The sequence below is a fragment of the Jonesia quinghaiensis DSM 15701 genome (assembly GCF_000423205.1).
Taxonomy (GTDB): Bacteria; Actinomycetota; Actinomycetes; order Actinomycetales; family Cellulomonadaceae; genus Jonesia; species Jonesia quinghaiensis.
The window spans coordinates 403,700-461,370 of record NZ_AUHN01000006.1; the positions used below are offsets into that span (position 1 = coordinate 403,700).

The window sequence follows — 57,671 nt, forward strand, 5'->3', positions numbered from 1 at the left end:
GCGCTCGTGGCGCAACGAACAGGTGTGAATCAGGTATACGCAGTATCGTCAGGGCACGAAATGCGTGTGATTGTTGATCCAGGAGCAATTGACGACGAAGACCTACCCACGCTTGCCCAAGAGATCGCTAGTCAGGTGCAACAACACACCACCTTTCCCGGTGAGGTTGTCATCACGGTGATCCGAGAAACGCGTTCTTCGTCGCGGGCTGGATAGTTCCTCGCAGGTGCTCGCCCCGAAAGGCCCATCGCGCCGTTGGGAGCAACGGGCAATGTGAGCGATAACTCGTCGCATTATCATGCGTGGAATTCGCCGCAGCGCGTATCAACCACCTATTCTGACAATCAGACCTAACCCCTCTAACGCTGAGAGCACTTCCACTGTGAGCATCGACCACTTCACTGCCGAACACCGCGACCAAGCATCTGCACGGACCTATACGGTTCGTACACTGGGCTGCCAAATGAATGTTCACGATTCGGAGCACATGGCCGGCATGCTTGAGGATGCGGGGTACGTGAAAGCTCCCGCCGACCAAGAAGCCGCTGGGGTGGCTGACATCGTCGTGATCAACACATGCGCAGTGCGGGAAAATGCTTCAAACAAGCTTTACGGCCAGTTGGGGCAGCTTGCGTCAGTGAAGCGCGCCCGCCCAGGAATGCAGATCGCGGTCGGCGGATGCTTGGCGCAAAAAGACCGTGGAGTCATTGTCGAAAAAGCGCCTTGGGTCGACGTGGTCTTTGGTACGCACAATCTTGATGCGCTGCCTGTATTACTAGAACGTGCACGCCACAATGAAGACGCCCAAGTTGAAATTGCGGAGTCTTTGCAAGTATTCCCCTCCACACTTCCCACTAAACGTGAGTCGGTATACGCCGGGTGGGTGTCGATTTCTGTGGGATGCAACAACACCTGCACCTTCTGCATCGTGCCTCATCTTCGTGGCAAAGAACGTGACCGTCGGCCAGGTCAAATCCTCGCTGAAGTTCAAGCGCTTGTTGACGCCGGTGCAGTAGAGGTGACGCTACTTGGCCAAAACGTCAACAGTTACGGTGTGGAGTTTGGTGACCGTGGCGCGTTTGCCAAACTACTGCGAGCATGCGGAGAAATTGAAGGGCTTGAGCGTGTTCGATTCACGTCTCCTCACCCCGCGGCCTTCACTGACGATGTCATTGAAGCGATGGCGCAAACCCCGAATGTTATGCCTTCCCTGCACATGCCATTGCAGTCCGGTTCTGATCGGATACTACGGGCGATGCGCCGTTCCTACAGGTCAGCTAAGTTCCTGGGAATCCTTGACCGAGTGCGCGAACTCATGCCAGACGCAGCCATCACCACAGACATCATTGTGGGGTTCCCTGGAGAAACGGAAGAGGACTTCCAAGAAACAATGCGAGTTGTTGAAGAGTCACGGTTCAGTTCAGCCTATACTTTCCAATATTCTCCGCGCCCAGGAACAGTGGCTGCCGATCTTCCTGATCAGTTGCCAAAAGAGGTCGTGCAAGAACGCTACGTTCGCTTGCTCGCTTTGCAAGAAAAGGTCAGTGCTGAAGAAGCCCAACGTTGTGTGGGACGCACAGTGGAAGTGCTTGTTGCAGAAAGTGACGGGCGTAAAGATGACCACACACAACGATTGACCGGCAGGGCACAGGATAACCGTCTCGTGCACTTTGCATTACCCGAGTCAGTGGGAGACGTCAGTGCAGCGGTCGTTGATTCATCAGACCCGCGACTCCTTGATGAGGTGCCAACAGACCTCCCGCGCCCCGGCGACATGGTGAGCGTGGATGTTACTCGTGGTGCTCCGTTTTATCTGGTTGCAGATTCAGCAACACAACCTACGGGTACGTACGCTGTGCGTCGCACTCGCGCCGGTGACGCCTGGGCGAAACGTGAGAAAACCCGATTGGGAATTATTGCAGAAGAGCACAGTCATGGTGGGGGAGCAGCCACGGCGCCAGGCGGCGGCGTCATGCTGGGAATGCCGACGCTGCGAGGGTAGTGCGCCTCTCTACCGGTCTGTGTCTTCAGGGTTTTCGGGGTGCACAACCAGTTCTATGGTGTGATGAAACTGCGCGGCTGTTTGGAGAGAAGTCTCAACAAAGTAGGTGAGTTGTTCACCGGTGGCGCCATCTGAGAAGTCGTGGGTGGTCTCGGTGTATGCCGCGTATGCTTCAGGTGATTCAGCTCGCAAAAACGCTTTGGGCCACAAACGATCACGGTTCCAGTCGTTGACAGCCTGCCCAGCCAGAGCTAAACCGTTCTCTCCAATGCCTCGGTGCCAACGGGACCGAATTTGGAGAAACTCGCTATCAGCGCCTAAGAAGAGAAACCACACCATATTGCCATCCCACACACCATAAATATCTCCATCAACATCGCGGGAGTATTTGTAATGTGCAGCTGTCAGGACTGCTTCTAGGCGTTCTCGAGTGACAGGGGTAGGGGGCACAGGTAATTCTTGAGTTCCCGCCTGCTGTGCAGAGGCTGGGGAGAAAAAGCTGCGAAGAGTGTGAAGAATCGTCATCGGCGTGCCATTGCGGTGTCGGGTATGTAGCGATCAAGTTCATCGAACAGTTGTGCCGTGGTGTGTAGGCCACAGGCGATGGTTGTCCCTAGCTGAGCTGCTGTGGCACCATGCTCAAAATCGTGGGTGACTTCGCCGTATACCTGGACGATGCCATCATCGCGCACGCGATAGTAGGCTTTTGGCCAGATTTTCGTGGTGTTCCAGTCATTGCAGAAAACTCTGATTTGTTCAGCGCGCTCAATAGTTGCTTGGCGATTCCAGCGGCCACGAACCTGTAATACCTCATTGGACTGACCAAAAGTCAGCATGTAAAAGATGCGCGAATCCTGAATCGCTCCGACATCACCGTCGGAATCAATGAAGTGTGGCATGTTTTGTTGAGTTAACCACTCAACGATGCGGTCCCGTGATAGCGGTGTGGGAATCTCAGGCTGGGTTGGATCAGTGACGCCCGCCCGATGGCTCTCGTTCGGTAGGCGCCGGGTTATTTCCCGTCGCGCTGAGTGAGTAATCCGGGAACGCAAGGTGCGCCAATCGATGCTGCCCATAGACCAAGGGTACCCGGTGATCGGTGTTACGCCGTCACTGTATGGTGCGTGGAGCCACCAGTGCTACGGTGTTCCACGTGATAGGTGACATCATCAGCATTGACGTGCCCCCACTACTTCTTCCCGGTGTGGGTGGGACGCGTGACCCACTGCGTGAGTACCGAGCAGCGGTCGTGAAACAGCTCCTCGAGGTGACAGCAGATAAACATGTGCTTCTCATCGCAGAGCCCCCTTTAGTCGGTATCCGTCCCGCACCAACGGTAGCGGCGCCTTCAGAGCACCTGCAGTGGGCGGATCAGCACGCTTTCCTCAACGCGCCATGGCATGCGCTGTACGGAACCCTTGGTATGGACCTCGCATCGCCGGCGTTGACCGATGCTGCGGCGCATCTGCCACCTGCTGATAGCGCACGTCTTAGTGAAGGTCTCGAGCTGCCACGTTCTTTAGGTTCAGAGATACTTCGTTTTCTTCTCGCGACAGCCTTTACGCAGAACCAGTTACTCAATGTCCAAGACGCTACGGGTGTGCCGTCGTTCGCTGCAACAGTGTCGACGAGCATCGGGCCGCCCCGCGAAGGCTCGAGTCTGCCATCGCCGCTTGTTGTTCTCATCGCGCGACACACACTCAGCGCGCACGCTGATGGCCTAGCCCCAAGCACAGAACACTACGAACACGACATCCACGATTGGTTGTCCACGCTAGATAAGAAAGCTTGGCGTATCACAACGATGACCGCGCCGTTACCTGCAGGGTTAGCTCATGTCTAAGCAACCAGAGGTCACAGGAGAATCTCCGCTGCCATTGATCGTGATTGTTGGGCCAACAGCCACGGGAAAGTCAGACCTGGCGGTGTCTGTTGCACAAGCGCTTGGCGGCCCAGAGCACGCGGAAATCATCAACGCCGATGCTTATCAGCTCTATGCTGGAATGGATATTGGGACGGCAAAGATCACGTCGGAGGAACAACGTGGGATTCGCCATCACCTCCTTGACATCCTCGACATCAGCGAAGACACCAGCGTTGCCCACTACCAAACGCTTGCTTACCAAGCGATGGCAGATATTAATAGCCGTGGGCGCAGAGCCATCTTGGTGGGAGGTTCAGGCCTCTACATTCGAGCCGCCACCGATGATATGCAATTCCCAGGCACAGACCCAGCTGTGCGCACTGCGTTGGAAGATGAAGAACGCCTTCATGGCACAGCGCCCCTCGCTCAGCGGCTCAGTGAGCTTGACCCCGATGCAGCCGAACGCATCGGTCCGCATAACACCCGGAGAATCATCCGAGCCCTTGAAGTGATCACTCTGACGGGCAAACCGTTTACGGCTTTCCTTCCCCGTGCCACAGCAGTCCGCCCTACGGTGACTCTTGGGTTGGACTGCCACCGAGAAACACTCGATCAACGCATCACGCTCCGAAGCGACACGATGCGCGAACGCGGGTTAGTCCAAGAGGTTGCCACACTGGCAGAGCGCGGTTTCGGTCGCACCGCATCACGTGCAGTGGGATACGCAGAGATTCTGCGCCACCTCGCCGGGGAGATCACTCAGGATCAAGCTTTCACTGACATCGTGACAAACACCAGACGACTCACTCGCAAACAAATGGGATGGTTTGGCCGAGACTCCCGCACCACATGGTGTAACGCCCTCTCGCCAACACTCCTTGATGATGCACTAGCTGCGATTACTGCCGCAGACCACGGAGCGATCACCCCTCACGACTCCACTCAAACGCGGCGTAGTCTGGGATCATGACTGTTTTGGCGTTTACCAAAGGGCACGGAACCCGCAACGATTTTGTCTTGCTAGACGACCGTGACAACAAGCTCACGCTCACAGCTGACGACGTTGTAGCGCTCACCGACCGTCGCGCTGGAATCGGTGCAGACGGTGTGATCCGTTTAGTGGCCGCCCAAGACAGTGCTGAGGTTGCTGAACTCGTCACACAAGACCCACAAGTGACCTGGTTCATGGACTACCGGAACGCTGATGGGTCCATTGCGGCCATGTGTGGAAACGGTGTCCGAGTGTTCGCAGCTTTTCTCGAAGACCTTGGATTAGTGGAATTCACTGACCACACGCCATACCCCATTGCTACTCGGGCTGGAATCCGGACCATCACCAAACACGGTGACTGGTATCAGGTGGGAATGGGGCCAGGGCGACTCATTTTCCCTGAGGCTGAACACAATGCACTTCGTGATTCCACCGTCTCCTTAGGGGGTCTTTCGGTCTCAGATGTGGAGCACCAGGAAGTTGCTGCGCGCCCTGCTCTCAGTATTTCCATGGGCAACCCCCACACGGTTGTTGCGTTGCCCACACTCGATGACCTTGAAGCGCTTGATCTCACCGTCACACCAATTGTTGACCCGACCCCACCACACGGAACAAACGTCGAATTTGTTGTCCCGCTCGGTGTTGGGTTGGATGATCAAGGAAACCACACGGGCACATTGGCTATGCGAGTGCACGAACGAGGTGTGGGGGAAACCCAATCGTGTGGAACTGGCGCATGCGCAGCTGCAGTTGCAGTCCATCGGTGGGGAGGCACAGACGCCCCAACAACCTGGAACGTTAACGTTCCAGGAGGGCGCGTCCGGGTAACAATCACTCCCGAAGAAGTGTTCCTTGCCGGACCAGCTGTCCTCATTGGGCATGGCACGGTCGACACCGACCAGCTCGGGCGTTAGTTTCGTACTTAGCGGGGAATTACGACCCCGAGGAGCGCACCGTTCGCAATACCCGGAACCCCTTGGCGCTACCGACTTTCGATGTGTGCAACAATCCAGAGTTCCCCTGTGACGGACCCTGGTCAGAGTTCAACCACGCAACCAACGAGTCGGCACCCAGATTCTTCTGAACCACCATGAAAGCATCACCGTCAACTTCTAAACGCCCCAACCACAGCGTCAAAAGATCATGCAGAGCTGGTTTACCAATCCTGATAGGAGGATTAGACCAGATCTGCTTGAACCGCTGCTCACTGGGAATATCGCTCGCCAAAACAGCGTTCACATTGGACAAACCCAATGTCTTTGCGTTGTGGGCCGTTAACTCAACGCTACGCGGATTGACATCGACTGCCCACACACGGGCTTCAGGATTCATCATGGCCATCGTGAGAGCGATGGGCCCCCAGCCACACCCAACATCCACGACGTCACCCTCTGGCGGAGCCACCATTTTGCGCAGTAGCACCGCGGTACCTGTATCAACATGACCAGGTGAGAAAACACCAGATGACGTCACCACATCAACATGACGACCAGCGAGCGTCACCGAAATCGTTCGCCGCTTGTCTTCACTCTCAGGAGCAGCATCAAAATATTGTCCGGTCTTAGGCTGTGCCATATCCTCACTCACCACAACAGACTAACGGCTTCACGCTCAGCAAAACACCACCACAGGCCGGTATAACAGGTCACCTGACATCAAAAATGGGATGCCACAGCCGCTCAGACATGTCACGATAGGCACACCATCACGCGGCGCCGCCTGCCCACAACGGCGTAGAATGACAGAACCACAACAGATTTGAGGAATGCATGCAAGAACAATCATCCCCACACAGCTCGCAGGAACACGACAACGACGTCTGGGCCGGGGATGCGCGCAGTGACAGAGACATCGCCGGAGATGTCGTTCAGCGCATTCTTGCTCGCGCAGGAACCGCCCTGCAAGAAGGCGGAACATCACACAGCCAGTTCGACGGAGACCAACTTGACCTCGCCGAGCGTAGCGCTCTACGACGAGTCGCTGGCTTGTCCACAGAACTCGAAGACGTCACTGAAGTCGAATATCGGCAACTACGTCTTGAAAAGGTTGTGCTAGTCGGGTTGTACACCCGAGGGACAACCCAAGAAGCTGAAGTGTCGATGCGTGAGCTAGCGGCGCTCGCAGAAACCGCCGGATCAGAGGTGCTTGACGGCCTCCTGCAACGGCGTGGTAACCCAGACCCCGGAACATACCTAGGGTCGGGTAAGGCTGCGGAACTGCATGACATCGTCCGTTCAGTTGGTGCGGACACCGTCATCATTGATGGAGAACTAGGCCCCTCGCAACGCCGCGGGCTCGAAGACATCATCAAGGTGAAGGTAGTTGACCGTACAGCGCTGATCTTGGATATTTTTGCCCAACACGCAAAGTCTCGCGAAGGTAAAGCACAGGTAGAACTGGCCCAGTTGGAATACCTCCTGCCGCGACTGCGTGGTTGGGGTGAATCCATGTCCCGCCAAGCTGGTGGGCAGGTTGGTTCAGCGGGCGCTGGAATGGGTAGCCGCGGTCCCGGTGAAACAAAAATCGAGTTAGACCGCCGACGCATTCGTACGCGTGTGGCAAAACTTCGCCGCGAAATCGCCGCGATGAAACCAGCGCGTGATGCGAAACGTTCATCACGGCACCGTAATGACATCCCCTCGGTGGCAATCGTTGGATACACCAACGCTGGGAAGTCATCACTCCTCAATGCGTTGACAGGTGCGGGGGTACTAGTGCAAAACGCGCTCTTCGCTACTCTCGACCCCACAGTGCGACGCACTAAAACGCCTGACGGTCGGGTATACACCCTGGCAGATACCGTAGGTTTTGTGCGTAACTTACCGCACCAACTCATCGAAGCATTCCGTTCCACCCTCGAGGAAGCCGGCGACAGCGACCTCATTTTGCACGTCGTTGATGGTGCTCACCCAGACCCCGCCAGCCAAATCGCTGCGGTCCGGGCAGTGCTCTCTGACATCGAAGGCATCAATGACATTCCTGAAATAATTGTTGTCAATAAGTCAGATATCGCGGACCCCGAGCAGATCGCACACATTCGTGCCACTGAGCGCTCTGTTTTCGCCGTATCAGCGCACACGGGCGAGGGCATCGACGGGTTACTTGACTTCATCGCGGCATCGTTACCAACGCCTGGCATCGACATTGATCTCATCCTTCCCTACTCCCGAGGTGATCTCTTGTCGCGCATGCACAGCGAGGGAGAGATCGACACCCTAGAGCACCACGAAAGCGGCACCCACATAGTTGGCCGCGCGCGAGAGGAACTCGCAAGCGAACTCCACGGGGCTGCTGTTTCGTCGTAGAGACTGCGTAACGCAGGACACTGTGGACAGGCGGACGTGAGGCACCACCAGCCACTACCATGGCTGTGTGCCCCACGAACCAACACCGTCAGACACCACGGTCTCCCTGCTCCAACACGCTGTCGAGGCACTCGGGGGCAAACCGCGTAGCGGCCAACAAGACATGGCCGCTTCCGTGGCGCAAGCGATGGACAACGGGAATCCACTGATCGTTCAAGCAGGGACAGGGACAGGAAAATCACTGGCCTACCTTGTCCCAGCTGTTCATCATGCAACGCTCACCAACGAGCGGGTCATCGTAGCAACCGCAACACTCGCTTTGCAGCGCCAAATCATTACCCGCGATCTTCCACTGATCACCAAAGCGCTCGCTGGTGAACTACCTCGCCCACCCCACATGGCGCTACTGAAAGGGTGGGGAAACTACGTATGCCTCCATAAAGCCCAAGGCGGCTACCCACCAGAGGAAAATACGTTGTTTGGCTCGCAACCTTCACCACCAACTGGTGCTGCGGCTAGCAGCGACCACCCCGACACAGCAGGCCCAGAATCACTGGCGGATCAGATGCGCCGCATCGTTGCGTGGGCCTATGACACTGAAACCGGGGACCGCGATGACCTAACACCTGGGGTCAGTGACCGGGCGTGGCGTTCAATGTCCGTGGACCGCCTTGAATGCATAGGATCGTCGTGCCCACTGATCGACGAGTGTTTTCCAGACAACGCGAGAAAAACGGCGTTCGAAGCAGACATCGTTGTCACCAACCACACCATGCTGGGCATCGCCGCCTCTGGATCCTCCGGGGTCCTGCCAGAACATGAAGTTCTCGTTGTTGACGAAGCGCACGAACTCACTGACCGCGTGACGTCAGCAGCAACCGTCGAACTCTCACCCGTGGGCATCGACCGCGCGGCACGCCTCGCCCGGCGAGGAGGCGGTCGTATGACGAGCCAACTCGACTACGCTGGCGAGCAACTAGCGCTCGCGCTCAGTGACACGACTGAGCGAACTTTCACAAACGGGCTACCTGAAGATCTCCACGACGCTGTCAGTGCTGTCCGTGACGCGGCCCGCCAACTCGTCACCGAACTTAAACCCGATCGAAAGGACGATCAAGGAGACACCGGGTTGAAGCAAGCTCAAGCGGCGATGCTCGCGGTTTTTGAAATCGCCGAACGAATGGCTGCTGAAGACACCACCGCCGACGTTTTATGGTGCGCACGGCCCCGAAATGGTGAAGAAGTTGGCGCCCCGCGCCTGTATGCGGCGCCGCTGTCTGTCTCGGGGCTGCTGGCAACAGCCCTGTGGCAGGAAAAAACCCCTATTTTGACTTCTGCGACATTGGCCATAGGCGGTAACTTTGACTCCGCAGCAAAATCCGTAGGCCTCGCAGGTGCTACAGGATTAGATACCCTCGACGTTGGTAGCCCCTTCGACTACCCGCGACAAGGCATTCTGTACATTGCCAAGGACCTACCAGTCCCTGGCCAAAGCCCCACAACAGAGAGTCAACTCGACCGTATCGAGCAACTTATTTCAGCGGCGCGTGGCCGAACACTGGCCTTGTTTTCCTCGCGGAAAGCTGCAGAACTTGCTGCTATTGCACTGCGCAAACGTGTTGACTTCCCAATACTTTTGCAAGGCGACGATCAGCTGCCCACCTTAGTGCGACAATTCTCCGAAGCCCCAGAAACCTGCTTGTTCGGCACACTGTCGTTATGGCAAGGCGTGGATGTTCCAGGGGACGCATGTCAGCTGGTCATTATTGACCGTATTCCCTTCCCACGTCCCGATGACCCTGTACGGTCAGCGCGCACCAAAGTTGTGACCGACAATGGTGGTAGTGGTTTCATGACAGTCGCAGCTCACCACGCAGCGTTGCTGTTGGCACAAGGGGCTGGGCGCCTCATCCGCTCTGTCAATGACCGTGGAGTTGTCGCTGTGCTTGACCCACGTCTGGCAACTGCGCGCTATGGCAGTTACCTCACGTCAGCACTCCCGCCTCTATGGCCCACAACAAACACCAACACCGCAGTAGCTGCGCTGACGCGACTAACTGAACCAAAAACGACGTAACCCGGTACAGTGTTGACCAGCACCAACGACGCGAGGAGCAATTCATGTACTTCGAGCCACAAACCCCCAATGCATCGCCTGAGGTCCGACCAACTCGCCGAACGTCCAAGGTCGCGATTGTTGGAGCAGGCGCAGTGGGCGCAACCATGGCGTACGCAGCACTCATGCGAGGATCGGCGCGCACGGTTGCCCTGTACGACATCAACGCAGCCAAGGTGCAAGCGGAAGTACTGGATTTGTCTCACGGGATTCAGTTCATGCCCATGGCGCAGGTGATTGGTTCAGACGACGTTGAAGTGTGCCGAGACGCCGACATCATCATGGTGACAGCCGGGGCAAAACAAAAGCCAGGGCAAACCCGAATTGACCTTGCGGCAGCCACCATATCCCTCGTGAAGAAGATTTTGCCACAGTTGCAAGAGGTCGCCCCCAACGCGGTCTACGTGATGGTGACTAACCCGGTTGATGTTGTAACTTATGCGGCGTTGAAAGTTTCCGGACTTCCCCAAGAGCAGCTCTTCGGTTCCGGTACGGTTCTTGACTCATCGCGGTTGCGCTACGTCTTAGCTCGTGAATGTGCCGTAGCTGTGCAAAACGTCCACGCCTACATGGTGGGGGAGCACGGTGATTCGGAGTTCCCGTTGTGGAGTTCCGCAACTATCGGCGGTGTACCGTTGCTCGATTGGCCTGGGGTGGATGGGCGGAGCCCGCTGTCAGCCCAGCGCCGCGAAGACGTAGCGGAAGAGGTCGTGAAATCCGCTTACCGAATCATCGAAGGAAAAGGTGCAACGAACTACGCTGTTGCGCTTGCTGGTTCACGGATCATTGAAGCGGTACTCAATGATGAGCACCGTGTGTTGCCTGTCTCTACCCAACTCAATGACTACTACGGGATCTCAGATGTTTGTTTATCTGTCCCATCAATCGTTGGACGCAGTGGGTGCACAGACCGTCTCCTTGTGCCAATGTCCGATGATGAAATAGCGCAATTGCGTGCCTCTGGCCAGTCCCTGCGGGACGTGGCGCGACAATTTGGTTTCTAGGATAGTTCGCCACATTGAGTGAGGGTCTGGTGTGGAGAGAAGAAACTTCTCTCCACACCAGACCCTCTGGTCGTGTTATCTGCCAGTGGTGACTACACAGATCTCAGCACGGACACTACTTTTCCGAGAATCTCTGCGTCGTCGCCGAGGATCGGTTCGTACTGCGGGTTATGGGGCATCAGCCATCGGTGACCGCCCTTATTCTTCAGGGTTTTCACTGTAGCTTCGCCGTCAATCATTGCGGCAACAATTTCACCATTTTCGGCAACGTTTTGACGCCGAACAACGACCCAGTCACCGTCGCAGATCGCGGCGTCAATCATTGAATCCCCGCGAACTTCCAACATGTACACATCACCATCTCCTACGAGTTGGCGGGGCAGCTCGAAGACTGCTTCGATGTCTTGCTCTGCCAGGATGGGAGAACCAGCAGCGATCCGTCCAACGAGCGGAACTTGGCGAAGGTGCGTCGAGGTAGATTCCTTCGTTTCCTTGCGCTTCGCTGTGCGACCCGTTGCGCCGCTACGTGATGACGGCGCTCGGGTAAGTGAGGTAGCCCCAGCTGTGTCGCTAGAAGTTGTTTGCATATCGGAATGTTGGGTGACCACCTCAATAGCGCGTGGTCGGTGTGGATCCCGGCGGAGGTATCCACGCTCCTCTAAAACTTTGAGCTGGTGTTTTACGCTCGATGGGCTGGTGAGCCCGACAGCATGCCCAATCTCTCGCATACTCGGCGGATATCCGCGATCAGCGAGGCTATGAGAAATAAAATCGAGGACAGCTGCTTGGCGCGGTGTCAGGGGTGTGGCCTGCACTGACGTGCCGGCTGTGGCGACCTTGGGCATTGTGATCTCCATGTCGTGGGTGGTCAGTATGCGGCGCAGACACGCGCACGATGTCACAGGCTGCTGCTCAAATGTGTTGTGGTACTAACACTAGGGCAGAACAGGTGATTTTCAAACATATGTTCGAGCGACACGGCGAGAATCTGTTCCCTGTGTGTAAGAATGTTCGTACACTTGTTCTAACGAACGTATGTTCGAATCCGGTGAAGCCGGTTTCGTGCTGACAAGGAGACCCCCACATGACTCAGCAGACTGCATCAGCTCAGTTGATCCCGTTCCCCAGGACTGTTCACTCTTCGCCAACCACGGCTCGCATGACTGCGTCCCAACTTCGTGCTCTACGCACCTCGCCGGAACAACATGATGTTGCGTCCCAACGCATGGCGGATACCTCATCAACGCCCGGTGAAGGATTCTTAGGGCTCGGTGGAATGCGACTGACTCGTCGCGGCCGCATCGTCGTGTGGGTAGTTGCCCTCACAGCTGCACTTGGGACGGGGATATTTTTGGGTGGCAATGCCTTTGCGGATCCTGTGCAACGGCCACAAGAGATCCTCTTCCATGCAGTGGGAACGGGTGAGACCCTATGGGATATTGCTCGAGATCATGCTCCCCAACGTGACCCCCGTGACGTTGTGCAAGAAATCCGTGAAGTAAACAATATGGCTTCCGCAAACCTCCAAGTTGGAGAGGTCCTGCTCATACCTGCCCCTTGAGTTGGGAGGGGAACAGACTTTGCGTACAGTAGTCCTTAGATTCAGTACTAAGGAGTATTTGTGCACTGTCCCTTCTGCCGTAACCCCGATTCTCGCGTCGTGGATTCGAGGACCTCGGAAGATGGTTCGGCAATCCGCCGCCGGCGCCAGTGCCCCGAGTGTAGTAAGCGTTTCACGACCGTGGAGACTGCGAGTTTGTCAGTGGTTAAACGTTCCGGAGTGACCGAACCGTTCTCACGGCAAAAGGTCATAAACGGGGTTCGTAAAGCGTGCCAAGGGCGTCCGGTATCTGATGATGACCTGGCCAAGCTTGCGCAAGCTGTTGAAGAAGCTATTCGGGGGCAGGGAAGCGCCGAGATTGACGCCTATGACGTGGGGCGCTCAATCCTTGACCCATTGAAGCAACTGGACGAAGTGGCATATCTGCGCTTCGCAAGTGTCTACCAAAATTTTGACTCGTTGGAAGACTTCGATCAGGCAATATCTGAGTTACGTTCCGCGCACTAACAGGATGTCTGCTACGACACCACATTCCTGCTACGTGCTGTGTGAGATGTCGCTAGAGGTCACTGGAACGGGACGCCCATAAATTCACGCCACCGTCTCGTGCATAGACATCAATGTCTTGCAGATCGTTTGCGTCTAATTCAGGAGCATAAGCGGCGTGAAGTAGTTCATCGAGTTGGTCCACCGTTCTTGGTCCGATGAGAACCGATGACACTCGCTTGTCTCGTAAACACCAGGCTACTGCTAACTGAGCAAGTGACATTCCACGGCGTTCAGCTATCGAGGTCAATGCCCGAATGCGTTCGAGGTTTTCTGCACTGATGTAGCCAGGGTTGAAAGAGGGACTGTTGGCTGCTCGTGAATCTGATGGAATCCCGTCCAGATACTTGGTGGTGAGCAACCCCTGTGCTAACGGGGAGAAAGCAACGACCCCATAGGGTGCTGTGCTTGCCAACGAGAGGACAGATTCTCCTGAGTTGTTGGGTTCTTCGATCCATCTGTTGACCAGGGAATATGACGATTGATGCACAGCAATTTTCAGGTCAATTGCTTCAGCAATGTCCAATGCTTCACGAGTTCGTAACGCGGAATATGAGGAAATTCCCACTGACAGAGCCTTGCCCTGGTCCACCAACGTTTTGAGCGCTCCCAGAGTTTCTTCAAGGGGAGTGGTGGGGTCAAACCGATGGGAATAGAAGATATCGACGTAGTCAGTACGGAGGCGTCGAAGGCTCGATTCGAGTGAACTGATGAGGTACTTTCGCGACCCACCTTCCCCGTAGGGCCCAGGGTGCATCCGGTAGCCGGCTTTGGTGGACAACAACAGTTCATTGCGGCGCCCTGGCAGGTCTCGTGTGAAGAACCGTCCAGTAAATTCCTCCGCAGCACCCCCCGGTGGGCCGTAGTTGTTGGCAAGGTCGAAGTGGAAGATCCCGGCTTCCCATGCCCGTAATGCAACCGCCCGAGCGGACTCTTCAGGTGATCGGTCCCCGAAGTTCTGCCATAAACCCAAACTTATCGTGGGGAAACGCAGCCCGGTCCCGGGCGCCTGTCGCATCGGAAGAGGTGTGGTTGGTAAAGCTTTGACATGCGAAGACGGGGTTTTCATAGTTCTACGGTACGACAATGTGGGGTGACAACTGAACCAGTTGTCACCCCACATTGATGCTCATCGTTAGTGCGTGGGAGGCAGAGTGCGGATTCGAATGTACTGGTCGATGCTCTTCAGAGCGTCAAGTGCTTCGATATCCACAGTCGACCCTGCATCAGTGACGACGTACCCGTATTCACCGCGGGTCGCAAGCAACTGGCCTTCGATGTTGACGTTGTGCGTGGCCAATGCGTTGTTCACGGCTGCCAACACACCAGGGGTGTTTCGGTGCAGGAACGCTACACGAGTGATACCAGTGGTGGTTTCCAACGCGAGGTTCGGCAAGTTGACAGACAGTGTCGTCGAGCCGGTCCGCACATAGTCCCTGAGCTTGTTGGCAACGAACTCACCAATGGCTTCTTGCGCCTCGAGGGTGGAACCGCCGATGTGCGGGGTGAGGATAACGTTTGGTAACCCGCGAAGTTCGGATTCGAAGGAGTCGCCCCGTTTTTTGGGTTCAGTGGGGAAGACATCAACGGCCGCTCCCGCGATGTGCCCTGACACGATGGCGTCCCGCAGGGAAGCGTTATCCATGACGAAACCGCGAGAGAGGTTGAGGAATATGGCCCCACGACGCATCATGGAAAATTGCTCAGCGCCGAACAAGCCAGCGTTCCCAGGCCGGCCATCTACGTGGATTGTGACGACGTCAGCCGACTCTAACAATTCGTTAAGGGAGTGGGCGCGACGGGCGTTACCCAAAGCAAGTTTTTCAGCGGTGTCGTAAAACACCACGGACATGCCGAGGTTTTCCGCGAGAACTGACAACTGAGTACCAATGTTTCCGTACCCAATGATGCCAAGAGTTTTTCCACGGATCTCGTGAGAGCCTTCCGCTGTCTTGTCCCACGTGCCCTCGTGCATAGCCTTGTTGCGCTCGGGTAGACGGCGAGTCAGCGAGATCATCTCCGAGATCGCCATCTCCACAACAGAACGGGTATTAGAGAACGGTGCGTTAAATACTGCGACACCCCGCTCAGCTGCTGCCGCAAGATCAATCTGGTTAGTCCCAATACAAAAGGCACCAATAGCAATGAGGTCAGGTGCATTGTTGATGACTTGGGCGGTGACATGGGTTTTAGACCGAATACCAAGAAGGTGGACTCCGTCGAGAGCTTCGATGAGTTCAGCCTCGTCGAGGGCACCAGATCGTGTGATGACCTCATACCCATGGGCGGAGAGGATCTCCACAGTGAGTGGGTGGACGTTTTCGAGAAGCAGCGCTTTCAACACATCTCCATATTCCTCCAGCACGGGCGGTGATACCAAACCGTCTTGACCGCTGGACTATCTAACGGCCACAGACGAGTTAGTACTCATGCATCATCTTCCGATAAATCACTGAGCCACGGCACCACACGGTCAGTGACGACACACAAATACTGTGTCGGACGAGTGAGAGCAACAAAGAGGTCTGAAGCGCTGAGTTCTTCGCTCATGCGCTCTGGAGATTCGACGACTACCGCGTCAAACTCCAAACCTTTAGCTTCACGCGGGGTAAGAATGACAAGACCCGACGGGCGCACCGCGTGTGCACCAGTCTGAACGCTTGCAAGTAACTCACGAACTGCGGCGATTCGGCTTGGTGCACTCAGGACAGCAACTTGTCCACTATCAGACGTCACATATCGCTCAACGCACCGATTGACCTCAGCGATCAATACGCCATTGCTCTCTTCAGCTTGCGTATGGATGACTGCTGCTGCATCTGGGATATCACGCGCCGAAGTGAGGGGACTGCTCGACAGTCCTGAGAGCTCAGCAAAACGCATTGCGAGGTCAGCAACTGTGCGCGGGGTTCGGTAATTGACCGTCAAATCGCGCCGGGTCCAGTGTTCACTGAATAGTGGATCAAACATCGTTGACCATGAGGTTGCACCAGCGGGATCAGATGTTTGTGCGGTGTCACCCACGATGGTGAAGGAGCGGGTTGGACACCGGCGAATGAGAGATCGCCACGCCATTGCTGAGAGTTCTTGTGCCTCGTCAACAATGATGTGGCCGTAGGTCCATTCTCGGTCACTTGCCGCTCGTTCAGCCACAGAAAGGCGAGCGCTCGCTCCTTGGAATCGGGCGTGTAAGTCTTCTGCTGAAACTAGACCTGCTGCTCCGGTTTGCGCCAGGACGTCTCGCGCATACTCCAACGAACGGTCATCTGTGCGCTGTGTGGTTGTTGGGCGGCTCAGAGGGCCTAGGAGCTCTTCGGCTTCATCAAGGATGGGGATGTCGGCTTGTGTCCAGGGTGATCCGGCTGGGCGCAAGAGGGCTTGGCGATCTGCGGGGGAGAGGTCTGGCGCAGCCTCAGCGAGTCGGTGCTCACGTGAGAGTAAGTCGTCGACCAACTGCGCGGCGCTGATAGGGAACCAGGCAAGATTAATGGCGCGGCGGATCCGCTTATCCATCCGCAATTCTGTGAGGATATCTCCGCGATCTTCCTCGGCCACATGGTAGGGCATGTCGGCGACATACTGTTGGGCGAGTCGATTGAGCATGTCTTTCGCGAAAATTTCCCACGTGTCGTTGTGGGGTTTGTTTGCCCGTCGAGCGCGGGCCATTGCGTCTCGTACATCGCGCCGAGAGATGACGATGTCGTGTCCATCAATGCGCAGTGTTTCATCGTGCTGGGGCACGCGCTGGCGTGCGCGCACAGCGTTTTTGATGTACTGAGCGAACCGTGTTTCTCCCTTGAGTACTGCACCGCGCCCGGTGTCGTGTCCGTGCGCGGTGACATGGGGCAGTAGCGCCCCAAGGGTTGTTGAGACGACGCCGGTTTCGCCCAATGATGGGAGAACTTGGTCAATGTAGCGTAGGAATTGTTCACTTGGCCCAACGAGAAGCACCCCAGATCGTTCAAGGACGCGCCGGTGCGCGTACAGCAGGTATGCGGCACGGTGGAGGGCAACAGCTGTCTTCCCGGTCCCGGGCCCGCCCTGCACAACAACGGCACCTTGGAGAGGTGAGCGGATGATGTCATCTTGTTCTCGTTGAATCGTCGCGACGATGTCGCCCATTTTGCCTGTGCGGCCAGCGGATAGCGCAGATAGCAGTGCGCCTTCACCGTGCAGTGTTGTTTGGTCTGTCGATGTGGCGCCGGAGAGATCAAAAATCTCGTCTTCAACGGCGGTGACCGTGCGCCTCCGGGTCGTGATGTGCCGGCGTTGGCGGACGCCTAACGGGTGCGCCAACGTGGCGCGGTAGAACGGCTCAGCTGCTGGTGCTCGCCAGTCCGTCAAGATGGAACGCTGGTTAGCATCAGTCATTCCGATGCGCCCGATGTAACGCGTAGCATCCTCTGTCAGGTCTAACCGACCGAAAATGAGACGTTCTTCTACGGCTTGCAGCAACGCCAGTCGATCCTCATAGTGGGTTGCAAACGAATCGCGCTCTGAACGATTTTGTGGCGATCCGCTGGGACCTTCACGGCGAACCTGTGCCAAACGAGTTGAGGCAGATTCACGCAGAGTATCAAGCCTTGCGTATAAGTGGTCGACGATCTGTTGTTCCTCGACGAGCGCTTCACGATGGTCAGCCACGGATGTCCTTTGCCCCTGATGCGATAGATAGCGACCGTCTATTATCCCTCATTGCGAGCAAGGAGGCGATGTCATAGGTGCTCGTGTGAGCCATACGGTCTGCCCATGGTAGGTATTTGTCCTGGGGTCCCGGGAACATTCGGTAGGGTCAGATGGTTGATGCTGATGATCTTTGCCCAGAGAAAGGAATCCGCGTGAACCGCGATCTCTATGACTTCGACTTCGATGTCCTTGAAGAGTTGCGCGTGCGCACTGAGACAGCGGCTACTGGCCCTGTTCTCATCGTTGCATTGCGCCCCTTGGTTGACGCTGGGCACGTGACGGAAATCACCGCAGAACATTTAATTGCTGGAGGTGATGTGCGGCGTTTCGTGACATTCGACCATGACTCCCTCATCGACTACCACGCACGACGTCCCACAATGACTTTTGAGGTGAACCGTTGGACCGAATACCGACAACCCCACATCTCTCTTGATGTCGTGAGTGATGCTGAGGGCACGGACTACCTGCTGTTGCACGGAGTCGAGCCGGATCGACGGTGGGACGGTTTCACTGAAGTTATCCGTGAATTAGTCGAGGAGTTCAACATATCCCTTGTAGTGGGTGTCTATGGCATTCCGATGGGCATTCCGCACACGCGCGAACACTCAGCAATCATGCATGCCACCCGCGATTCACTTTTGACCACCCAACCGCGCTGGGTGGGGACTGTTGAAGTCCCGGCAAGTATCGCGAACCTTCTAGAGTTCCAACTGGGCGAACAAGGGCGAGATGCCGTTGGCATCGCAGCACACGTCCCGCACTATCTCCTACAATCTCAGTACTATCCCAGTGCGTTAGTGGCTGTAAGCCGCCTGGAAGACGTCACTGGTCTTGATTTGCGCGTTGGTGAACTAGCCCACGCTGCTGCTGAGGCGCGCGCAGAAGTCGACAGGCAAGTAGAGCAATCTCCTGAGGTGGCAGAAGTCGTTCGTGGCTTAGAGAACCAATACGACGCGTTTATGGCAGCTCGGGATTCTGAGTCGCTTCTCGTGCGTGAAACTCAACTACCTAGTGCTGATGAACTTGGCGCTGAGTTTGAAGATTTCCTGCGCCAAGAATGGCGAAAAGGTCATCGTGGAGATTCATCGCACTAAGATCCAGGGGTGTTGCTGGCATGTAATGCACCTGTGCCAGCTGGTTCAAATGGCTGGTGTCCGGCGACAAAGGATCGTAGGGCCTGGCCGGTGACCACTGTTGCGGGCACCGCCATGGAGCGTAATTGCCGTTCCATGGTGGGGTGTTCTATGACAGGGTTTTCTTGGTGATCTTCGCTGGGGCGATGAAGGATAAGCACAACGTTGCCGTAACGTCTTTTCTTTAGGATGCTTGGTTCAGCAACGAGAACTAGGTGGTCATAGGGGTTAAAACTCCCAAGATCCTGCTCGAGTGCGAATTCGGTGAGAGCCCAAGCAAGCGTTGCGACTTCTCTGCGAACAAGGGTGAGGGGCTGTCGATCAGCGCTATTGATCAGATAAAGCCCGCCTGGTTTTAAACGATCGAGGGCAGTGTGCACCATCGTCTGGTCCATGACGTGGTGGGGGATAGCCCCAGCAGCAAAAATGTCTCGAATAATCGCGTCGCAGGACCCTGGCTGCATGGTTGCTAACTCGGCTAATGCGTCACCTCCACGAAGGCGCAATGCGGGGGACCGCGGTAAATCGAACCACTTGCGCGCGAGAGTCAAGAGTTCAGCATCGTAATCCACGGCGATCTGGTGCGCGGTGGGAAGTGCGACGTGTAGAGCACGAGCAAGGGAGCAGCCCGCAGCCCCGAGGTGAAGAATTCTCCCCGCATCTGGCAAAACTGTAGTAATCACCCGAAACATCGTGTCAAGGTACTCAAATCCCACGTTCAACGGGTCAGCAAGGTCAATAAAAGAGCTCGGTGTCTCGTCAAGAAACAGCGTGATGCGGTGCGCCGAATCTCGATCTGCCTCCAACCGCACTGAACTGAACGCAGTGGTGACAGTTTCTCCGATGGGGATTTGACGAGACGATGAAGGCCGCTGAGAGTCGGCGCGGCGCGTGGCGGAACGAGATGAGGAGCGGGCCATGGCACTATCACATCACGATCTGACGGGATTTCCGCTATCTTCTCTTGCCATCTTCGAACTCTTGTTCGAAGATGTAAAAAGGATGAGGCGCACAAGCGAAACCTGCACTCCACAACACCAACCCACGAAGATCGGAACCACGCTATGAGCAACGCGCCGAGAGAGCTCTCAGCTCAGCGTGACTGGGGTACCGACGAACAGGGCTTATCAGTGATGCACGTTGACATGGATGCGTTCTATGCATCTGTCGAAATTGCTGATCAACCCGAGCTGCATGGACGGCCTGTAGTCGTAGCAGGGGGAGAGCGTTCCGTGGTTCTAGCCGCTTCCTATGAGGCAAGAAAGTTGGGCGTGAGGTCCGCAATGCCAACGGTGAGGGCCCGTATCTTGGCGCCTCACGCAGTATTTGTCCCTCCGCGTCATGAGCGATACTCCCAGGTCTCACGTGCTGTGATGGCAATGTTGCATGATGCTTCCCCAGTAGTTGAGCAAGTATCGATCGACGAAGCCTTTGTTGATGTTTCCGGTGTTCCTGGCGGGCCGGGCGCGCGGTCAGTGCTTGCCAAAAAAATCCGAGCACAAGTGGAACACGACCATGCAGTGACGTGTTCAATAGGCATAGCCCGGAACAAATTCGTCGCCAAGCTCGCTTCTACCCAAGCCAAACCCAATGGGTTACTAGTAATACCCGATCAACGAACAATCGACTTCCTCCATGTACTTCCCGTTGGGGCGTTGTGGGGAGTGGGGGAGAAGACCGAAAGTCGGTTGCGCGACTGGGGGATAACACGCGTCGAAGAAATAGCTCGCATGGACGTCACACACCTAGCTCGAATCGTCGGGAACGCTGCTGCAACCCAACTGCATCGTCTAGCTCACGGCGTTGACGACCGCACAGTAACACCGGGGCGTGAGGAGAAGAGTGTTGGCGCTGAGCACACCTTTACCTGTGACGTGAGTGACCCCCAGGCGTTGAAAGATCACATGCGCAGTTTGGCTGATCGCGTGGCAAGCCGATTGAGAAGCCTGGGTGTTGTGGGATATGTGGTGAGTATAAAAGTTCGAGATGCTGATTTCCGAACGACTACCCGTTCAAGAACTCTTGACAGTCCCACAGATTCAACGGCGGTTTTGTTCCACGAAGCGTGGGCGCTTATGGGACGGAACCTCACACCAGGACAGCGGGTCCGCTTGGTGGGAATTCGGGTAGAGCGCATCACTCAACGCCGCGATGTCGCTTTTCAAGAGACATTCGACGACGTCCTCGACGGATCAGCGGACGTGAATCGCCGATCTGATGGTGCCGTCGATGAGATTCGCCGCAGATTCGGAGTAAATGCCATATCTATTGGAGTACAATCGGGTCTTCAACTACCCAAGACGTGATGCCCTCCTCTATCCTTGTAGTAGGGCACCGACGGAGACGAGAATCGGGGGTCGCCATGCCTCTGTCAGAACACGAACAACGCATACTTGAACAGCTCGAAAAGGAGCTTCGTTCCGAAGATCCGCGACTTGCATCAACGATGAGCGGGCGTCGAGGATCAACAACGACCCGCTTCGTCATTGCTGTTGTTGCGCTGGCAATCGGATTAGGACTACTCATCGTCGCGGTGATGACTAGTGCTATCTGGCTTGGTGTAATTGGTTTTGCGGTGATGTTTTTAGGGGTGACATACGCCCTGTCAGCGCCAAAGAAAAGTGGGCCCGATCTGAGAGTGGTATCCGATTCGGGAGCCACCAAAGGGCGGGCTGCACCACGCAAACAGTCCAAGCAACAAGGGTTCATGCAACGCATGGAAGAACGATGGGACAAGCGCTCGCGGGGAGAATAGCCTTCTCGGATAAGTCTTCAAACGGCTGGGGCCGCACACATAGTGTGCGGCCCCAGCCGTTTGTGTCTCTCCACTTCCCTCCCCGTGGAACGAGGCTCGAGATGTCTGGCCTCGCATTTATAGGGGACCTAAGTCCGTGACCAGTGGTAATGCGATTGTGATAGTCGGCGTACTTGGTAGAAGCGAGTGTTAGGTCGAAATTCCCTCCACAAACCTCCCCCAACTTTGACCAGCAATTTCACTCACGACAAGGTGAAATCTGCCGACTCTATGAGAGACTGTGGAGCGAAGTGGAGTAACGTGGAGGCAGTCGGAGGGTAGAGGATGATCGTCGTTTTGGCGAGGAACACTTCTCCCCATCTGTATGGGAACAACAAGCTGGAGGGGAAGGGGTGGCCTCGATGCATGACATCTTGGACGCTATTCCTCACCTCTTTTTGGGGACCTATACGCCAAAGCTTGACGACAAAGGTCGGTTGATCCTTCCTGCGAAGTTTCGTGGGCAGTTTTCTTCTGGTCTTGTCCTCACTCGTGGTCAGGAGAGATGTCTGTTCCTGCTACCGATGGAGGAGTTTCGGCGAATGTACGAGCACTTGCGACAAGCGCCCGTGACGTCTCGGCAGGCTAGAGACTATATGCGAGTGTTTCTCTCAGGGGCCAGCGATGAAATGCCGGACAAACAAGGGCGTGTATCGCTGCCTGCAGCTCTGCGGCAGTACGCCGGGTTAGATCGTGATGTCGCCGTAATTGGGGCGGGTTCGCGTGTAGAAATTTGGGATGCCGAGACATGGGACCGGTACCTCCAAGAGCAAGAAGAAGGGTACGCACAAACGGCAGAGCAGATTTTCCCCGACCTGCAATTCTGATCCGTCTGGTGAGGTCTCCTACCGTCATCTGTCACACCTTCCCCGGTGCCAGATGGCGACGGTGGGAGCCCTGACTCGACAGGGTCACACAGAGTATTTCTAATCCATGGGGCACAACACGTATGAGTGAGTTTTTCGACGAATCGACGGCGTCACGGAAACACCTTCCGGTGTTGCGGGACCGATGCCTCGAATTGTTGCGCCCTGCCTTAGAACGACCCAACGCAGTTTATGTTGACTGCACCTTGGGAATGGGCGGCCACACCAAAGCGGTACTTGAAACGTTCGACAACGTTATTGCCCTCGGAATCGACCGCGACCCTCAAGCGTTAGAACTCGCTGGAGAACGCCTTGCTCCTTTCGGGAACAGGTTCATTCCGGTACACACGACCTACGACCGAATCCTTGATGCTCTTGACGATCATGGGTTTCGTGCTGCGGACGGAGTGTTGATGGATCTCGGTGTCTCGTCGCTGCAAATCGATGAGCGTGAACGAGGTTTCTCCTATTCCCATGACGCGCCCTTGGATATGCGCATGGATAGCACCGCTGAGCTCACCGCTGCTGAGGTGCTCAATACTTACAGCGCTCACGAACTGATCACTATTTTGCGTCAGTACGGTGAGGAGCGGTTCGCTCCGCGCATTGTCCGAGCCATCATTGCTCGAAGAGAGCAGACACCATGGACTCGTTCAGGTGAACTAGTTGAACTAATTCGTGACGCAATTCCTGCCGCAGCTCGTAAAACTGGCGGGAACCCTGCTAAGCGCACTTTCCAAGCGTTGCGTATTGAAGTCAACGGTGAACTCGAGGTGCTACGTGATGCACTTCCCGCCGCGGTCGAGGCGCTTTCGGTGGGGGGACGACTACTCGTGGAGTCCTACCATTCGCTAGAAGACCGTATGACAAAGCAAGAGTTTGCTCGGGGCATCACGTCAAGCGCGCCACCTGGGCTCCCTGTTGAGCCAGAAACTCACAAGCCGTACCTCAGCGCCATTACACGTGGAGCGGAAAAGGCTGACAGTGAAGAACTGGAACGCAACCCACGGTCTGCATCTGTGCGTCTGCGCGCAATTGAACGACTACGCCCAACCCCAGAGCACATGAAGAACGGAGACCGCACGTGAGCCTTGCACCAGACATTACCGCGCGACCACTGTCCTCCCAACAGTCAGCTTCACCGGCTCGTGGGGTCACCCCTTCAACACCACGCAAACCATCACTTGAAGTGATTAGCGCGCCAGACCCACGCCGTTCACTGGGTATGTTTCTCACTGGTTGTCTCTTGCTGCTTGGAATAACTATTGGCGCAATTCTTGTGCTCAACGTAGAAATGGCACACGGTGCCTATGAACAGACTGACCTTAAAGCGTCCCTATCACGCGCTGTTTTGGACACTGAGCAACTTTCCAGCGAAATCGATGATCTATCCACTGCAGAAAATCTCGCCAAACAGGCCAAAGAACTGGGGATGATCCAGATGCTCACTCCAGGGGTGATTCGTCTGCAAGACGGAACCATCTTGGTGGAACCGAGCGGAAAGCAGTGACCGGTGGCCGAGGACAAAAACCGACGTCGTCAAGGTAAGGTGCCAAACAAACCTTCAAAAGCACCTGACAGTGGGCGACAAGGGGCTCCACGAAGAAAGAACAATGATGCGCCAGGGGCTTCATCGCGTGGCACCGCATCGTCAAATATGCGTTCCGCGAAGTCCCCAACTTCGCGAGAAACCAGTGCTTCACCTCGAACACGGTCGACTTCCACGACTCGGCAAGGTACTGCACCTCGTGAGTTACAACGCACGTATGCTTCAGCGCGACCTGTGCGCGGCTCTACCGGGAAAACTAACCGTGATGAATCGCGACGTCGTCAAGCGCAGGAGCGAAAAGCACGCAGAGCCCAACGCGCGGCAGAACGCCGACGCGGCCCTATTGGCTACACGATGCCGCACAGACGGCTGCGGTTTGTGTCGTTCCTTATTGTCATAGTGCTCACTGTCTTTGGTGTCCGACTAGGCCAAGTCCAACTTGTCTACGGTAGCGAATTACGGGCAAAAGCACAGGCAATGCGAACAAAGACGATGCCACTGAAAGCGGAGCGCGGGCAGATCACTGATCGTAACGGCGATGCAGTAGCTAAATCTGTGACTCGCTACAAAATCTTTGCAGATCAGGAACTCATCGCGGAGTGGTCGCAGACGACCACAAGCGGAGAGAAACAAGGTGGACCGGCCTATGCCGCCGAACTCCTCGCCCCAGTTCTCAACCTTGATGAGGGGGAGCTCAGTGCAATACTCACGAAGTCTGAGGACAGTGAGAAGTACAACAAGTACCTCACTATCGCGACCGATATCCCCCCAGAAACGTGGGACGCAGTACGAGCATTGAAGATATCGGGCATATTTCCTGAGTCAACATCTAAACGTATCTACCCTGCGGGCGATACAGCGAAATCAATCATCGGCGCCCTTGGTACTGACGCTGGGTTGTCGGGCTTGGAATACTCTCAAAATTCCCTCCTTACCGGAGCAGATGGGTCGATGACCTACGAACAAAGTAGGAACGGTCACATTCTGCCTTCCGCGCCGGTTACAGAAACGCCAGCGCGCAGTGGTCTTAACATCGTGTCAACGCTGGACATGGATATTCAGTGGCACACAGAGAACGCAATGGACGAGCAGTTAAAGAAAACTGGAGCCAAAGGCGGCTATATCATCGTGCAAGATGTGAAGACATGTTCGATCCTCGCAATCGCCGATCGATCAACATCAGGTGATGAATCCACGCAAATTACAGGCCGCTTAGGGTCTGTGCAAGACATCTTCGAACCAGGCTCGACGGCAAAGGTCATTACTATGGCAGCCGCCTTAGAAACAGGTGTCGCTACTCCTGTCACTCAGTTCAAAGTGCCATACACCTACACCACAAGTAATGGTGAAACGTTCCGGGATGCTCATGAGCACCCCACGCACAATCGCACATTAACTGGAATATTGGCAGATTCATCGAACACCGGTACCGTGCAAATCGCAGAGCTTATTCCTCGACAGGTCAGGTATGACTATTTGTCGAAGTTTGGTTTTGGAGAACACACAGGTATTGAACTTGGCGGGGAATCTAGGGGAATTCTCGCTCAACCCGAGGACTGGGATGGTCGTCAGCAATATGGCGTGATGTTCGGTCAAGGCATGGCCGGCAACGCACTACAGAGCACAAATGTGTTCTCCACGATTGCCAACGGCGGCCAGCAGTGTTCACCGCACTTGGTCGCAGGAACCCAAGATAGCGACGGGAACTTCACGCCTTCTGAAAAAGAAGAAACGACTCAAATCGTCTCCAAAAAAACTGCAGACAGCGTTTTGAAGATGATGGAGTCAGTTGTCGTTGAAGGTAGTGGTAAAGCCGGTGGTGTGAGCGGATACCGTGTGGCGGGAAAAACCGGTACGGCGCAAGCAGCTGATGAAACAGGCGAACTCAACTCTATTGTTGCCTCATTCATCGGAGTGGCTCCGGTTGATGACCCGCAGATCGTTGTCTCTGTCATACTCCGAGACCCAAAATCGTCAATATTCGGTGGCGATGTTGCGGCCCCGCTGTTCTCTGATGTGATGGCATATTCACTCCAGAAGACTGAAGTTGAACCTACTGGATCTGATCCAGATCTCTTTCCGATTGATTGGTGAGTGAGGAGCGTTCAGGGTGAAGGTGAGACAATAGACGACGCCAGTGAGTGCAGCATCTCAGTGTCATGGGTAGGGGAGCACTCCACCCATATGGATGCTCGAGATGGATTTTTCTCCACCGTCCAGCCGATAGATTAAACCTATGCAGCCATCCGCTGATGACCTCATGCGACCACATAGCCAACCACATCGTTCACTCGGCGAACTCGTCGAGGGACTCGTTGTTGATCATGCTTCTTCCGACAATACTTGGCGCGATATACCCGTGACCGGTATGGGAATCCAGACTTCGTTAATAAAGCCTGGAGACATATACGTTGCCGTTCAGGGGCAACGAACTCACGGCGCGCGGTTCGCCGAACAAGCGCGCGCTCGTGGTGCGGTTGCAGTTCTCACCGATGAAGCAGGCGTTGAGATATGCGGCCAATCACCAGAACTCAAGGATTTTCCTGTCTTTGCAGCGAAGACAGGCATCGACCTGCGTCACACTGCAGGGCACATGGCTGCTCGCCTCTACGGAAACCCTGGATCCGAGCTACTTCTTGTCGGCATCACGGGGACTAACGGCAAAACCACCACTACCTTCTTTCTTGATGCGATCCTGCGCGCAGCTGGACACAAAACAGGGCTGATGGGGACTGTTGAGGTCAGGCTTGCTGAGCAAGCCGTTCCGTCTACTCGCACAACTGTGGAAGCTCCAGTGCTGCAGGGGTATCTATCACGTTGCATGGAAGAGGGCGTGTCAGCAGTGTCCATGGAAGTTTCCTCACATGCGCTCAGTTTGGGGCGAGTTGCTGGGGCCCGATTCGATGTTGTGGGTTTCACGAACCTTCAGCGCGATCATTTGGACTTCCATGGAACAATGACTGACTACTTCCGCGCCAAAGCTCAACTCTTTTCTGCAGAATATGCTCGGATCGGAGTTGTCAATGTTGATGATGAGTGGGGGTATGAACTTGCCCGCACAGCAGAAATCGATACGTGGAGTCTTGCGACCACAGAGTCGCGAGCTCGCGAAACGAACGCAACGTGGAGAGTTGCCAAAGTTACCCCTTTCATCGCAGGGGAGGGATCTGAATTTGTTCTGGCCGGTCCAGACGGCGAAGAGCTCACAGGCCACACTGCACTTCCTGGAATCGTCAATGTCGCGAACGCCGCATTGGCTGCGCTCATGGCGCGAGCTGCGAACATCTCACCTCAAGTCATCGTGGCGGGGTTGAAGTCTCTGCAAGCAATTCCGGGCAGGATGGAGGTCGTTTCCCGCCCTGATGAACCATTGACAATTGTTGATTATGCTCACACCACAGATGCGCTGAACTTCGCCTTGAGTTCGATGCGCCAGGATCTCGCGCACCGTGATGAGCCAGGAGAATCGCGCCTTATCGTTGTGTTTGGTGCAGCCGGTGAGAGAGACGCTGGGAAACGGCCGGACATGGGCAGAGTCGCCGTTCAGCACGCAGACATTGTGCTCGTTGCTGATGATGACCCCTACAATGAAAGCCGACCTCAGATTCGACGCGACATCCTCGATGGCGCCCTACCTGAGGTAGATCGACAGCGCGAGCAAGGCCGCGAGGTGTCCATCAAAAATTTCGAGCGTCGTGAGGATGCTATCGATGAGGCAATTAGTATCGCGAGTGATCGCGATATCATCTTGATCGCAGGTAGGGGGCACGAGCGTATTCAGGACCTTGCTGGAGTTCAACATGAGTTGGACGATCGTGTCCATGCGCGACAAGCTTTACTGCGTCGCTCTCTGTGATCGCCGCTGCAATCACTGAAGCCCGCCTCGAGTGGCGGCACGTTCGCAAGTACGCGCACGTTCAGCACGAGATTTGTTAACGAGGAAGTAGGAACCACGTGTTCACAGCGCAAGAGATCGCCGATATCACAGGCGGCGAATTGCACTGTTCCCCAGAAGTCGTCGTCTCAGGGGCAGTGACGATTGACTCCCGTGCAGCAGGAGAAGGTTCCCTGTTCGCTGCGGTTATTGGAGAGAACAATGACGGGCATGACTATGCCGCTGCAGCTATTGCAGCTGGTGCTGCTCTTGTACTAGCACAGCAACCACTCAGCGATGTCCCTTACGTGCTCGTCGTAGATACACAAAAAGCGCTTGGCGATCTCGCGCGGGAACACCTCAAAAGACTCCGTGCTGCTCGTCCTGTGAAAGTTATCGGGATCACTGGATCCGCTGGTAAGACAACAACGAAAGACCTCATCGGGCAGATACTGTCTATGTACGGCTCCACGGTCGTGCCAGCAGGATCATTCAACAATGAGTTGGGTCTGCCTCTTACGGTGTTGTCTGCTACGTCGCAGACAGAATATCTTGTCGCGGAAATGGGAGCTTCTGCGCCACAGGATCTCACCTACCTCACTGACATTGCACCGCTCGATGTTGCTGTAGTGCTTATCGTTGGTCGAGCTCACCTTGGTGGATTTGGTTCGGTTGAAGCTGTCGCGCAGGCTAAAGGCGAACTTGTTGAAGGTCTAGTTCCTGGTGGTATCGCGGTTCTCAATGCGGATGACCATCGAGTTATTGACATGCGCCACCGTACGCAAGGCAGGGTGATGACGTTCGGCGCGGTTCGCGACACCGATATTCAAGCAGTGGACACCGCAACTGATGTTCTTGGGCGCCCGTCATTTGCTGTCGTGACGCCAGAAGGTCGTCGCGCTCAGGTGACGTTGACGTTAGTTGGAGAGCACCACGTTACCAACGCACTTGCCGCACTTTCAGCCGTGACAGCAGTTGGTATTGACCTTGAAGAGGCAGCCCAACACCTGAGCAATGCCACAGTGCTTAGCCCACACCGCATGGATGTTGTCGATAGAGCAGATGGCATCACCGTTATCGATGACTCATATAACGCAAACCCTGATTCTATGCGGGCTGCATTGCGTGCGCTTGCCATGGTTGCTGGTCGTTCTCGTCGCACCGTGGCAGTGTTAGGAGAAATGCGCGAACTAGGCCCAGAATCACGGCAACACCATGACGAAATTGGGCGCCTTGTTGTGCGATTGAACGTTTCGCTCCTCGTTGTAGTGGGAGCGGGAGCCCAAGGTATTGCAGATGGCGCTATGCAGGAGGGGTCTTGGGGGGATGAGGTCGCTGAAGTTGCGACCATTGATGATGCCCGCGTCTACCTACAAAACGCGTTGATTCCAGGCGATGTAGTGCTCGTTAAGGCATCACATGGGTCTGGATTGTGGCGCCTTGCTGACGAACTTACTGGAAAGGCTTCTCGCTCGTGAAAGCTGTACTTGTTTCAGGCGGTGTCGCCCTCATTGTCTCGTTGTTGGGGACCCCTATGTTTATCCGGTTGCTCGTGCACCGGAATTATGGACAGTTCATTCGACAGGATGGTCCAACGGCGCACTTCACCAAACGTGGAACGCCAACAATGGGTGGTGTCGTCATCATCGCCGCCACTGTTATCGGGTGGCTAGTGTCGTTACCTGTGACAGGGCGGGTTCCATCTGCATCAGAATTGCTCTTACTTTTCCTCATGGTCGGTATGGGGCTCGTGGGATTCTTAGATGACTTCATCAAGATCTCACGGCAGCGGAGCCTAGGTTTGTCTCCGATGGGGAAGATCGCAGGTCAAGGTGCAGTTGGCATTATTTTCTCAGTGTTGGCTCTCCAATTTGAGAACTCCCGCGGACTCACTCCAGCGTCTACTGCACTATCCTTTACCCGAGATACCAAGTTTGATCTAGCATTTGCTGGTGCTGGAATTGGGCTGGTCCTTTTTATTATTTGGGCAAATTTCCTTATCACCGCGTGGACGAACGCTGTGAACCTGACAGATGGCCTTGATGGTTTGGCAACAGGTGTGTCCCTGTTCGTTTTTGGCGCTTACCTGTTTGTGTCAATCTGGCAGTACAACCAAAACTGTGCATGGCGCCCCATCGCTGAAAGCGCATGTTACGAAACGCGCGACCCACTAGGTCTAGCTATCATCGCTGCTGCAATTGTTGGTGCCTGCTTCGGCTTCCTGTGGTGGAACGGTTCGCCTGCGCAAATCTTCATGGGAGACACCGGTTCATTGGCGCTGGGTGGCGCATTGGCTGGAATCTCGATTTTGACACGTACTGAGATCCTTGCAGCGATCATCGGTGGCTTGTTTGTGGTTATCGTCGTATCTGACGTGATTCAAATTGGATTCTTTAAAGCAACAGGTCGTCGCGTGTTTAAGATGGCTCCACTGCACCACCACTTCGAATTATCTGGGTGGGGTGAGGTCACTATTGTGATCCGATTCTGGATCGTAGCCGGAATATTTGTTGCGGCAGGGTTGGGTCTGTTCTACGCCGAATGGATAGTTAGTTGACCGTTCATCTTGACACCATGAGTTTGCTTGTTGCTGGTCTAGGAGTGTCGGGTGCGGCTGTTGTTGACACCTTAGATTCCCTCCCTTCTGGACGTCGGCCACATCAGGTTGTCACATTCGATGAACGTGCTCCTGGTGCCACATATTCTGACGTGGAGGCGATAGATTTTACTGACGTTTCAGTCGTTGTTGCATCCCCGGGCTTGCCGCCGCACCATCCTGTTTTTGTGGCGGCTCGTGATCAGAACATTCCGGTGTGGAGTGAGATTGAACTTGCTTGGCATTTGCGAGTGCCGCAAGCAGGTAGCCAAACCCCCGCGCCATGGTTAGGGGTTACAGGAACGAATGGTAAAACTACGACGGTAGAAATGCTGACAGCGATTCTGTCTCAAGCATTTTCACGTGTGGCAACGGTTGGAAACGTCGGACAGCCTATCATCGAGCTTGTCCAAGACCCATCAATTGATGTCTTCGTTCTGGAGCTCTCAAGTTTTCAACTTCATCACACCTACTCCATGGAGCTCCACGCTTCAGCGCTGTTGAACATTGCTTCAGACCACCTAGATTGGCATGGTGGGTTCGAACAGTACGCTCACGATAAGGGCAAGATATTCCACCGTACTCACGTGGCCTGTTTCTATGACCCTCGGGATAGAGTCGCGACGTCACTGCTAGAGCAAGCTGACGTCAGCGAGGGGGCCCGTGCGGTGGGCGTTCGCATGGTCACCCCCGGACCCAGTGAACTTGGTGTCATTGACGATGTGTTGTGTGACCGGGCATTTGCAGGCGTTACATCGGGGATCGCACGGTACCGACAGGCCGACGAAGTAGGAAACTACAACGACCTCGCCCATCTTGCTGGTCCTGACGGCCGAATAGCGCCTCACACGATCAGTAATGCACTGTTTGCTGCCGGCTTAGCGCGTTCAGTGGGGGTGAGCCCTCGCGATATCCAAGCTGGATTGAGAGTGTTCCGCCCAGGTCGACACCGCGTGCAGCGTGTAGTGGATGGGAAACGTGGTGAAGGTGCGCCGGTCGTTTTTTACGATGACTCGAAGGCAACCAATGCGCATGCCGCTCAAGCTTCCTTAAGAGGGCTGCCATTGGAGCGCACAATTTGGATTGTTGGTGGGCTTACAAAGGGCGCAAGTCTTGACGAACTTATTGCTGAGTTCGCCCCAAAGGTCAAAGCGGTCGTTGTTATCGGTGAGGATCGCGTGGGGATTGTGGAAGCATTTCGCCGACACGCTCCTAGAATCCCCTTGGCAGACATTGACCACAGCGACACTGGAACAGTGATGCAGCGTGCAGTTGAAAGCGCCTGGAACATGTCAGAGCCGGGTGATGCTATTCTCCTTGCACCGGCGTGTGCTTCGATGGACCAGTTTCGGTCTTACGCTGATCGCGGTGAGGCCTTCGAACGCGAAGCTCATCGGGTGGTCAAAGCAGTAGGAGAGACAAACAAGGGAGAGTAGCCGGTGAGCGTTAAGCCATCACCTGACTCAGAGTTATCCCTGTGGTCTCGTTGGCTCGGTGTCTGGAACTCAGCCACAACGAGCTATTACTTATTGATTATTTCGTCCATATCGCTTGTTGTTCTTGGACTCATCATGGTCCTCTCTGCATCCAGTGTTGAGTCACTGCGCATCGGAGGATCCGCCTACGGTATTTTTCAACGGCAAGCCGGGTTCGCAGTAGTTGGTGGTCTTGCGATGGCAGTGGCTATGCGACTTCCCGTCGATCTGGTGAAAAGGCTCGCAGGTGTCGGGCTTCTTATTGCGATCGGACTGCAGTCTCTCGTTCTGACGCCGTTGGCTGTTCACATCATGGGGAATACCAACTGGATTCGCATCGGAGGCATCCAACTCCAACCATCGGAGTTTATGAAGGTCGCACTGTGCGTCTTTTTAGGCACAGTGATATCCCGAAAGTTGATGACCTCCAAAGAGTGGGTCCACGTCTTGGTTCCATCGTTGGCAATGTCAGCCTTTGCTGTCGGGTTTGTGATCGCAGGAAACGACCTGGGAACCGCGATGGTATACATCATGATGATCGCTGGTGCTCTGCTAGTTGCTGATATTCCGATGCGATGGTTCGCCACCGCGTTAGGTATCGCCGGAGCTCTCGTTGGGTTGCTCGCTGTTGTCAGCCAGAACCGCATGGCTCGAATTTTGGCTACGTACAACTCCGAATGTGATGCTTCAGACTTGTGCTACCAAGTGACCCGTGGTCTTGAAGCTTTAGGCTCTGGCGGGCTAACCGGGGTGGGTTTGGGGGCAAGTAGCGAGAAGTGGGCGTATCTCCCTGAGGCTCAGAACGACTTTATTTTCGCCATCATCGGTGAAGAACTCGGATTTCTTGGAGCCTTTCTTGTTGTTCTACTCTTCGCCACATTGGGGGCAGGCATGGTGCGTGTGATTATGCGCCATGAGGACCCAATGGTGAAGATTACTACTGCAGCAATTGCAGCTTGGGTGATCGGTCAGGCGATTTTCAACATCGGTGTTGTCACCCGAATTTTTCCGGTCATTGGTGTACCTCTCCCGCTTGTGTCAGCTGGTGGGTCGGCGTTGATCGCCACCATGTTGGCTATTGGTTTAGTACTCGGTTTTGCGCGCTCCGAGCCTGGTGCGCGTGAGGCATTTGCACGTAAGCCTTCTGTTGTTCGAAAGACTGTGGCAATAGTTTCGCGTTCTACTCGTTCGTTATCTCGACGCTCCTAGGTGAAAGTGGTTGTGGTGGTTCCCTCGATTTTGCTAGCAGGTGGTGGCACAGCTGGTCACGTTAACCCTCTTCTCGCTGTAGCAGGGGAGGTACGGCGGCGATATCCAGACGCCTCTATCCGGGTGCTAGGGACCAAAGAAGGACTGGAATCTCGGTTAGTTCCTGAGCAGGGTTTTAGCCTAGATATTGTCCCTAAGGTTCCTTTGCCCCGCCGCCCAAGTGCGCAGTGGGTTTCGCTTCCTGGAAATTTACGTCGAGCTGTAGCGGCGGCCCACCAGGTGATGGAGGAGCAAAAACCTGACCTCGTCATGGGCTTTGGTGGGTATGTGTCAACTCCGGCCTATCTTGCTGCTAAGCAACTGGGTATCCCGATTGTTATTCATGAACAAAATGCGCGGCCTGGTCTTGCGAACAAGCTGGGAGCTCGCTTCGCTCAAGAAGTTATGGTGACATTTGAGTCCACTGCGCTTCCGGGTGCTCGTGCTGTGGGGCTGCCGCTCCGCGCTGATGTTGCTGCTCAAGCCGTTTCCTCCCCGCAAGCATTGGCGCAGAAGCGTCTTGAGGCCGGCGAGTATTTCGGCATTTCACCACACCGTTCCACCTTGCTTGTTACCGGTGGGTCCTTAGGTGCTGTGAGCCTTAACCGAGCGGTAAGTGGGGCTGCGCGATCTATCCTCAACGCAGGTGCACAGATCCTTCATGTCACAGGGAAGGACAAGGCAGAAGGGGTGCGTGAGCAAGTCGCGCGCCTCGAACCTCAATTAGCGTCCCGTTACGTTGTGGTTGAGTACATGGACCGTATGGACTTGGCTTACGCGGCGTGCGATCTGGTCATTTGCCGGGCTGGGGCAGGCACTGTATGCGAAATTGCGGCACTGGGAGTTCCTGCAGTATTTGTCCCACTCCCGATTGGTAACGGTGAGCAGCGGTTGAATGCTCAGCCTCTTGTTAGTGCTGGGGGTGCGCTGATGGTTGCTGACGAAGACCTCTCTCCTGATTGGATAGAAAAGACCATTCCTCTTCTCATGCTTGACGGGCCTCAATTGGCTCGAATGCGTGATGCAGCCCGCACTGTTGGCCACCCAGGTGCTACAGCGCATATCGTTGATCGATTGTCAGCTTTGGCGGAGTGGCCACGATGACTGCCTCAGCGCGCTGGGATGCGCTCACTTCCCATGACACTGCGATCTCTCTGAGTCCTGTGCACTTTATTGGTGTTGGCGGGGCTGGTATGTCGGTACTCGCTCATATGTTTCGTGCCAGCGGTGCGGCTGTCACGGGATCCGATGCCAAAGCTTCTGCAACAACTCAACGGTTGGAGCAAGAAGGTGTCGCCGTTGATGTACCTCACAACAGCGCATCGATCGTTCCAGGCATGACGGTGGTGGTGTCTTCGGCTATCCGCGAAGACAACCCTGAGTTAATGCGCGCTCGTGAACTTCGTGTGAGAGTCATCCACCGCTCCCAAGCTTTGGCTGTTCTCATGCGTGGACGTCAAGGTGTTGCCGTCGCTGGGGCTCATGGGAAAACCACAACGTCGGGAATGATTGCGGTTGCAGCGCAGGCCTGTGGGTTGGACCCCTCATTTGCGGTGGGCAGCACGGTGCGAACTGCTCACGGTGTCTTGCCAGGCGGGTATGTAGGTTCAGGCCAGTTACTCGTTGCTGAAGCAGATGAGTCGGATGGTTCTTTTTTGAACTATGAGCCGCAAATCGCTGTGGTGACAAACATTGAGCCTGACCATTTGGATCATTACGGCAGTCGTGAAGCATTCGATGAAGCCTTCGAAAGCTTTGCTGGCAATATTGCACCAGATGGATGGTTAGTGGCATGTACAGATGACGAAGGCGCTTTGGCGCTTGCTGAGAAACACAGTAGGCGCGGTGGAAAAACACTGACGTATGGTGACAACGAATCATGTGATGCGCGGCTGATCGAGGTTATCAACGAAGGGCTGGGGCAACGTGTCGTTGTGACTCTAGCGGCGCGAGCGCTGCGAGCTATTTCTGGATCTCAAACTGCACAGCGACGCACCGTTGAACTCGCACTTCAGGTACCGGGCCATCACAATGCGCTGAACGCAACAGCTGCCCTCTTAGTGTTAGTTGCGGCAGGAGTTGAGCCACAACGGGCGGCTGATGCGTTGGGTTCCTTCAGTGGAACCGGGCGCCGTTTTGACTCACGCGGGTCAGTGCGTGGCGTGCAAGTTGTGGATGACTACGCCCATCACCCAACTGAGGTGGCTGCTTTATTGGCTGCAGCTCGGACTGTGACGAAGGGGCGGGTCATTGCAATATTTCAGCCACATTTGTACTCGCGGACTCGAATATTTGCTAAGGAGTTCGCGGCTGCTTTAAGTAGTGCTGATCATGTTGTTCTTACAGCGATTTATGGTGCGCGTGAAGAACCAGAGCCGGGTGTTTCTTCAGATCTCATTGCCTCAGCGATGGACCCGGCAATGGTGACGGTCCTTGAGGACCGTTATAGTGCAGCGCGTTATGCGGCAGATATCGCCCAACCCGGTGACCTTGTTCTGACCGTTGGGGCTGGGGATATCACTGAAATGGGTGAAGTCATTGTGGCTCGTTTGACTGGGGCGGCGTGAAACCACCTGCAGCGCCACGAGGTCCTCGTGATCGTCCTTCTGCTCGGCGTCAGAATGGTGCTGATTCGCGGAAAAAAGATGATGCTCCTCAGTCGCCAAGCGCCGGTGAGTCACGTCGTATCAGTTCTCAACCCATCGAGGGCTCTCCAGCAACTCCTCAGGGAGTAGCGACGCCAGCACCAGAGGACTTAGTACGCCGAAACGTCCGGGTAGTTGGGGCCCCTCGAGTGCCCGTGTTGTCTACGGGGATGGCTGAGCGTCTTGCTGAGCGCGAGGCGGCGGCTTTGCATGTGCGACGCCGCCGCCTGGCGTGGGGATTCACCTTGTTTGTACTGTTGGGAACTGCTGCTTGGGTAGTATTTTTTTCTCCGGTTTTCGCCGTGGAGTTAGAAGAGGTGCGTATTAATGGCACCTCACAGTACGTGTCCGAGGACCAGATTCGTGACGTTCTTGAGCCGTATGAGGGTATACCTCTCGCACGATTAGACATGACAAAAATTGGCGAGCAAATCAGTGCGGTGCCAAATGTTCGTGCTTTCGTCCAAACTAGGCGCTGGCCTCACGGTATAACGGTCAGCGTGACTGAACGTATCCCGGTAGCGGCGGTTCCTCGTGGTGAAGAGTTTGAACTCCTTGATAGGGAGGCGATAGCCGTTGATACCGTTGCTGAGGCACCGCAAGATCTGCCGCTGATTGATCTTCCCGGCGAAGAAATCGATGAACGGGTCCTAACCACTGCGCTAGACATCTTAGATGTTTTGCCCAGTGACCTGTTGGCTGATATTAAGAAGTTAACTGCAAGCACTCAGGACGATGTGGTGTTGCGATTGCGTGATGGTTTGCGTGTGCAGTGGGGGAGTTCTCAGGACTCAGCGGTGAAAGTGAGTGTGCTTGAGGTTCTGCGTCCGAAAGCTTTGGACATGAAGAAGAAAACGATTGATCTTTCTGCCCCGAACTTCCCGATCATCAAATAGGAACAGGCGCCGTTATGGTTGCTATGTCGAAAGGGTCGATTCTGCTGCTTTCGCGAGAGATGGCCTGTGAGACACAAGGTTCCGTAGTCGTAGGGGGCGGGTCGACGAGAGTCACAGAGTTTTCTTCCGACACACGATGAATAGTGTTGATAGGAACGGGCGTTCCACATAACGTTTCGGTAGCAGATCTTGACATATCTTTAACCCTCACGTTGAGGTTGAGGGTTTTGTCAAGAGTAAGGTTGACGGTCTACAGATCGAGAGGCACGGGCGTGACGACTCCCCAGAACTACCTAGCAGTTATCAAGGTGGTCGGCATCGGTGGTGGTGGTGTGAACGCCGTCAACCGAATGATCGAGGTTGGACTCAAAGGCGTTGAGTTCATCGCCATCAATACAGACGCGCAGGCACTTCTTATGTCTGACGCAGACGTCAAGCTTGACGTCGGACGCGAACTTACTCGTGGGCTCGGCGCTGGCGCCGACCCTGAAGTTGGGCGCAAAGCAGCAGAAGACCACGAGGACGAGATTGAAGATGTTCTGCGTGGAGCGGACATGGTGTTCGTGACAGCTGGTGAAGGCGGTGGAACAGGTACAGGTGGAGCGCCAGTTGTCGCTCGAATCGCCCGGTCACTGGGTGCGCTTACCGTCGGAGTGGTCACACGCCCCTTCTCTTTTGAAGGACGTCGGCGGGCTCTCCAAGCAGATTCAGGCATTGAAGCACTGCGTCAAGAAGTAGACACGCTTATTGTTATTCCAAATGACCGGCTCTTGTCGATGGCAGATCGCAGTGTCTCTGCTCTGGATGCATTCCACTCGGCTGACCAAGTGTTATTGTCTGGTGTCCAAGGAATCACGGACCTCATTACTACCCCTGGCCTGATCAACCTTGACTTTGCTGACGTTAAATCGGTGATGCAAGGAGCGGGTTCTGCGCTGATGGGGATTGGTTCGGCCAGGGGCGAAGATCGAGCGGTCCAAGCCGCTGAGTTGGCGATATCCTCGCCGTTGCTTGAGGCCTCGATTGATGGCGCCCATGGTGTGTTGATTTCTATCCAAGGTGGATCAGACCTTGGTCTTCAAGAAATTAATGAGGCGGCCCGTCTTGTTCAAGAGGCTGCTCACACTGAAGCCAACATCATCTTCGGTACGGTCATCGATGACGCTCTTGGCGACGAGGTGAGAGTTACTGTGATTGCGGCTGGTTTCGATGGGGGGAACCCTCAGCCTCGTAAAGATGGGTCCCATGGTGCTCAAAACCCTGTACCTCATCGGAGTGAACAGGGGCAACGGCGTGACGAGCCGGCTCCATTAACTGGCGGACTGCGGGCTCTCAATCGGCCAGTGGTCCCTCTCGATGAGCCACAAGAACCCCTGCCACCAGTCTTGAATGAACGTCACTATGGGATGCCTGCTTCAGAACAGCCGCAACCCCGGTTTATTCGATCTGCTCAGGATAGTTCTGCACACTCTCCTCATGAGACCCCGGCGCCTTCATTGGAAGTTCCCAGAATTTTCGATGAAGAACCTGTACGTACACGCCGTGTAGAGGACCTCGACGTACCCGACTTTTTGAAGTAAACAGGCGGTTTGTTGTGCAGGTCATTGATTTACCTTTTGGGCATCAGGGTTTTGTGACTGATGCCCAAGGGGGGCTATCAAAGTCGCCCTACGAGACATGGAATATTGCTCGTCACGTGGGCGATGACCCTGCCACAGTTCAGGGAAACATCGAACTTCTTGACCAGCGTGTAGGACGTCATGTTCTGTTTGCCGAGCAAGTTCATGGCAATGCAGTGGCAGTCGTTGAATGTGGGCCAGTAAGTCATGGTGTTGGGGCGAAACCTGTGGGTCAAGCTGATGCCCTTCTGACGAACTGTTACCACCAAGCAATAGCAATTGTTGTGGCGGATTGTGTTCCGATCATTGTGGTGGGAGATAACGGTTGGGCTGCCGCTGTTCATGCGGGTCGGCAAGGCCTCGAAGTGGGTGTTATTGAAGCCTCCGTTCACGCATTGCGTGACACGGGGGCTCAGCACGTTTTTGCTGTAGTTGGTCCGGCAATTTGTGGTGAGTGCTACGAAGTATCGCAGGATGTTGCTGATAGTTTCACTGCTTCGACAGGTCATGAAGCGCTGTCCCCCCGTGGGATCAACGCGCATCCACGGCTTGACCTTCGAGGAGCGGCAATTGCGCAACTCGAAAAGGCGGGGAGTGCAATCCTTGCATTCGATGAGCGTTGCACCTATGAATCCGATACGTTGTATTCGCATCGCCGCGCAACCCATGCCGGTCATGTGACAGGGCGTTTCGCGATGGGTGTTGCGTTGTGCCACGTGGATGATTCATGAAGATTGGCAAGAGCTGACCGCCTGATGTCGTCACGCGAACTGTCTCTTGAAAAGCGAGTGGGCGAACCTGAATCTTCTTCGGGCGTGTCGCACTCGTGGTCACGAGAAGCTGGGTTAGCGTAAACCTACACTGACCGCGATGTAGTACTAGTCCCCATAGGCGAAATCGCATATTGGGTGTAACGGTTCTTGTGAGATAGGAGTGAGGCGATGGCGGGAGCGCTACGCAAGACGATGGAGTACCTTGGCATCGCGGAGCAAAACAACGACCTCGACGCCGAGTACGACGACTACGTTGACGAGTACGACGAGGTTGAGGAATCCGCAATGGACACCTTTGACGCGCAAGTCACTCCGATCAGCAGAGCAATGGCTCAGCGAGAAGAGGAAGCGGCAGTGCATCATTCACTACCACGCATCACCACAGTGCACCCACGGTCGTATAACGATGCGCGTGTCATTGGTGAAGCGTTCAGAAGTGGAACGCCGGTGATCATCAACCTATCTGACATGGATGAGTCTGATGCCAAGCGGCTCGTTGACTTTTCTTCTGGTCTGATCTTCGGTCTCAATGGAAGTATTGAGCGGGTGACTGCTAAGGTATTTCTCTTGTCGCCGCAGAATGTGGAGATCGCAGCAAACGGCTCCGATGCGCGTGACGGATCCCGCCAGAGTTTCTACAACCAGAGTTGAGACGTGAACTTAATTTTCAGCATCCTGGCACTTGTGCTGTGGCTGTATCTCATAGCCCTTGTCGCCCGGGCCATTCTCGGATGGGTGCAGGTGTTTGCACGTGACTGGCGGCCACGGGGTGCAGTCCTCGTTGTCGCCGAGGGGGTCTACACCATTACCGACCCCCCGCTCAAAGCCTTGTCGCGGCTGATCCCTCCACTGCGGATCGGAAATATGGCACTCGATATCGGGTTCATGATCCTGTTTATCGTGGTTGCTTTCCTTGCTCAATTGTTTGGTTTCTTGGCCGTGGTGCCACGGTGACCCAACACATGAGCGGGTGGAATTCCCCGACGTGACATGACTTACTGATCGCGTCATGGACGCAAACTACTAAACTAAGATGTCGAGCTGGTTGTCCCTATCGATCTGCGATAAAGACTTCTGCCAGCGCACCAACGAGATGGAGACTACGGTGGCCCTGCTAACACCAGACGAAGTCCTGAACAAAAAGTTCCAGGTAACCAAGTTCCGTGAAGGCTACGACATGGTCGAGGTCGATGACTTCCTCGACCTCGTTCTCGGGACTCTTCGCGCTGTCTACGTGGAGACTGATGAGGCGAAAGCCCGTGCCGAAGAAGCTGAAGCACGTGTTGCTGAGTTGAGCCGAGAACTTGCCGAGGTGAAGTCGCAGCCAGCAGGCGCCGCCGCACCGGCACCAGCGCCCACATCAATCGAATCGCGTATTGATGACGCCGCCACAGACGCTAATGGTGCGCCACGTGAGCCAGAAATGGCTACGGGGATCATCCAAATGGCTCAGAAACTTCACGATGACCACGTTCGTGCTGGTCAAGAAGAAGCGGAACGTTTGGTAGGCGAAGCTCGAGAAGAAGGAACGCGAATTGTTCGCGAAGCCGAAGATCTCTCGAAGCGCACATTGGCTCAACTTGAGCAGGAACGTGGCTCGTTGGAGACAAAGATCGATGAACTACGTACCTTCGAACGAGATTACCGCCTGCGTTTGAAGTCCTACCTGCAGAACCTTCTTGGTGATCTCGACCAACGAGGCAGCGGAGTGGGTGGCAGTTCAACGTCAATCTGACGTCAACGCTTTCACCGGCGCACATTTCACCCGCCATCTTTGGGTTGGCGTGGGAGTGTGCGCCGGTTTTATATGGTTAGATTCCGCTATTGCTCCGTCTGAAAGGTTGACAATGGGATCAGGTAACACTACCGGTGCGGACGTCACGCAGCGTTTCTCTCACCTTGACGCGTCTAGCGTTCCGGTACGGCCTGGCGAGGAGCCTTGGGCTCCCGCAGAGTTGATGGCGGTAGCCCAGGCGCTTCTCGACGAAGATGCGCGCTTACGTCAAGAAATTGAAGCTGCTCACGCTGACCTGACTGAGTTCTTGAGGAACTCAGGCGAAGGATCTGGTGATGATCAGGCTGATTACGGTTCATCAGCTCTGGAACGAGAACAAGAACTGACCTTAGTAAACAACACTCGCGACCTTCTGGAACAAAACCAGCGGGCAATCTCTCGGCTTGATGCAGGGACATATGGTGTGTGTGAGACGTGCGGTGAGCCGGTCGGTAAAGCACGCCTAGAAGCGTTCCCACGTGCAACCCTATGTGTCGCATGCAAGCAGCGTGAAGAGCGTCGCTGAAGGACGTCCTCAATTGGGAGCGGGGCAGTGAGCGTGCGAAGATATCTGTGATGACACACTCTGACAACGCCACACCGCCGCTGGGACTAACCCGCTCCCTCCTCATAATGCTTCCTACCGCATTAGTTATCACCGCTGCTGATCAACTCACTAAGCAGTGGGCTCTCAACGAGCTGGTTGAAAATGCACCAGCCCGTGAGTTCATTGGTGAGTTCATTCAACTGCGCTTGATTTTTAATCCCGGCGCTGCCTTTTCCTTTGCAAGTGGCATGACCTGGATCCTCACGCTGGTTTCAGCCGCGGTCATTGTCTATATCGCCGTTATGAGCCGTAAACTCACCTCGAAACTCTGGGCGATCACTCTAGCGATGCTGCTGGGCGGTGCACTGGGGAACCTCATCGACCGATTGTTCCGTGACCCTGGGTTCCCCACCGGTCACGTCGTCGATTTCCTTGACTACGGGCCATTTGTGGGGAACGTTGCTGACATTTTTATTGTCGGAGCGGCGATCTTACTTGCAGTTCTCAGTATCTTCGGTGTCCCCGCCTTTGTGGACAATGAGTCATTGACCGATGGTGACGAGGAGAGCCGTGAGGATGATCAACAATCCGTGCAGCTTTCCGAGGGTGTTGTGACGGACCAAGATCCAGAATCTGATAACGGTTCTGTTCGTCCATCATGACGCGAGAACATCGAAGTTTCCCTGTTCCTGACGGTCTCGTTGGACAACGTGTAGATGCAGCCTTGTCGCGAATGCTTGGTCTGTCGCGTACGGTTGTTGCGCAACTGGCTGATGATGGCGATATCACCATTGATGGTCGCCCAGTGCAGAAGGGTGACCGCATTTCCCCGTCAGTCACCTTGGATGTCACTCTTCCTGACCCCGAACGTACATCAGGTCTGGAAGTAGTTGAGCAACCAGTTCCGGGGATGGACATTGTTTATGACGATGAGCACATAGTTGTGGTGGACAAACCTGTTGGGGTAGCAGCTCACCCAGCGGTCGGGTGGTCTGGACCGACGGTTGTCGGCGCTTTGGCGGCAGCGGGCTATCGCATCTCAACATCAGGTGCGGCAGAAAGACAAGGCATCGTTCACCGACTCGATGCGGGCACGAGCGGACTGATGGTCGTTGCGAAATCTGAAATTGCCTATTCACGCATGAAGCGTGCTTTCAAAGAACGCACGGTTGAAAAGGTGTATCACACCGTGGTTCAGGGTCACCCAGAACCAACTCGGGGAACCATTGATGCGCCTATCGGCAGGCACCCTAAATCAGAGTTTAAGTTTGCCGTTATTCAAGACGGTAAGCGATCTGTGACTCACTACGAGGTCGTTGAGATGCTGCCATCTGCTTCTCTGGTCACCGTGCACCTCGAAACTGGACGCACGCACCAAATTCGGGTGCATTTTTCAGCAATGAGACACCCCTGCGTGGGGGACTTAATGTACGGTGCTGACCCAGTGCTCGCGCGGCGCACCAACCTCACCCGTCAATGGTTGCATGCTGTCGAGTTATCTTTTGAGCATCCAGCCTCGGGGGAGTGGTTTTCTGTTGCCAGTAAGTACCCAAGCGATCTTGACCATGCACTTTCGGTATTGAGGGGTGAGTACGAGTGACTGACTTACAGCTGCCTACGGTGAATGACCTGCAGATTGTGCGGGTGGGGTCTGCTGAGGAACTTGCGCTAGCTTTCCACGTTCGCTGTGAAGTTTTCGTCGACGAGCAGGCGGTGCCACTCGAGGAAGAAATCGATGCCCTCGACACTGCTGATTCAACCGTCCATGTGCTTGCGCTTTCAGGTACTGCGCCTGATGCGGTGACGGTGTGGGGGACTGCTCGGCTACTTCTTGATGCTCCAGGGCATGTGCACATCGGACGCGTTGCTGTTCGTCACGCTGCTCGCGGTTTGGGTGTTGGACGCAAAGTAATGGAAGCATTAGAACACATCGCACTCGATGAGTACTCTGCTCATGGTGCTGTTGTCGTTGAGCTTTCTGCTCAAGAGCGAGCAATGGGGTTTTACGAAGCATTGGGGTACCGCACCTTTGAGGATCGGCGGTATCTCGATTGTGATATCTGGCATCGTGATATGCGTAAACGGCTTGTCCATGCCCCTTCGCATCAGGTGTGAGATGCCCCTGAGCGGAGATGAGCAGGTTGCTTCCTCTCGGGCATTAGACTGCAGTTATGGCTTCATCGTCTGCTGATTTTGTTCACCTTCACGTCCACACTGAATACTCGATGCTTGACGGGGCGGCTCGTCTTGATGACTTATTCGCTGAAACGTCCCGATTGGGCCAGCATTCCATAGCCACCACTGACCACGGGTACATATTCGGTGCATTCGACTTCTGGTCGAAAGCTAAAGCTGCTGGTGTCAAGCCAATTCTTGGTGTTGAAGCCTACGTCACACCTGGAACATCGCGTTTCGATCAGACACGAAAACTATGGGGTGATCAATCCCAGCGATCCGATGATGTTTCTGCGCGTGGTGCATACACCCACCTAACGATGTGGGCGCGTGACAATGTTGGGTTGAACAACCTCTTCCGGATGAGTTCCTTAGCCTCGTTGGAAGGTCAGATGGGCAAGTGGCCACGGATGGACCGTGAGCTCTTGCAGAATTACTCCCAAGGCATGATCGCTTCTACAGGGTGTCCGTCAAGTGAGGTTCAAACTCGTCTTCGATTGGGGCAGTTTGATGAAGCGCTGAAAGCGGCGGGAGAACTCCAAGACATTTTCGGCAAAGAGAACCTCTACGTCGAACTGATGGACCATGGGTTGGACATCGAGAACCGCGTGCGTTCAGAACTACTGGAAATCGCACGGAAAATCGATGCTCCACTCGTTGCCACCAACGATTCGCACTATGTGCGCCGCGAAGACTCCGCGTCGCAAGAGGCTCTATTGTGTATCAACTCAGGGTCAACGTTGCTTGACCCTGACCGCTTCAAATTCGATGGCGATGGGTACTACATCAAATCCGCCGCGGAAATGCGCGATCTGTGGCGTGACTTCCCTGAGGCATGTGACAACACCCTCCTCATCGCAGAGCAGTGTGACGTTTCGTTCAACACCTCAGCAAACTACATGCCACGGTACCCATGCCCCCCGGGTGAAGACGAAACTTCCTGGTTCATTAAAGAGGTCGAGAAAGGACTGCACTACAGGTACCCGCAAGGGATTTCTGATGCAGTTCGCAAACAGGCGAACTTTGAGATCGATGTCATTACCAAGATGGGTTTTCCTGGGTACTTCTTGGTTGTTGCTGACTTCATTAACTGGGCAAAGGATAACGGCATCCGTGTGGGACCAGGGCGCGGTTCTGGCGCAGGGTCCATGGCTGCGTATGCCATGCGTATCACTGACCTTGACCCTCTGCGTCACGGCTTGATTTTTGAGCGGTTCTTGAACCCTGACCGTGTCTCGATGCCTGACTTCGATGTCGACTTCGACGAGCGCCGACGAGGCGAAGTTATTCGCTATGTTTCAGATAAATACGGTGAAGACCGCGTAGCGCAAATTGTCACCTACGGAACCATTAAAGCAAAGCAAGCTTTAAAAGACTCAGCCCGGTTGTTGGGAATGCCATACGCGATGGGGGAGAAGCTCACCAAAGCGATGCCTCCTGCCATCATGGGTAAAGATATTTCCCTCACAGGAATCTTTAACCCACAGGACAAGCGCTACCACGAAGCTGAAGAGTTCCGGCAAGTTCACGCGGGGGACCCAGACGCTCAGCGTGTCGTTGACTTGGCGAAAGGTATCGAGGGGCTGAAACGTCAGTGGGGTGTGCACGCAGCAGGCGTGATCATGTCCTCCGACCCGTTGATCGATATCATTCCTATCATGCGCCGCCTCCAGGATGGCGCGGTCATCACACAGTTTGATTACCCCACCTGTGAAGGGCTGGGGCTCATCAAAATGGACTTTTTGGGGCTCCGAAATCTCACAATCCTTGATGATGCACTCGACAACATCGTGCAAAACAATAAAGCACCTGTTGTGTTGGAAGACCTTGAACTCGATGACCGGAAAACCTATGAGCTTTTGGGGCGTGGAGATACCTTAGGGGTTTTCCAACTTGATGGTGGAGGCATGCGATCACTGTTGCGCCTCATGAGGCCCGACAACTTCGAAGACATTTCGGCAGTGGGTGCACTGTATCGGCCAGGTCCGATGGGCGCGAACTCGCACACCAACTATGCGTTACGTAAAAACGGCACTCAAGCAGTCACTCCTATCCATCCAGAACTCGAAGAGGCACTTGAGGACATTCTGGGAAACACGTACGGACTGATCGTTTACCAAGAGCAAGTTATGGCTATCGCACAGAAACTTGCTGGCTATAGTCTCGGTCAAGCAGACATTCTGCGCCGTGCGATGGGTAAGAAGAAGAAGTCTGAGCTGGACAAACAGTTTGAGTACTTCTCCCAAGGGATGATCGACCGCGGCTACTCCATGAAGGCGGTCAAAACACTATGGGACATTCTCCTTCCGTTCTCGGACTACGCCTTCAACAAGGCGCACTCCGCGGCTTACGGAGTTGTCTCTTATTGGACGGCTTACCTCAAGGCCAACTACCCGACCGAGTACATGGCTGCGTTGCTGACGTCGGTGAAAGACGACAAAGACAAGTCAGCGCTCTACCTCAATGAATGTCGCCGCATGGGCATCACTGTTCTGCCACCCGATGTCAACTCCTCGCTGTCCAACTTCGCGGCTGTTGGTAAAGACATACGGTTCGGATTGAATGCCGTGCGCAACGTCGGGACGCACGTTGTTGAAGCGATTGTGGCTGCTCGTGAGGAGAAGGGGGAGTACATTTCGTTCACTGATTTCCTCGATAAAGTGCCAGCAGTTGTGTGTAACAAGCGAACCATTGAATCGCTCATCAAAGCCGGTGCCTTTGATTCCCTCAACCACCCGCGCAAAGCTCTCCACCTTGTTCACGAGCAGGCTGTGGACTCTGTGATTTCGGTGAAGAGAAAGGAAGCGGAAGGCCAATTTGACCTTTTTGCTGAATTTAACGACAGCGACGAAGAGGGTATGTCATTCTCTGTGGATGTGCCCGACCTGCCAGACTGGGACAAGAAGCAACTTCTTGCGTTCGAGCGCGAAATGTTGGGTCTCTACGTCTCCGATCACCCACTGTCGGGGATCGAACATGTCTTAACTCAATCCTCTGACTTAGCGATCGCAAACCTACTCGGTGACGAAGCGCGACCCGATGGATCGTTCGTCACGATCGCTGGCCTGGTAACTTCCGTGCAGCGCAAGATGTCAAAGCAAGGAAACCCGTGGGCTGCGGCGACTGTTGAAGACCTCGACGGTTCTATCGATGTCATGTTTTTCGGTGAGAGTTATCTTGCGTATTCCGCGATCCTTGCGGAGGACCAAGTGGTCGTTGTCAAAGGTCGCATCCGACGTCGGGATGATTCGATGTCGCTGCAAGCTGCTGAAGTGACACTTCCTGACCTGACCGTTAGTGATGAAGCGCCACTGGTGATTACTATCCCGGCTTCCCGTTGTATCGAACCTGTGGTCGAACGTCTCAGTGAGACGTTAAAAACACACCCAGGTAAATCTGAAGTGCGGATGCGAGTGACAATGCCAGGAAAAGTCACTGTTCTTCGCCTTGACGATGCTCACAGGGTCGACAAAAACCCCGCGTTATCTGGAGAACTCAAGGCTCTACTCGGTGCGGGGTGCTTGGGTTAACCCATAGACTGGTTCGGTGTTTCACCTAACCCCAGAGCAGCTTGTCTTTGTCACTGAACGCCACCTAGCAACCTTGACGACCCTTCGTTCCGACGGCACGCCACACGTGGTCCCCGTTGCGTTCACGTGGGACCCTGAACAGGGAGTTGCGAGGATCACCACGAAAAAAACGTCGGTGAAAGCTCGCAATGCCATGCGTGACGGCGCGCCACAGCGTGCCGCTTTGTGCCAGGTTGACGGTGGGCGCTGGATGACCCTAGAGGGGGTTATCACCCTCAGTGAAGACCGCGCTGAAATTGATGATGCTGTTGCTCGGTATGCCCGTCGTTACCGGCAGCTCGGTGAGAACCCTCAGCGCGTGGTGCTACGTGTCACTGTTGATCGAGTGATGTCATCTGCGTACATGTCTCGCTGAGGCTGTCTGGCCAGGTGCCTGATGGTGCGCAGCCAAGGGAGACTTCGCTGCGCACCAGCTGTGGGTTATAGCTGGCTGGTTTTGCTGGTCACGACACGTGCTGTGTGGCGACCGTGGGGGAGATCGACCTCGACCACGTCACCGTGATGTAGTTGGCGGCCGCGTCGAACTTCTTGCTCTCCATTGACGCTCACCTCGCCGGCTTCAAGCAGTTCGCGGGCCTGAGCGCCTGATTCTGCAAGTGAGGCTAGTTTGAGGAATTGCCCTAGGCGGATCATGTCATCGGTGATCGAGATGTCGGGGGTGCTCATGGGTGCTCCTTGCATGGGTGGCCTAGCGCCAGTGTTCGGGGTGTCTTGTCTCAGACCATAGTGCCATGTTGTGAGAGTGCCGTGGGTGGTGGTTTCTGTGACACAGGGCGCCATGCATGTCAGGTGTTTGGGCCGGTAGACTAAACCTTGTGATGACGAGACTTGACCTTCGTGGCCGCCAGCTCACGGCACGTGAGCTTCTGGATGTTCTTCCGCGCGCTGATGTATCTGTTGATGATGCCGCGCACATCGTTGAACCGCTGCTTGCAGGTGTTCGTGAGCGTGGTGCTGCGCATCTTCGTGAGCTCAGTGAACGTTTTGATGGGGTGCGTCCTCATCACCTCCGTGTACCCCAAGAAGCCATGTCGCAGGCTCTTGCGACCTTGGATCCCGATGTGCGAGCAGGGCTTGAAGAGGCGATTGTCCGTGTGCGCACCGTGCACGCAGCTCAACGTCCGGCTGACTTTCGCGTCGAGCTTGCGCCAGGCGCTGTCGTGCGTCAGCGGTGGGTCCCTGTAGCCAGGGTGGGTTTATACGTTCCCGGGGGTCTAGCTGTCTACCCGTCATCTGTTGTGATGAATGTTGTTGCTGCTCAAGAGGCGGGGGTGCCTTCACTTGCGGTAGCTTCCCCTCCTCAAGCTGACAATGCGGGGCTTCCACACCCGACGATTTTGGCAGCCTGCGCTCTGCTAGATATTGATGAGGTTTATGCAGTCGGTGGAGCTGGCGCTATCGGCATGTTTGCTTTTGGTGCACGCGGTGATGAGCCACAGGATGGCGAGTGGTTGTGTGAACCCGTCAATGTGATTACAGGCCCAGGGAACGTGTATGTGGCAGCAGCCAAGCGACTCGTTCGTGGACATGTGGGTATTGATGCTGAGGCTGGCCCCACGGAAATTGCAATCCTCGCAGATGACAGCGCACAGGTCGATCACGTGGTCACTGACTTGATTAGTCAGGCAGAGCACGATCCAAACGCAGGGTCAGTGTTGGTGACAGACAGTGTTGCTTTGGCCGATGCTGTTGCGCAGCGTATCGTCACAGCAGCGGGACAGACCAAGCACGTTGAACGTGTTGCGACTGCGCTGAGTGGGCCCCAGTCTGCCATTGTTGTGGTGGATGATCTTGAACAGGGACTCCGGGTTGTTGACGCCTACGGTGCTGAACACTTGGAAATTCACACCCGTGATGCATCGGCGATGGCTGATCGGGTCACCAATGCTGGAGCCATTTTTGTTGGGCCATATTCCCCTGTTGCTTTGGGTGATTACATGGCGGGTTCTAACCACGTTCTGCCAACGGGTGGGTGCGCTGCTTTCGCTTCAGGGCTTGGTGTCCACTCATTCATTAAAGCCGTTCAGGTGATTGAGTATTCACACGATGCATTGAGCGAGTTGGAGAAGAAAATCGTTGCGTTGGCTGATGCTGAGGACCTCCCAGCTCACGGCGAAGCGGTTTCTGCGCGTTTCGCCACGTGAAAGACCACCTGTGAACTCTCATGTCGTATTAGCATGTGCATATGACTGAAGAGTTTGTGAGGCATCAGGTGGGCGGCCGTGTCACTGCTACGATGGTCGCCCGCCATGCCGGTGTCTCGGTGGCGACGGTTTCCTTGGTTGTGAACGGAAAACACCGGGGGAGAGTGTCGCCTGCCAATGTTGCGAAGGTTCGCCAGTCCATTGCCGAGCTGGGCTATGTTGTGGACCGGGTGGCCAGTTCATTGTCTAAGGGGTCCAGTGACCTCGTTATTCTTATTTCTCCTGATATTTCAAACCCCTTTTTCGCTGGGGTGATTGCAGGTATTAAGCAAGTCTTGGGGAAGCGCTACCAGTTGCTGGTTTCTGTCACTGATGATGGGAATTTGCCGCAAGCGCAAGAAGTTAGGGCATCGCTGGAGTTTAGACCTGCTGCGCTTCTGGTTTTCGCCCCGGCGGAAACTTTTGTAGATGCGGTGAGAGGGCACGCTCCGATGGTTCTGATTGATGCCCCTGGTATGGAACATTTGGCACCGACGATCAATATTGACATTGAGGCATCTGCACGGGCCTTGGGGGAGCACCTGACGAGCCTTGGGCACAGAACTTTCGGGTATTTGGACTCTCGCACAGGGTCTCGAACCTTCCAAATGCGCCGTGATGCACTGATGGACCAAATCAGTGGTAGTGGTGGTCACGAATCGATTAGCGAGGTTGCTACATCGATTGTGTCCTATGAGGCGGCGGGGGAAGCTTTCACGCAGGCTTGGCCTCAGTGGTCGCGAGATGGCGTCACGAGCGTCATTTGTGCCACTGACATTCAGGCATATGGCGTGATCGGCGCGGCGCGCTCGTTGGGCTTGGCGATTCCAGGCGACTTGTCTGTCGCATCGTTCGATAACTTGTCCTACTCAGCTATTTCTTCGCCGAGTTTGACCTCGGTTGAACTGCCTTCAGTTGAATTGGGGCGATCCGCTGCGTCTGTGGCTTTGGCGTTGATTGATGGAGAGGCCGTCAGTGTCTCTCACGAAGTTTTTGCAGGTCAACTTCACGTGCGTGAGTCCACTGCGGCGCTGACAACCTCGTAGGTTGTCAGCGCTAGTTCTCACGATGCCCACCGTGTTTGAGGCGCCTGATGTTGCTTCACCCGTGGTGGGCGAGAACAAAAGGATAGACCGCAGCAGCGCCATGTTGTGTGAGCGCTTGAGCGACAATTGCGAGAGTCCAACCGCTTTGCGTGTAGTCGTCGACAAGGAGCACCTTTTTACCGGGGAGTTGAGCAAGGACGGCATCGTCGAGTTCACTGCGGATTCTCGCGTTAACTGATGTAAGGCGTGTTGCGGAGTTAACATCGTGGCGGTCTGGCTCTGGGGTGCGTGGTCCGAAGGTACCAACTAGTGGTTTTCCCAAGTATTTTGCCAGCCCGGTTGCCAAGTGATAGGTCAGTTGGGGGCGGGTTGCTGAACGGATGGCGACAACGCCGTCAATATGTTGGCCGATGCCCCACTCACTGATTACAGCAACTGCGGCGTGCCGCAGAGGGATTGGCATTTCTTGGTCAGGGCCATCGATCATGTCGCGCAGTGTTGTTGCCCAGGTGAGCGCATCTGTTCGTGCTACTGCTCTACCAGGTTGAGCTCGTTGCGCTTCAGGGATTTTCCCTGACACAGCGATTGGGTGGTCGCTTAAGCCGTGTGGCCACATTTTTCGCGGCTCAATGACAATGCCGCTTGTTGTTGACGTATCAGTGACGGCGGCACGTGTTTCATCACGCGCCCGTGTGGGCAGCGACATTGCGCCACAGTTGTCACACCGGCCGCAGCGGTCCTGCGCCGATACTGTGGGGTCGTCGAGCCGAAGCCTGAGATAAGTTGACCGGCACTGGGAGGTCGTTAAATAGTCCACCATGTGGCGTTGCTCGCTGTCGCGGGCCGCTTTGATCCGTTCGTAGCGTTCTTTGTCGTATTCCCAGGGCTCACCGGTTCCTCGCCAACCGCCTCGCACTCGGGCAACGGCCCCATCGACGTCGAGCACTTTGAGCATGAGTTCGAGCCGAGAACGCTTAATTTCTGTGCGCGCTTCTAGGGCTGCCAGGGATAGTGCAGTGTCGTTGGTGGTGTCGTTGTTCAAGACATCTAGCACTGTGCGGACAGTGTCTTCGTCGGGGAATGAGAGCGAAGCGAAGTAGTCCCAGATTTTTCGGTCTTCCGCGGCTGCCAGCAGAATAGCGGACGCTTTATCAACACCACGCCCTGCACGGCCAACATGTTGGTAGTACCCAACAGGGGAGTCTGGGGACCCAAAGTGGATGACAAAGCGAAGGTCGGGTTTATCGAACCCCATTCCCAACGCAGATGTTGCAACGAGGGCTTTGAGTTCATTGTTTCGCAACTGGTTTTCTAGATGCTCACGTTCTTCCGTGGGGGTTTGACCACTGTATGCCGCGACAGGTATCCCCGCGTCACTCAGGTACTTGGTCAGTTCGCTGGCTGCCGCGACGGTCAGGGTGTAAATGATGCCCGACCCTTGGAAACTTGATAAAGCATCGATAACCCAGGCGATCCGCTCAGCGGTGTTCGGCAGTGTCACCACGGCCAGGTGCAGGCTTTCTCGTTCTAAACTCCCACGGAGAACGGTCACCTCACCGTTGTGGTGTGCACCTAACTGCGCAGCGACATCCACGGTGACACGCTCATTGGCAGTGGCTGTTGTTGCTAGTACTGGAGTGTTTTCTGGTAGTTGCGTGAGAAGGTCTTTGATACGCCGGTAGTCAGGGCGGAAGTCGTGACCCCAATCTGAGATACAGTGCGCCTCATCGATGACGAGTAGTCCTGCGACATCAGCCAGTTGCGGAAGAACAGTCTCAACAAACTGCGGGTTGTTGAGCCGCTCCGGGGAAATCAGCAGAACGTCAACCTCGCCATTGGCGATGCTTTCCTCAATATCTGACCAGTCATGGCTGTTTGACGAGTTCATCGTCACTGCGCGAAGGCCTGCCCCCTCGGCAGCCCTGATCTGATCGCGCATCAGCGCAAGAAGAGGGGAAATAATGACCGTCGGGCCGTTCCCTTGTTCACGCAGTAAGGCAGTAGCCACAAAGTAAACTGCAGATTTTCCCCAACCGGTGCGTTGAACCACGAGAACACGTTGGGCATCAACAACGAGCCGTTCGATTGCTTCCCACTGGTCAGCCCGAAATTCAGCGTCTTGTCGACCAGTGAGTTGACGAAGAACCTCCTGGGCGCGTTCCCCCAGAGCGTCCGCTGCCTCAGAGGCAACGACGGCGTCTTCGACAGTTTCGTTCACAGCGCTACCGGACACGCTGATAGGAGTATCTTCAACGACAGATACATCAAGAGGGATTTCAGTTCCCACCGGGCCGCGGGCGGCCACAGTGGACGTGTCAGCATGACTTGGTGTGTCTTGAGTGGCAAGGGCCCGCGCGTCAACCGAGGACACACCCCAAGCAGCGCTTTCCACTACCGGACGAGGAGTAGTACGTTCCTGAGCGAGGCGCGCTAACTTATCCATGTCTGGCATTGACGGAAAACGTTTTGGACCTTTCGCTGCCACCGGTCCGAGTATCGCCGTTTCCTGCGGGGTCTCCTCCGCGGAGACGTGCTCAGAAGTGTCGTCTGGTTGAGGAGCAGAGGCGGCGTCAGGTGACAGTGTCATAGTGCCAGCCTATCGGCCTCCTTGCGCCTACAGGCATCCTCCACAACCACGATGATGTGATGTGTGCCATGAGCAAGTTTTACCTGTGTGGAGGCAACGACATAGTGTTCGCCACGTAACATCTACCAATGCTCGGACACTGCAGAGCTGGCCCCCAGCAACGAACTAGACTGTGTACCGTGACAACATCAGAGCCCCGCGGCGCATCGACAACCCCACCCGACACTATTGCTCTGCCAATCAGACCAGGGCTACGTGGAGAGACACCGTACGGTGCCCCGCAACTCGATGTTCCACATCTTTTGAACACCAATGAAAACCCCTACGAACCACCTGCCATTGTTGTGGCAGAAATCGCTGATCGGGTCACCGCCGCAGCAACCGGTTTAAACCGCTACCCCGACCGCGAATTCACTGAATTACGGCACGCGCTTGCACACTACTTGCGCCACGAATCGCACGCAGAAGTTGACGAACGCAACATATGGGCAGCTAACGGCTCCAACGAAGTGATGCTGCACATCCTTCAAGCGTTTGGCGGCCCAGGTCGTACCGCAATGACTTTCACACCCACCTATGCGATGTACAGCGAATACGCTCGCGATACGTTGACTGACGTTGTAGCAATCCCACGGGGCGACGATTTCAGCATCGACCTTGACGCCGCCCACCAAGCCATCAAAGACATCCAACCGTCCGTCATATTCCTCACCAGCCCCAATAACCCCACTGGCACAGCCTTGCGCCGTGAAGAGATCGCATCCATCGCCCATGCTGCGGCGGACGTAGATATCGACGGCGCACCAGCCATCGTTGTTGTTGACGAGGCATATGCTGAATTTCGACGAGAAGGAACCCCATCTGCGGTGCAACTACTCCCGCAGTTTCCCCACCTCGTCGTGACACGGACGATGTCAAAAGCGTTCGCGCTCGCCGGAGCCCGCCTCGGCTACATGGCAGCACACCCGCAACTTATCGATGCCCTACGCATCGTGCGCCTGCCGTACCACCTATCAGCAGTAACTCAAGCCGTTGCCTGCGCGGCACTTAACCACGCTGATCTGCTTCAACAGCAAGTAGCCCAACTGCGCGATGACCGTGATGCATTGGTAGACTGGCTGCGCTCGCAGACATATCACGGGCGACCATTAACAGTTGCTCAATCTGACGCGAACTTCATCTTCTTTGGTTTGTTTGACGATCGAGACGATCTATGGCGGAGACTCCTTCAACACGGTGTACTCATCCGACAGAGCGGCCCAGCAGGCTGGCTACGAGTCACCGTTGGAACCCCGCAGGAGATCAAAGCATTCACCACAGCCCTGAAAAAGGAGTTAGAACAGTGACAGAGCAGGGTCCACGGACAGCGCGCGTTGAGCGCGCGACATCGGAGTCCAGTGTGGTTGTTGAACTCAACCTTGACGGTCGAGGCGAGACATCGATCAACACCACTGTGCCCTTTTTTGATCACATGTTGACAGCTTTGGGTAAGCACTCGCTTATCGACCTGACGGTAACCGCACATGGTGACACACACATTGATGCTCACCACACGGTGGAAGATACAGCCATCGTGTTGGGAGAAGCGTTGCGGATTGCGCTGGGAAACAAAGCAGGTATTTCACGTTTTGGTGATGCGATGGTCCCCCTTGACGAAGCGCTCGCCCAAGCTGTGGTTGATGTCTCGGGCCGCCCTTACCTCGTGCACAGCGGTGAACCAGACGGCCAGGAGTATCACCTCATTGGTGGACACTTCACAGGCTCACTCACCCGCCACGTTTTAGAGTCCATTGCCCACCATGCTGGTATATGCATTCACATGCGTGTGCTTGCTGGACGCGACCCACACCACATCGTTGAAGCGCAGTTCAAGGCGCTAGCTCGCGCACTTCGTTTCGCCATTGCCACTGATGACCGGGTGTCCGGCATCCCATCCACGAAAGGTGCCTTGTGACTCAGGAAGCACCCCCTGTGACAGTTCTCCTGACCCAAGTAGCAACCGCAGAAGCGTTAGCTGCTGCCTGCGCAATGTCTGGAATGAAGGTGTGGGCCGTTGAGTCACCCATTGGTGCCTATGCCGTGACGCAGCCGCGCCAAGATGGCCAACAACTCGCTGCAAGCCTGACGGCACTAGCGAAACAGGCGCCAGCTATCCTCATCACCAACGCGCAAGGTCACATGACCGCTGAGCAGTGGGAAGGGGGCCAAAAAATCGGTACCCTTCCGCCCGCGCTTGTTCTTGATGGTGCCCCGCACGAGCTTGAGGACTTGCTTCTAGGCCAGGTCGACGTGGCTACGCTAGACGGCGTTGTGGACGCCGCGAAAATTTCCCGGTTCAAAGCGATGCGTATGCTCGCTAAATCGGCTCGACAGTACAAGGCTGACCCCTCATGAGTGCTCCACACGTCTGTGTTTTGGATTACGGCTTCGGAAACGTGCGATCAGCTGTGCGCGCGTTAGAACATGTTGGAGCTCGAGTAGACCTCACTGCTGATCCGCGCATAGCTGCACAAGCCGATGGGCTCGTTGTTCCTGGTGTTGGCGCGTTTGCCGCTGTCATGGAAGGGCTTCGCGCGGTGCGCGGGGACCAAATTATTGAACGTCGGCTTGCTGGAAATCGACCAGTTCTCGGTATCTGCGTTGGTATGCAAATCATGTTTGATGAAGGCGTAGAGCACGGTGTTCGAACCGCCGGTTTGTCCCAGTGGCCCGGGGTTGTTGAGCGACTCGATGCCCCTGTTGTCCCTCACATGGGATGGAACACCGTTGATGTTCCATCACAATCCACACTGTTCAAAGGCATAGAAGACGAACGTTTTTATTTCGTTCACTCATACGGAGCTCAGACCTTTACGTTGGGACAAGACGAGCCAGAAGACACCATCTTCACTCCACCTGCCGTCACCTGGTCAACCCACGGCAACCCATTTGTGGCCGCTGTGGAAAACGGACCTCTCACTGCCACCCAATTCCACCCCGAGAAATCGGCAGATGCTGGAGCCCAGTTACTCACTAACTGGCTGACCACACTGACCTGATCCTGCACCCACAGAAGGTACAACATGTCTACACGTCTTGAATTGCTCCCTGCCGTTGACGTTGCCGATGCGCAGGCTGTGCGTCTCGTACAAGGCGAGGCTGGCTCTGAAACATCCTATGGTGATCCTTTGTCCGCAGCGCTCGATTGGCAAGCGGGCGGGGCTGAGTGGCTCCACCTCGTTGACCTCGATGCCGCATTTGGCAGAGGATCAAATGCTGGCCTTTTGCGCTCAGTCATTGACCAACTGTCAATCAAAGTGGAGTTGTCCGGCGGGATTCGTGATGATGAATCACTGCTGCGGGCACTGTCGACGGGCTGCACACGTGTGAACCTGGGAACAGCAGCTCTTGAACAACCCGAATGGACTGCTCGGGTCATTCAGGAACACGGCGACCGTATTGCTGTTGGCCTTGATGTGCGCGGCACAACGCTTGCCGCCCGAGGATGGACTGAAGATGGCGGAGATCTTTGGGAAGTCTTAGAGCGTCTCAATGCAGTTGGGTGCTCCCGTTTTGTTGTCACTGACGTGACGAAAGATGGCACGTTGCGTGGCCCGAACCTTGATCTTCTCCGGGAGGTGTGTTCGCGTACCGATGCGCCTGTTGTCGCATCAGGTGGAATCTCCTCGTTGGAGGATATTGCTGCTCTTCGTGACCTTGTTTCCGTGGGTGTGGAAGGCGCCATCGTGGGTAAGGCGCTTTATGCAGGGGCGTTCACACTACCTCAGGCTCTTGATGTTGCTGGTCGTCCATGACAGGCCGCGAGCTTCCACCAGGATCTTCCTTTTCCGGCGATGATGGCTCAGCTGACCCCGTTTTGCTTGAGGCACTTCGCAGTGCCAGAGAAGATGATGACAACATTGTCGGCGTCGTTGCTGCGCTCAGTTCTACGCGTGTCCTGATACCTATTCTTGCGTCGCTGGATGCGGAGGGTTTCACTGAAGATGGGCATAAGTTCGACAAGGAAGCATCTGCGGGGGTGGTGGCATTGGAGGCGCCAGACGGGCGCCGAGCTTTGCCGGTATTCACATCCGTTGAGGCGATGTCACGTTGGCGTTCTGATGCGCGCCCTGTGCCTGTTGAAGCACGTCGTGCTGCATTATCAGCAGTTTCCGAGGACTGGGCACTGTTGATTATTGATCCGGGAAGCGATCACCAATGCCAGATCCCTAGGACCGCTGTGT

The 57,671-nt window shown here is 55.3% G+C and carries 55 protein-coding genes (2 of these 55 running past the window's edge); 44 read left to right on the forward strand and 11 right to left on the reverse strand.

Annotation, left to right across the window (positions count from 1 at the left end):
- Together rny and miaB are read left to right on the forward strand one after the other, a co-directional pair.
- A protein-coding gene (rny, locus tag G538_RS0107365; protein WP_029068813.1) for a ribonuclease Y crosses the window boundary here: on the forward strand, positions 1-216 show its 3' portion. It extends 1,230 nt beyond the left edge of the window; only the last 216 of its 1,446 coding nucleotides appear in the window; its start codon lies off the left edge, out of view; the stop codon is at positions 214-216.
- A 247-nt stretch (positions 217-463) separates the two neighbouring features.
- Positions 464-2,002: a tRNA (N6-isopentenyl adenosine(37)-C2)-methylthiotransferase MiaB gene (gene miaB / locus G538_RS15655; protein ID WP_425402185.1), complete on the forward strand. Its 1,539-nt coding sequence runs from the start codon at positions 464-466 to the stop codon at positions 2,000-2,002.
- A 9-nt stretch (positions 2,003-2,011) separates the two neighbouring features.
- Here the strand turns inward: miaB and G538_RS15660 are convergent, their stop codons facing one another.
- Together G538_RS15660 and G538_RS15665 are read right to left on the reverse strand one after the other, a co-directional pair.
- Positions 2,012-2,527 carry a YbjN domain-containing protein gene (locus tag G538_RS15660; protein ID WP_051196697.1) on the reverse strand — a complete coding sequence of 172 codons (516 nt, stop codon included), beginning with the start codon at positions 2,525-2,527 and terminating at the stop codon, positions 2,012-2,014.
- Complete coding sequence (locus G538_RS15665) at positions 2,524-3,078, reverse strand: YbjN domain-containing protein (RefSeq protein WP_035833560.1); 555 nt, start codon at positions 3,076-3,078, stop codon at positions 2,524-2,526. The genes G538_RS15660 and G538_RS15665 overlap by 4 nt, the downstream gene beginning before the upstream one ends.
- Before the next feature lie 77 nt (positions 3,079-3,155).
- Between G538_RS15665 and G538_RS0107385 the strand changes: the two genes are divergently transcribed.
- From G538_RS0107385 to dapF, 3 genes are read left to right on the forward strand one after another with little or no spacing between them, the layout of a single operon-like run.
- Positions 3,156-3,845, forward strand: a complete 690-nt coding sequence (locus G538_RS0107385; protein ID WP_157544350.1) for a hypothetical protein — start codon at positions 3,156-3,158, stop codon at positions 3,843-3,845.
- Complete coding sequence (gene miaA / locus G538_RS0107390) at positions 3,838-4,836, forward strand: tRNA (adenosine(37)-N6)-dimethylallyltransferase MiaA (RefSeq protein ID WP_051196699.1); 999 nt, start codon at positions 3,838-3,840, stop codon at positions 4,834-4,836. The genes G538_RS0107385 and miaA overlap by 8 nt, the downstream gene beginning before the upstream one ends.
- Positions 4,833-5,771, forward strand: a complete 939-nt coding sequence (dapF, locus tag G538_RS0107395; protein ID WP_029068816.1) for a diaminopimelate epimerase — start codon at positions 4,833-4,835, stop codon at positions 5,769-5,771. Before miaA ends, dapF begins: the two co-directional genes overlap by 4 nt.
- Before the next feature lie 19 nt (positions 5,772-5,790).
- On the opposite strand, the gene G538_RS0107400 is transcribed toward dapF, so the two are convergent.
- Positions 5,791-6,444, reverse strand: coding sequence for a class I SAM-dependent methyltransferase (locus G538_RS0107400; protein ID WP_342664644.1), 654 nt, complete (start codon positions 6,442-6,444; stop codon positions 5,791-5,793).
- Positions 6,445-6,626: 182 nt separating this feature from the next.
- On the opposite strand from G538_RS0107400, the gene hflX reads away from it, so the two are divergent.
- From hflX to G538_RS0107415, 3 genes are all read left to right on the forward strand, one after another.
- A complete protein-coding gene (hflX, locus tag G538_RS0107405; protein WP_029068818.1) occupies positions 6,627-8,162 on the forward strand; it encodes a GTPase HflX in 1,536 nt (511 codons plus the stop codon).
- 67 nt (positions 8,163-8,229) lie between these two features.
- A complete protein-coding gene (locus tag G538_RS0107410) occupies positions 8,230-10,239 on the forward strand; it encodes an ATP-dependent DNA helicase (RefSeq protein WP_029068819.1) in 2,010 nt (669 codons plus the stop codon).
- 44 nt (positions 10,240-10,283) lie between these two features.
- The gene (locus G538_RS0107415) at positions 10,284-11,282 is read left to right on the forward strand and encodes an L-lactate dehydrogenase (protein ID WP_029068820.1); all 999 of its coding nucleotides are present in this window, start codon (positions 10,284-10,286) and stop codon (positions 11,280-11,282) included.
- A 92-nt stretch (positions 11,283-11,374) separates the two neighbouring features.
- Here G538_RS0107415 and lexA read toward each other — a convergent pair whose 3' ends face one another.
- On the reverse strand, positions 11,375-12,127 hold the full coding sequence (gene lexA / locus G538_RS0107420; protein ID WP_029068821.1) for a transcriptional repressor LexA: 753 nt from the start codon (positions 12,125-12,127) through the stop codon (positions 11,375-11,377).
- A gap of 239 nt (positions 12,128-12,366) precedes the next feature.
- Between lexA and G538_RS17320 the strand changes: the two genes are divergently transcribed.
- Together G538_RS17320 and nrdR are read left to right on the forward strand one after the other, a co-directional pair.
- Positions 12,367-12,843, forward strand: coding sequence for a LysM peptidoglycan-binding domain-containing protein (locus G538_RS17320; protein ID WP_051196701.1), 477 nt, complete (start codon positions 12,367-12,369; stop codon positions 12,841-12,843).
- 60 nt (positions 12,844-12,903) lie between these two features.
- Complete coding sequence (gene nrdR, locus G538_RS15675; protein ID WP_035833562.1) at positions 12,904-13,350, forward strand: transcriptional regulator NrdR; 447 nt, start codon at positions 12,904-12,906, stop codon at positions 13,348-13,350.
- A 52-nt stretch (positions 13,351-13,402) separates the two neighbouring features.
- On the opposite strand, the gene G538_RS0107435 is transcribed toward nrdR, so the two are convergent.
- From G538_RS0107435 to G538_RS0107445, 3 genes are all read right to left on the reverse strand, one after another.
- Complete coding sequence (locus G538_RS0107435) at positions 13,403-14,407, reverse strand: aldo/keto reductase (protein ID WP_245566817.1); 1,005 nt, start codon at positions 14,405-14,407, stop codon at positions 13,403-13,405.
- Between the two features lie 117 nt (positions 14,408-14,524).
- The gene (serA, locus tag G538_RS0107440) at positions 14,525-15,733 is read right to left on the reverse strand and encodes a phosphoglycerate dehydrogenase (RefSeq protein ID WP_035833564.1); all 1,209 of its coding nucleotides are present in this window, start codon (positions 15,731-15,733) and stop codon (positions 14,525-14,527) included.
- A gap of 83 nt (positions 15,734-15,816) precedes the next feature.
- Complete coding sequence (locus G538_RS0107445) at positions 15,817-18,033, reverse strand: HelD family protein (RefSeq protein WP_029068824.1); 2,217 nt, start codon at positions 18,031-18,033, stop codon at positions 15,817-15,819.
- A gap of 194 nt (positions 18,034-18,227) precedes the next feature.
- On the opposite strand from G538_RS0107445, the gene G538_RS0107450 reads away from it, so the two are divergent.
- Positions 18,228-19,172: a PAC2 family protein gene (locus G538_RS0107450; RefSeq protein ID WP_245566818.1), complete on the forward strand. Its 945-nt coding sequence runs from the start codon at positions 18,228-18,230 to the stop codon at positions 19,170-19,172.
- Here the strand turns inward: G538_RS0107450 and G538_RS15680 are convergent.
- Positions 19,169-20,131 carry a spermidine synthase gene (locus G538_RS15680; RefSeq protein ID WP_051196705.1) on the reverse strand — a complete coding sequence of 321 codons (963 nt, stop codon included), beginning with the start codon at positions 20,129-20,131 and terminating at the stop codon, positions 19,169-19,171. The two genes, G538_RS0107450 and G538_RS15680, sit on opposite strands and share 4 nt — an antisense overlap.
- A 144-nt stretch (positions 20,132-20,275) precedes the next feature.
- Here G538_RS15680 and dinB point away from each other — a divergent pair, with 144 nt between their 5' ends.
- The 5 genes from dinB (at position 20,276) to ftsL (ending at position 24,381) form a co-directional block, all read left to right on the forward strand.
- A complete protein-coding gene (gene dinB, locus G538_RS15685; protein ID WP_035833566.1) occupies positions 20,276-21,517 on the forward strand; it encodes a DNA polymerase IV in 1,242 nt (413 codons plus the stop codon).
- Positions 21,518-21,573: 56 nt separating this feature from the next.
- Positions 21,574-21,966 (forward strand): DUF3040 domain-containing protein, encoded by a 393-nt coding sequence (locus G538_RS0107465; protein WP_029068826.1) that lies wholly within the window; start codon positions 21,574-21,576, stop codon positions 21,964-21,966.
- 401 nt (positions 21,967-22,367) lie between these two features.
- Positions 22,368-22,832: a division/cell wall cluster transcriptional repressor MraZ gene (gene mraZ / locus G538_RS0107470; protein WP_035833801.1), complete on the forward strand. Its 465-nt coding sequence runs from the start codon at positions 22,368-22,370 to the stop codon at positions 22,830-22,832.
- A gap of 122 nt (positions 22,833-22,954) precedes the next feature.
- A complete protein-coding gene (gene rsmH, locus G538_RS0107475) occupies positions 22,955-23,959 on the forward strand; it encodes a 16S rRNA (cytosine(1402)-N(4))-methyltransferase RsmH (RefSeq protein ID WP_029068828.1) in 1,005 nt (334 codons plus the stop codon).
- Positions 23,956-24,381, forward strand: coding sequence for a cell division protein FtsL (ftsL, locus tag G538_RS0107480; protein ID WP_029068829.1), 426 nt, complete (start codon positions 23,956-23,958; stop codon positions 24,379-24,381). Before rsmH ends, ftsL begins: the two co-directional genes overlap by 4 nt.
- A gap of 29 nt (positions 24,382-24,410) precedes the next feature.
- On the opposite strand, the gene G538_RS0107485 is transcribed toward ftsL, so the two are convergent.
- Complete coding sequence (locus G538_RS0107485) at positions 24,411-24,596, reverse strand: hypothetical protein (RefSeq protein WP_029068830.1); 186 nt, start codon at positions 24,594-24,596, stop codon at positions 24,411-24,413.
- 58 nt (positions 24,597-24,654) lie between these two features.
- On the opposite strand from G538_RS0107485, the gene G538_RS0107490 reads away from it, so the two are divergent.
- The 20 genes from G538_RS0107490 (at position 24,655) to G538_RS0107585 (ending at position 47,987) form a co-directional block, all read left to right on the forward strand.
- Positions 24,655-26,514, forward strand: coding sequence for a peptidoglycan D,D-transpeptidase FtsI family protein (locus G538_RS0107490; RefSeq protein ID WP_245566819.1), 1,860 nt, complete (start codon positions 24,655-24,657; stop codon positions 26,512-26,514).
- A 142-nt stretch (positions 26,515-26,656) separates the two neighbouring features.
- Positions 26,657-28,276, forward strand: coding sequence for a UDP-N-acetylmuramoyl-L-alanyl-D-glutamate--2,6-diaminopimelate ligase (locus tag G538_RS0107495; protein ID WP_051196707.1), 1,620 nt, complete (start codon positions 26,657-26,659; stop codon positions 28,274-28,276).
- A gap of 98 nt (positions 28,277-28,374) precedes the next feature.
- Positions 28,375-29,772, forward strand: coding sequence for a UDP-N-acetylmuramoyl-tripeptide--D-alanyl-D-alanine ligase (locus G538_RS0107500; protein WP_029068833.1), 1,398 nt, complete (start codon positions 28,375-28,377; stop codon positions 29,770-29,772).
- The gene (gene mraY / locus G538_RS0107505; protein ID WP_029068834.1) at positions 29,769-30,851 is read left to right on the forward strand and encodes a phospho-N-acetylmuramoyl-pentapeptide-transferase; all 1,083 of its coding nucleotides are present in this window, start codon (positions 29,769-29,771) and stop codon (positions 30,849-30,851) included. The genes G538_RS0107500 and mraY overlap by 4 nt, the downstream gene beginning before the upstream one ends.
- On the forward strand, positions 30,848-32,326 hold the full coding sequence (gene murD, locus G538_RS0107510; protein WP_029068835.1) for a UDP-N-acetylmuramoyl-L-alanine--D-glutamate ligase: 1,479 nt from the start codon (positions 30,848-30,850) through the stop codon (positions 32,324-32,326). The genes mraY and murD overlap by 4 nt, the downstream gene beginning before the upstream one ends.
- 3 nt (positions 32,327-32,329) lie before the next feature.
- A complete protein-coding gene (ftsW, locus tag G538_RS0107515; RefSeq protein WP_029068836.1) occupies positions 32,330-33,574 on the forward strand; it encodes a putative lipid II flippase FtsW in 1,245 nt (414 codons plus the stop codon).
- Positions 33,575-33,589: 15 nt separating this feature from the next.
- Positions 33,590-34,717, forward strand: coding sequence for an undecaprenyldiphospho-muramoylpentapeptide beta-N-acetylglucosaminyltransferase (murG, locus tag G538_RS0107520; protein WP_029068837.1), 1,128 nt, complete (start codon positions 33,590-33,592; stop codon positions 34,715-34,717).
- Entirely contained in the window at positions 34,714-36,180 is a 1,467-nt protein-coding gene (gene murC, locus G538_RS0107525; protein ID WP_084618189.1) for a UDP-N-acetylmuramate--L-alanine ligase, read from the forward strand. Before murG ends, murC begins: the two co-directional genes overlap by 4 nt.
- Complete coding sequence (locus G538_RS15690) at positions 36,177-37,154, forward strand: cell division protein FtsQ/DivIB (protein WP_157544354.1); 978 nt, start codon at positions 36,177-36,179, stop codon at positions 37,152-37,154. Before murC ends, G538_RS15690 begins: the two co-directional genes overlap by 4 nt.
- Before the next feature lie 272 nt (positions 37,155-37,426).
- The gene (gene ftsZ / locus G538_RS0107535; protein WP_029068839.1) at positions 37,427-38,734 is read left to right on the forward strand and encodes a cell division protein FtsZ; all 1,308 of its coding nucleotides are present in this window, start codon (positions 37,427-37,429) and stop codon (positions 38,732-38,734) included.
- A 14-nt stretch (positions 38,735-38,748) separates the two neighbouring features.
- On the forward strand, positions 38,749-39,504 hold the full coding sequence (locus tag G538_RS15695; RefSeq protein ID WP_084618191.1) for a purine nucleoside phosphorylase YfiH/LACC1 family protein: 756 nt from the start codon (positions 38,749-38,751) through the stop codon (positions 39,502-39,504).
- A gap of 210 nt (positions 39,505-39,714) precedes the next feature.
- Positions 39,715-40,197: a cell division protein SepF gene (locus G538_RS0107545; RefSeq protein WP_029068840.1), complete on the forward strand. Its 483-nt coding sequence runs from the start codon at positions 39,715-39,717 to the stop codon at positions 40,195-40,197.
- Between the two features lie 3 nt (positions 40,198-40,200).
- Positions 40,201-40,500 carry a YggT family protein gene (locus tag G538_RS0107550; RefSeq protein ID WP_029068841.1) on the forward strand — a complete coding sequence of 100 codons (300 nt, stop codon included), beginning with the start codon at positions 40,201-40,203 and terminating at the stop codon, positions 40,498-40,500.
- A 151-nt stretch (positions 40,501-40,651) separates the two neighbouring features.
- Positions 40,652-41,281 (forward strand): DivIVA domain-containing protein, encoded by a 630-nt coding sequence (locus tag G538_RS0107555; RefSeq protein ID WP_029068842.1) that lies wholly within the window; start codon positions 40,652-40,654, stop codon positions 41,279-41,281.
- 112 nt (positions 41,282-41,393) lie between these two features.
- On the forward strand, positions 41,394-41,846 hold the full coding sequence (locus tag G538_RS0107560; protein ID WP_029068843.1) for a TraR/DksA family transcriptional regulator: 453 nt from the start codon (positions 41,394-41,396) through the stop codon (positions 41,844-41,846).
- Between the two features lie 50 nt (positions 41,847-41,896).
- On the forward strand, positions 41,897-42,529 hold the full coding sequence (lspA, locus tag G538_RS15700; protein ID WP_084618193.1) for a signal peptidase II: 633 nt from the start codon (positions 41,897-41,899) through the stop codon (positions 42,527-42,529).
- Positions 42,526-43,467: an RluA family pseudouridine synthase gene (locus tag G538_RS0107570; RefSeq protein ID WP_029068844.1), complete on the forward strand. Its 942-nt coding sequence runs from the start codon at positions 42,526-42,528 to the stop codon at positions 43,465-43,467. Before lspA ends, G538_RS0107570 begins: the two co-directional genes overlap by 4 nt.
- Positions 43,464-43,982: a GNAT family N-acetyltransferase gene (locus G538_RS0107575; protein WP_157544356.1), complete on the forward strand. Its 519-nt coding sequence runs from the start codon at positions 43,464-43,466 to the stop codon at positions 43,980-43,982. Before G538_RS0107570 ends, G538_RS0107575 begins: the two co-directional genes overlap by 4 nt.
- Before the next feature lie 56 nt (positions 43,983-44,038).
- Positions 44,039-47,572 carry a DNA polymerase III subunit alpha gene (dnaE, locus tag G538_RS0107580; RefSeq protein WP_029068846.1) on the forward strand — a complete coding sequence of 1,178 codons (3,534 nt, stop codon included), beginning with the start codon at positions 44,039-44,041 and terminating at the stop codon, positions 47,570-47,572.
- 16 nt (positions 47,573-47,588) lie between these two features.
- Positions 47,589-47,987: a pyridoxamine 5'-phosphate oxidase family protein gene (locus G538_RS0107585; protein WP_029068847.1), complete on the forward strand. Its 399-nt coding sequence runs from the start codon at positions 47,589-47,591 to the stop codon at positions 47,985-47,987.
- Positions 47,988-48,052: 65 nt separating this feature from the next.
- Here G538_RS0107585 and G538_RS0107590 read toward each other — a convergent pair whose 3' ends face one another.
- The gene (locus G538_RS0107590) at positions 48,053-48,298 is read right to left on the reverse strand and encodes an RNA-binding S4 domain-containing protein (RefSeq protein WP_029068848.1); all 246 of its coding nucleotides are present in this window, start codon (positions 48,296-48,298) and stop codon (positions 48,053-48,055) included.
- Positions 48,299-48,447: 149 nt separating this feature from the next.
- On the opposite strand from G538_RS0107590, the gene hisD reads away from it, so the two are divergent.
- Together hisD and G538_RS15705 are read left to right on the forward strand one after the other, a co-directional pair.
- Positions 48,448-49,776 (forward strand): histidinol dehydrogenase, encoded by a 1,329-nt coding sequence (hisD, locus tag G538_RS0107595; protein WP_029068849.1) that lies wholly within the window; start codon positions 48,448-48,450, stop codon positions 49,774-49,776.
- Between the two features lie 41 nt (positions 49,777-49,817).
- The gene (locus G538_RS15705) at positions 49,818-50,861 is read left to right on the forward strand and encodes a LacI family DNA-binding transcriptional regulator (RefSeq protein ID WP_157544358.1); all 1,044 of its coding nucleotides are present in this window, start codon (positions 49,818-49,820) and stop codon (positions 50,859-50,861) included.
- Between the two features lie 55 nt (positions 50,862-50,916).
- Here the strand turns inward: G538_RS15705 and G538_RS0107605 are convergent, their stop codons facing one another.
- Entirely contained in the window at positions 50,917-53,448 is a 2,532-nt protein-coding gene (locus tag G538_RS0107605; protein ID WP_245566820.1) for a RecQ family ATP-dependent DNA helicase, read from the reverse strand.
- Positions 53,449-53,627: 179 nt separating this feature from the next.
- Between G538_RS0107605 and G538_RS0107610 the strand changes: the two genes are divergently transcribed.
- The 6 genes in view from G538_RS0107610 to G538_RS0107635 are tightly spaced (at most 24 nt apart) and all read left to right on the forward strand, a layout consistent with a single transcriptional unit that may run on beyond the window.
- Positions 53,628-54,794 carry a histidinol-phosphate transaminase gene (locus G538_RS0107610; RefSeq protein ID WP_245566821.1) on the forward strand — a complete coding sequence of 389 codons (1,167 nt, stop codon included), beginning with the start codon at positions 53,628-53,630 and terminating at the stop codon, positions 54,792-54,794.
- On the forward strand, positions 54,791-55,402 hold the full coding sequence (gene hisB, locus G538_RS0107615; RefSeq protein ID WP_029068852.1) for an imidazoleglycerol-phosphate dehydratase HisB: 612 nt from the start codon (positions 54,791-54,793) through the stop codon (positions 55,400-55,402). The genes G538_RS0107610 and hisB overlap by 4 nt, the downstream gene beginning before the upstream one ends.
- Positions 55,399-55,842 carry a hypothetical protein gene (locus tag G538_RS15710; protein WP_051196714.1) on the forward strand — a complete coding sequence of 148 codons (444 nt, stop codon included), beginning with the start codon at positions 55,399-55,401 and terminating at the stop codon, positions 55,840-55,842. The genes hisB and G538_RS15710 overlap by 4 nt, the downstream gene beginning before the upstream one ends.
- Positions 55,839-56,486 carry an imidazole glycerol phosphate synthase subunit HisH gene (gene hisH / locus G538_RS0107625; protein WP_029068853.1) on the forward strand — a complete coding sequence of 216 codons (648 nt, stop codon included), beginning with the start codon at positions 55,839-55,841 and terminating at the stop codon, positions 56,484-56,486. The genes G538_RS15710 and hisH overlap by 4 nt, the downstream gene beginning before the upstream one ends.
- Positions 56,487-56,510: 24 nt before the next feature.
- Positions 56,511-57,242: a bifunctional 1-(5-phosphoribosyl)-5-((5-phosphoribosylamino)methylideneamino)imidazole-4-carboxamide isomerase/phosphoribosylanthranilate isomerase PriA gene (gene priA / locus G538_RS0107630; RefSeq protein ID WP_029068854.1), complete on the forward strand. Its 732-nt coding sequence runs from the start codon at positions 56,511-56,513 to the stop codon at positions 57,240-57,242.
- On the forward strand, positions 57,239-57,671 hold the 5' portion of the coding sequence (locus tag G538_RS0107635) for an SseB family protein (RefSeq protein WP_029068855.1). 296 nt of this gene lie beyond the right edge of the window; only the first 433 of its 729 coding nucleotides appear in the window; it begins with the start codon at positions 57,239-57,241; its stop codon lies off the right edge, out of view. Before priA ends, G538_RS0107635 begins: the two co-directional genes overlap by 4 nt.

Coding starts and splice junctions, on each gene's coding strand:
- miaB (WP_425402185.1), top strand. CDS start 464: ATGAATGTTCACGATTCGGAGCACATGGCCGGCATGCTTGAGGATGCG.
- G538_RS15660 (WP_051196697.1), bottom strand. CDS start 2,527: ATGACGATTCTTCACACTCTTCGCAGCTTTTTCTCCCCAGCCTCTGCA.
- G538_RS15665 (WP_035833560.1), bottom strand. CDS start 3,078: ATGGGCAGCATCGATTGGCGCACCTTGCGTTCCCGGATTACTCACTCA.
- miaA (WP_051196699.1), top strand. CDS start 3,838: ATGTCTAAGCAACCAGAGGTCACAGGAGAATCTCCGCTGCCATTGATC.
- dapF (WP_029068816.1), top strand. CDS start 4,833: ATGACTGTTTTGGCGTTTACCAAAGGGCACGGAACCCGCAACGATTTT.
- hflX (WP_029068818.1), top strand. CDS start 6,627: ATGCAAGAACAATCATCCCCACACAGCTCGCAGGAACACGACAACGAC.
- G538_RS0107415 (WP_029068820.1), top strand. CDS start 10,284: ATGTACTTCGAGCCACAAACCCCCAATGCATCGCCTGAGGTCCGACCA.
- lexA (WP_029068821.1), bottom strand. CDS start 12,127: ATGCCCAAGGTCGCCACAGCCGGCACGTCAGTGCAGGCCACACCCCTG.
- G538_RS17320 (WP_051196701.1), top strand. CDS start 12,367: ATGACTCAGCAGACTGCATCAGCTCAGTTGATCCCGTTCCCCAGGACT.
- G538_RS0107435 (WP_245566817.1), bottom strand. CDS start 14,407: ATGCGACAGGCGCCCGGGACCGGGCTGCGTTTCCCCACGATAAGTTTG.
- G538_RS15680 (WP_051196705.1), bottom strand. CDS start 20,131: ATGGCCCGCTCCTCATCTCGTTCCGCCACGCGCCGCGCCGACTCTCAG.
- dinB (WP_035833566.1), top strand. CDS start 20,276: ATGAGCAACGCGCCGAGAGAGCTCTCAGCTCAGCGTGACTGGGGTACC.
- G538_RS0107465 (WP_029068826.1), top strand. CDS start 21,574: ATGCCTCTGTCAGAACACGAACAACGCATACTTGAACAGCTCGAAAAG.
- mraZ (WP_035833801.1), top strand. CDS start 22,368: ATGCATGACATCTTGGACGCTATTCCTCACCTCTTTTTGGGGACCTAT.
- rsmH (WP_029068828.1), top strand. CDS start 22,955: ATGAGTGAGTTTTTCGACGAATCGACGGCGTCACGGAAACACCTTCCG.
- G538_RS0107495 (WP_051196707.1), top strand. CDS start 26,657: ATGCAGCCATCCGCTGATGACCTCATGCGACCACATAGCCAACCACAT.
- murC (WP_084618189.1), top strand. CDS start 34,714: ATGACTGCCTCAGCGCGCTGGGATGCGCTCACTTCCCATGACACTGCG.
- G538_RS0107545 (WP_029068840.1), top strand. CDS start 39,715: ATGGCGGGAGCGCTACGCAAGACGATGGAGTACCTTGGCATCGCGGAG.
- G538_RS0107560 (WP_029068843.1), top strand. CDS start 41,394: ATGGGATCAGGTAACACTACCGGTGCGGACGTCACGCAGCGTTTCTCT.
- lspA (WP_084618193.1), top strand. CDS start 41,897: ATGACACACTCTGACAACGCCACACCGCCGCTGGGACTAACCCGCTCC.
- G538_RS0107570 (WP_029068844.1), top strand. CDS start 42,526: ATGACGCGAGAACATCGAAGTTTCCCTGTTCCTGACGGTCTCGTTGGA.
- dnaE (WP_029068846.1), top strand. CDS start 44,039: ATGGCTTCATCGTCTGCTGATTTTGTTCACCTTCACGTCCACACTGAA.
- G538_RS0107590 (WP_029068848.1), bottom strand. CDS start 48,298: ATGAGCACCCCCGACATCTCGATCACCGATGACATGATCCGCCTAGGG.
- G538_RS15705 (WP_157544358.1), top strand. CDS start 49,818: ATGACTGAAGAGTTTGTGAGGCATCAGGTGGGCGGCCGTGTCACTGCT.
- G538_RS0107605 (WP_245566820.1), bottom strand. CDS start 53,448: ATGACACTGTCACCTGACGCCGCCTCTGCTCCTCAACCAGACGACACT.
- hisH (WP_029068853.1), top strand. CDS start 55,839: ATGAGTGCTCCACACGTCTGTGTTTTGGATTACGGCTTCGGAAACGTG.
- priA (WP_029068854.1), top strand. CDS start 56,511: ATGTCTACACGTCTTGAATTGCTCCCTGCCGTTGACGTTGCCGATGCG.